The organism is Schaalia naturae, from assembly GCF_042665795.1.
In the GTDB taxonomy this organism is placed as follows: domain Bacteria; phylum Actinomycetota; class Actinomycetes; order Actinomycetales; family Actinomycetaceae; genus Pauljensenia; species Pauljensenia naturae.
In genome coordinates this window covers 288,358-346,028 of record NZ_JBHTEF010000001.1, presented here as the reverse complement: position 1 = coordinate 346,028, position 57,671 = coordinate 288,358, and the positions used below count along the sequence as shown (strand labels likewise).

The 57,671-nt window shown below is 66.7% G+C and carries 49 protein-coding genes, 1 tRNA gene, 3 rRNA genes and 2 pseudogenes (2 of these 55 only partly in view); 17 read left to right on the top strand and 38 right to left on the bottom strand.

Annotated features, from left to right (window positions below):
* The 3 genes in view from ACFQWG_RS01525 to ACFQWG_RS01515 are tightly spaced (at most 51 nt apart) and all read left to right on the top strand, a layout consistent with a single transcriptional unit that may run on beyond the window.
* Positions 1-190 carry the end of a nucleotide sugar dehydrogenase gene (locus tag ACFQWG_RS01525; protein WP_380971468.1) on the top strand. Its footprint begins 1,043 nt before the window's first position, so the window shows 190 of its 1,233 coding nt (coding positions 1,044-1,233); its start codon lies off the left edge, out of view; it ends in the stop codon at positions 188-190.
* Positions 191-241: 51 nt separating this feature from the next.
* Positions 242-658 (top strand): IS5 family transposase, encoded by a 417-nt coding sequence (locus ACFQWG_RS01520; protein ID WP_380971466.1) that lies wholly within the window; start codon positions 242-244, stop codon positions 656-658.
* Positions 567-1,151 carry an IS5 family transposase gene (locus tag ACFQWG_RS01515; RefSeq protein ID WP_291501230.1) on the top strand — a complete coding sequence of 195 codons (585 nt, stop codon included), beginning with the start codon at positions 567-569 and terminating at the stop codon, positions 1,149-1,151. The genes ACFQWG_RS01520 and ACFQWG_RS01515 overlap by 92 nt, the downstream gene beginning before the upstream one ends.
* 10 nt (positions 1,152-1,161) lie before the next feature.
* Here ACFQWG_RS01515 and ACFQWG_RS01510 read toward each other — a convergent pair whose 3' ends face one another.
* From ACFQWG_RS01510 to ilvN (ACFQWG_RS01455), 12 genes and pseudogenes are all read right to left on the bottom strand, one after another.
* On the bottom strand, positions 1,162-2,223 hold the full coding sequence (locus tag ACFQWG_RS01510) for an NAD-dependent epimerase/dehydratase family protein (RefSeq protein ID WP_380971464.1): 1,062 nt from the start codon (positions 2,221-2,223) through the stop codon (positions 1,162-1,164).
* Between the two features lie 34 nt (positions 2,224-2,257).
* Positions 2,258-2,872: a GDSL-type esterase/lipase family protein gene (locus ACFQWG_RS01505; RefSeq protein ID WP_380971462.1), complete on the bottom strand. Its 615-nt coding sequence runs from the start codon at positions 2,870-2,872 to the stop codon at positions 2,258-2,260.
* A gap of 108 nt (positions 2,873-2,980) precedes the next feature.
* Positions 2,981-4,396 (bottom strand): flippase, encoded by a 1,416-nt coding sequence (locus tag ACFQWG_RS01500; protein WP_380971460.1) that lies wholly within the window; start codon positions 4,394-4,396, stop codon positions 2,981-2,983.
* A gap of 1 nt (position 4,397) precedes the next feature.
* The gene (locus tag ACFQWG_RS01495) at positions 4,398-4,835 is read right to left on the bottom strand and encodes a serine O-acetyltransferase (protein ID WP_291501226.1); all 438 of its coding nucleotides are present in this window, start codon (positions 4,833-4,835) and stop codon (positions 4,398-4,400) included.
* A gap of 141 nt (positions 4,836-4,976) precedes the next feature.
* On the bottom strand, positions 4,977-6,743 hold the full coding sequence (locus tag ACFQWG_RS01490) for a serine O-acetyltransferase (RefSeq protein WP_380971458.1): 1,767 nt from the start codon (positions 6,741-6,743) through the stop codon (positions 4,977-4,979).
* A gap of 30 nt (positions 6,744-6,773) precedes the next feature.
* The gene (locus tag ACFQWG_RS01485; RefSeq protein ID WP_380971456.1) at positions 6,774-7,799 is read right to left on the bottom strand and encodes a glycosyltransferase family 2 protein; all 1,026 of its coding nucleotides are present in this window, start codon (positions 7,797-7,799) and stop codon (positions 6,774-6,776) included.
* Positions 7,792-7,917: a glycosyltransferase family 2 protein gene (locus ACFQWG_RS01480; RefSeq protein WP_367272933.1), complete on the bottom strand. Its 126-nt coding sequence runs from the start codon at positions 7,915-7,917 to the stop codon at positions 7,792-7,794. The genes ACFQWG_RS01485 and ACFQWG_RS01480 overlap by 8 nt, the downstream gene beginning before the upstream one ends.
* Positions 7,918-7,923: 6 nt before the next feature.
* A complete protein-coding gene (locus ACFQWG_RS01475; protein ID WP_291501223.1) occupies positions 7,924-9,081 on the bottom strand; it encodes an EpsG family protein in 1,158 nt (385 codons plus the stop codon).
* Complete coding sequence (locus ACFQWG_RS01470) at positions 9,075-10,331, bottom strand: O-antigen ligase family protein (protein WP_380971454.1); 1,257 nt, start codon at positions 10,329-10,331, stop codon at positions 9,075-9,077. The genes ACFQWG_RS01475 and ACFQWG_RS01470 overlap by 7 nt, the downstream gene beginning before the upstream one ends.
* An 11-nt stretch (positions 10,332-10,342) precedes the next feature.
* Positions 10,343-11,341, bottom strand: coding sequence for a glycosyltransferase family 2 protein (locus tag ACFQWG_RS01465; protein ID WP_291501221.1), 999 nt, complete (start codon positions 11,339-11,341; stop codon positions 10,343-10,345).
* A complete protein-coding gene (locus tag ACFQWG_RS01460) occupies positions 11,338-12,429 on the bottom strand; it encodes a glycosyltransferase family 1 protein (protein WP_291501238.1) in 1,092 nt (363 codons plus the stop codon). Before ACFQWG_RS01460 ends, ACFQWG_RS01465 begins: the two co-directional genes overlap by 4 nt.
* 756 nt (positions 12,430-13,185) lie before the next feature.
* Positions 13,186-13,739, bottom strand: a pseudogene (gene ilvN / locus ACFQWG_RS01455) (acetolactate synthase small subunit).
* A 200-nt stretch (positions 13,740-13,939) separates the two neighbouring features.
* Here ilvN (ACFQWG_RS01455) and ACFQWG_RS01450 point away from each other — a divergent pair.
* A complete protein-coding gene (locus tag ACFQWG_RS01450) occupies positions 13,940-14,389 on the top strand; it encodes a hypothetical protein (protein WP_291501220.1) in 450 nt (149 codons plus the stop codon).
* Complete coding sequence (locus tag ACFQWG_RS01445) at positions 14,386-14,835, top strand: hypothetical protein (RefSeq protein ID WP_291501219.1); 450 nt, start codon at positions 14,386-14,388, stop codon at positions 14,833-14,835. Before ACFQWG_RS01450 ends, ACFQWG_RS01445 begins: the two co-directional genes overlap by 4 nt.
* A 119-nt stretch (positions 14,836-14,954) precedes the next feature.
* On the opposite strand, the gene ilvC is transcribed toward ACFQWG_RS01445, so the two are convergent.
* The 6 genes from ilvC to ACFQWG_RS01415 all read right to left on the bottom strand — a co-directional run bounded on the left by ilvC (position 14,955) and on the right by ACFQWG_RS01415 (position 20,822).
* Positions 14,955-15,980, bottom strand: coding sequence for a ketol-acid reductoisomerase (gene ilvC / locus ACFQWG_RS01440; protein WP_380971452.1), 1,026 nt, complete (start codon positions 15,978-15,980; stop codon positions 14,955-14,957).
* 2 nt (positions 15,981-15,982) lie between these two features.
* Positions 15,983-16,495 carry an acetolactate synthase small subunit gene (gene ilvN / locus ACFQWG_RS01435; RefSeq protein ID WP_291501217.1) on the bottom strand — a complete coding sequence of 171 codons (513 nt, stop codon included), beginning with the start codon at positions 16,493-16,495 and terminating at the stop codon, positions 15,983-15,985.
* A gap of 3 nt (positions 16,496-16,498) precedes the next feature.
* Positions 16,499-18,259, bottom strand: coding sequence for an acetolactate synthase large subunit (locus ACFQWG_RS01430; RefSeq protein ID WP_380971449.1), 1,761 nt, complete (start codon positions 18,257-18,259; stop codon positions 16,499-16,501).
* A gap of 400 nt (positions 18,260-18,659) precedes the next feature.
* Positions 18,660-19,229 carry a hypothetical protein gene (locus tag ACFQWG_RS01425; protein WP_380971447.1) on the bottom strand — a complete coding sequence of 190 codons (570 nt, stop codon included), beginning with the start codon at positions 19,227-19,229 and terminating at the stop codon, positions 18,660-18,662.
* On the bottom strand, positions 19,211-20,329 hold the full coding sequence (locus ACFQWG_RS01420; RefSeq protein WP_380971445.1) for a helix-turn-helix domain-containing protein: 1,119 nt from the start codon (positions 20,327-20,329) through the stop codon (positions 19,211-19,213). Before ACFQWG_RS01420 ends, ACFQWG_RS01425 begins: the two co-directional genes overlap by 19 nt.
* An 85-nt stretch (positions 20,330-20,414) precedes the next feature.
* Positions 20,415-20,822 carry a hypothetical protein gene (locus ACFQWG_RS01415; protein WP_380976366.1) on the bottom strand — a complete coding sequence of 136 codons (408 nt, stop codon included), beginning with the start codon at positions 20,820-20,822 and terminating at the stop codon, positions 20,415-20,417.
* Here ACFQWG_RS01415 and ACFQWG_RS01410 point away from each other — a divergent pair.
* Positions 20,721-21,257: a LacI family DNA-binding transcriptional regulator gene (locus ACFQWG_RS01410; RefSeq protein WP_380976161.1), complete on the top strand. Its 537-nt coding sequence runs from the start codon at positions 20,721-20,723 to the stop codon at positions 21,255-21,257. The two genes, ACFQWG_RS01415 and ACFQWG_RS01410, sit on opposite strands and share 102 nt — an antisense overlap.
* 276 nt (positions 21,258-21,533) lie before the next feature.
* Here ACFQWG_RS01410 and ACFQWG_RS01405 read toward each other — a convergent pair.
* A pseudogene (locus ACFQWG_RS01405) lies at positions 21,534-21,617 on the bottom strand (hypothetical protein); the annotation flags it as partial.
* 100 nt (positions 21,618-21,717) lie between these two features.
* Positions 21,718-22,059 (bottom strand): hypothetical protein, encoded by a 342-nt coding sequence (locus ACFQWG_RS01400; RefSeq protein WP_380971444.1) that lies wholly within the window; start codon positions 22,057-22,059, stop codon positions 21,718-21,720.
* 515 nt (positions 22,060-22,574) lie between these two features.
* Between ACFQWG_RS01400 and ACFQWG_RS01395 the strand changes: the two genes are divergently transcribed.
* The gene (locus ACFQWG_RS01395) at positions 22,575-24,167 is read left to right on the top strand and encodes an aspartate:alanine exchanger family transporter (protein WP_380971442.1); all 1,593 of its coding nucleotides are present in this window, start codon (positions 22,575-22,577) and stop codon (positions 24,165-24,167) included.
* A gap of 115 nt (positions 24,168-24,282) precedes the next feature.
* On the opposite strand, the gene ACFQWG_RS01390 is transcribed toward ACFQWG_RS01395, so the two are convergent.
* Together ACFQWG_RS01390 and ACFQWG_RS01385 are read right to left on the bottom strand one after the other, a co-directional pair.
* Positions 24,283-25,827 carry a sugar transferase gene (locus ACFQWG_RS01390; RefSeq protein WP_380971440.1) on the bottom strand — a complete coding sequence of 515 codons (1,545 nt, stop codon included), beginning with the start codon at positions 25,825-25,827 and terminating at the stop codon, positions 24,283-24,285.
* A 130-nt stretch (positions 25,828-25,957) separates the two neighbouring features.
* Positions 25,958-27,253, bottom strand: a complete 1,296-nt coding sequence (locus ACFQWG_RS01385; protein WP_380976159.1) for a threonine/serine exporter family protein — start codon at positions 27,251-27,253, stop codon at positions 25,958-25,960.
* Positions 27,254-27,934: 681 nt separating this feature from the next.
* Between ACFQWG_RS01385 and ACFQWG_RS01380 the strand changes: the two genes are divergently transcribed.
* Positions 27,935-29,593: an IS1634 family transposase gene (locus tag ACFQWG_RS01380; protein WP_380971438.1), complete on the top strand. Its 1,659-nt coding sequence runs from the start codon at positions 27,935-27,937 to the stop codon at positions 29,591-29,593.
* Positions 29,594-29,850: 257 nt separating this feature from the next.
* On the opposite strand, the gene ACFQWG_RS01375 is transcribed toward ACFQWG_RS01380, so the two are convergent.
* From ACFQWG_RS01375 to ACFQWG_RS01355, 5 genes are all read right to left on the bottom strand, one after another.
* Positions 29,851-30,831: an LCP family protein gene (locus tag ACFQWG_RS01375; protein ID WP_380971436.1), complete on the bottom strand. Its 981-nt coding sequence runs from the start codon at positions 30,829-30,831 to the stop codon at positions 29,851-29,853.
* A gap of 193 nt (positions 30,832-31,024) precedes the next feature.
* Positions 31,025-31,142, bottom strand: a 5S ribosomal RNA gene (gene rrf / locus ACFQWG_RS01370).
* Between the two features lie 132 nt (positions 31,143-31,274).
* A 23S ribosomal RNA gene (locus ACFQWG_RS01365) occupies positions 31,275-34,385 on the bottom strand.
* Between the two features lie 224 nt (positions 34,386-34,609).
* Positions 34,610-36,162 (bottom strand): 16S ribosomal RNA (locus ACFQWG_RS01360).
* Together the 16S, 23S and 5S rRNA genes form the textbook arrangement of a ribosomal RNA operon.
* Positions 36,163-36,522: 360 nt before the next feature.
* Positions 36,523-36,867, bottom strand: coding sequence for an MGMT family protein (locus tag ACFQWG_RS01355; RefSeq protein ID WP_380971434.1), 345 nt, complete (start codon positions 36,865-36,867; stop codon positions 36,523-36,525).
* A gap of 105 nt (positions 36,868-36,972) precedes the next feature.
* Between ACFQWG_RS01355 and ACFQWG_RS01350 the strand changes: the two genes are divergently transcribed.
* From ACFQWG_RS01350 to ACFQWG_RS01340, 3 genes are all read left to right on the top strand, one after another.
* On the top strand, positions 36,973-38,388 hold the full coding sequence (locus ACFQWG_RS01350; RefSeq protein ID WP_380971432.1) for an MFS transporter: 1,416 nt from the start codon (positions 36,973-36,975) through the stop codon (positions 38,386-38,388).
* A complete protein-coding gene (locus ACFQWG_RS01345; RefSeq protein WP_380971430.1) occupies positions 38,385-40,286 on the top strand; it encodes a glycoside hydrolase family 2 protein in 1,902 nt (633 codons plus the stop codon). The genes ACFQWG_RS01350 and ACFQWG_RS01345 overlap by 4 nt, the downstream gene beginning before the upstream one ends.
* A 93-nt stretch (positions 40,287-40,379) precedes the next feature.
* Complete coding sequence (locus ACFQWG_RS01340; protein ID WP_380971428.1) at positions 40,380-41,573, top strand: DUF2804 domain-containing protein; 1,194 nt, start codon at positions 40,380-40,382, stop codon at positions 41,571-41,573.
* 35 nt (positions 41,574-41,608) lie between these two features.
* Here the strand turns inward: ACFQWG_RS01340 and ACFQWG_RS01335 are convergent, their stop codons facing one another.
* Positions 41,609-42,763 carry a calcium:proton antiporter gene (locus tag ACFQWG_RS01335; protein ID WP_380971426.1) on the bottom strand — a complete coding sequence of 385 codons (1,155 nt, stop codon included), beginning with the start codon at positions 42,761-42,763 and terminating at the stop codon, positions 41,609-41,611.
* Between the two features lie 137 nt (positions 42,764-42,900).
* Positions 42,901-43,884, bottom strand: coding sequence for a malate dehydrogenase (locus ACFQWG_RS01330; protein WP_380971425.1), 984 nt, complete (start codon positions 43,882-43,884; stop codon positions 42,901-42,903).
* A gap of 306 nt (positions 43,885-44,190) precedes the next feature.
* Here ACFQWG_RS01330 and ACFQWG_RS01325 point away from each other — a divergent pair, with 306 nt between their 5' ends.
* From ACFQWG_RS01325 to ACFQWG_RS01315, 3 genes are all read left to right on the top strand, one after another.
* On the top strand, positions 44,191-44,721 hold the full coding sequence (locus tag ACFQWG_RS01325) for a hypothetical protein (protein WP_380971424.1): 531 nt from the start codon (positions 44,191-44,193) through the stop codon (positions 44,719-44,721).
* Positions 44,722-45,095: 374 nt separating this feature from the next.
* The gene (locus tag ACFQWG_RS01320; protein WP_380971422.1) at positions 45,096-46,307 is read left to right on the top strand and encodes a sensor histidine kinase; all 1,212 of its coding nucleotides are present in this window, start codon (positions 45,096-45,098) and stop codon (positions 46,305-46,307) included.
* Positions 46,304-46,903, top strand: a complete 600-nt coding sequence (locus ACFQWG_RS01315; protein ID WP_380971419.1) for a response regulator transcription factor — start codon at positions 46,304-46,306, stop codon at positions 46,901-46,903. The genes ACFQWG_RS01320 and ACFQWG_RS01315 overlap by 4 nt, the downstream gene beginning before the upstream one ends.
* A 51-nt stretch (positions 46,904-46,954) precedes the next feature.
* Here the strand turns inward: ACFQWG_RS01315 and ACFQWG_RS01310 are convergent, their stop codons facing one another.
* The 7 genes from ACFQWG_RS01310 to ACFQWG_RS01280 form a co-directional block, all read right to left on the bottom strand.
* Positions 46,955-47,365, bottom strand: coding sequence for a TetR/AcrR family transcriptional regulator (locus tag ACFQWG_RS01310; protein ID WP_380971417.1), 411 nt, complete (start codon positions 47,363-47,365; stop codon positions 46,955-46,957).
* 363 nt (positions 47,366-47,728) lie between these two features.
* Positions 47,729-48,490, bottom strand: coding sequence for an aromatic amino acid DMT transporter YddG (yddG, locus tag ACFQWG_RS01305; RefSeq protein WP_380971415.1), 762 nt, complete (start codon positions 48,488-48,490; stop codon positions 47,729-47,731).
* 159 nt (positions 48,491-48,649) lie between these two features.
* Positions 48,650-48,722: transfer RNA gene (locus tag ACFQWG_RS01300), tRNA-Ala, on the bottom strand.
* A 130-nt stretch (positions 48,723-48,852) separates the two neighbouring features.
* Positions 48,853-49,932 (bottom strand): hypothetical protein, encoded by a 1,080-nt coding sequence (locus tag ACFQWG_RS01295; protein WP_380971413.1) that lies wholly within the window; start codon positions 49,930-49,932, stop codon positions 48,853-48,855.
* A 339-nt stretch (positions 49,933-50,271) separates the two neighbouring features.
* Entirely contained in the window at positions 50,272-50,946 is a 675-nt protein-coding gene (locus ACFQWG_RS01290) for a GNAT family N-acetyltransferase (RefSeq protein ID WP_380971411.1), read from the bottom strand.
* Between the two features lie 10 nt (positions 50,947-50,956).
* On the bottom strand, positions 50,957-52,270 hold the full coding sequence (locus ACFQWG_RS01285) for a molybdopterin molybdotransferase MoeA (RefSeq protein ID WP_380971409.1): 1,314 nt from the start codon (positions 52,268-52,270) through the stop codon (positions 50,957-50,959).
* A gap of 13 nt (positions 52,271-52,283) precedes the next feature.
* Entirely contained in the window at positions 52,284-53,219 is a 936-nt protein-coding gene (locus tag ACFQWG_RS01280) for a UTP--glucose-1-phosphate uridylyltransferase (protein WP_380971407.1), read from the bottom strand.
* A 38-nt stretch (positions 53,220-53,257) separates the two neighbouring features.
* Here ACFQWG_RS01280 and ACFQWG_RS01275 point away from each other — a divergent pair, with 38 nt between their 5' ends.
* The 3 genes from ACFQWG_RS01275 (at position 53,258) to mscL (ending at position 55,140) form a co-directional block, all read left to right on the top strand.
* Complete coding sequence (locus tag ACFQWG_RS01275) at positions 53,258-53,881, top strand: 5-formyltetrahydrofolate cyclo-ligase (RefSeq protein ID WP_380971406.1); 624 nt, start codon at positions 53,258-53,260, stop codon at positions 53,879-53,881.
* Between the two features lie 141 nt (positions 53,882-54,022).
* On the top strand, positions 54,023-54,703 hold the full coding sequence (locus ACFQWG_RS01270; RefSeq protein WP_380971404.1) for a hypothetical protein: 681 nt from the start codon (positions 54,023-54,025) through the stop codon (positions 54,701-54,703).
* Complete coding sequence (gene mscL / locus ACFQWG_RS01265; protein ID WP_380971402.1) at positions 54,700-55,140, top strand: large conductance mechanosensitive channel protein MscL; 441 nt, start codon at positions 54,700-54,702, stop codon at positions 55,138-55,140. The genes ACFQWG_RS01270 and mscL overlap by 4 nt, the downstream gene beginning before the upstream one ends.
* Before the next feature lie 33 nt (positions 55,141-55,173).
* Here the strand turns inward: mscL and ACFQWG_RS01260 are convergent, their stop codons facing one another.
* Together ACFQWG_RS01260 and ACFQWG_RS01255 are read right to left on the bottom strand one after the other, a co-directional pair.
* The gene (locus ACFQWG_RS01260; RefSeq protein WP_380971400.1) at positions 55,174-55,392 is read right to left on the bottom strand and encodes a toxin; all 219 of its coding nucleotides are present in this window, start codon (positions 55,390-55,392) and stop codon (positions 55,174-55,176) included.
* Positions 55,389-57,671: the 3' portion of a prevent-host-death family protein gene (locus ACFQWG_RS01255; RefSeq protein WP_380971398.1), read on the bottom strand. Its footprint extends 1,908 nt past the window's final position; 2,283 of the gene's 4,191 nt are visible here — the last part of the coding sequence; its start codon lies beyond the right edge, outside the window — the gene reads right to left on this strand; the stop codon is at positions 55,389-55,391. Before ACFQWG_RS01255 ends, ACFQWG_RS01260 begins: the two co-directional genes overlap by 4 nt.

The following is a 57,671-nucleotide window of genomic DNA, read 5'->3' as shown; positions in this document are numbered from 1 at the left end:
GGCAAAAGGAATCCCCGTCATCGTCTATGAACCGATGCTGGAGGATTTCGAATTCTTCGGTAGCCCCGTCACCCACGATCTCACCGCCTTCAAAGCCGACAGCGACATCATTGTCACCAACCGATGGAACGCCGATCTCACCGACGTCATCAACAAGGTCTATACCCGCGATTTGTTTAGACGGGACTGAGCTAGGGCGTGTCTCTTATATGTGTGGTGAGGCTTGCTGGATACTGGGCGGGTGAGTTCGAGGAGTCGGTTTGAGGCGTTGACGGATGAGCAGTGGGAACGGATTGCACCGCTCCTGCCGTCCAATGAGGGCAGGAAGGGCCGCCCGTTCACCAACAATCGGATGATCGTCAATGGGATCATCTACCGGTACAGGACGGGGATCCCGTGGAGGGACTTGCATCGCGGTGAGTTCGGCCCGTGGCAGACCGTGTGGAAGAGGCATCGTTCCTATGCGCGTCGGGGCGTGTGGGACAAGGTCCTCGCCCAGATCGTGGGCCAGGCCGATGCGGTGGGGAAGGTGGATTGGACGGTGAGCGTGGACGCGACGGCCACTCGTGCTCACCAGCACGCCACGAACACGACGCGCCCCGAGCAGGACACAGGGGGCGAGATCGAACGACAAGAAATCCCCTACCGGCGAGGATGAGCCCGCAGGCCATGGGATCGGGCGGTCTCGTGGTGGCCTGACCACGAAGATCCACCAGGTCGTGGATGGACGCGGCCGTCCCTTGGCGATGGTGGTAACAGGCGGTCAACGCAACGACGGCGTGATGCTCGCTGAGACCTTGGAAGACATCTACGTCCCTCGTCCCCTCGGTCGTCCCCGGACTCGCCCCGACACGGTGATGGCCGACCGGAGTTACACGTCCGGTGCGAACCACTCCTACCTGCACGCTCGTGGCATCAAGACGGTGATTCCTGAGAAGAAGAACGAGATCGCAGCCCGCAAGAAACGCGGAATCAGGGGCGGACGCCCGCCCGCCCTGAATGCTGAGGCCTACGAGGGCCGCAACGTCGTGGAGCGTTCCTTCAACAGCGTCAAACAATGGCGAGGACTCGCCGCCAGATACGACAAACTCGCCACCACCTACCGCTCAGCCACCGTCCTGCACGCCATTCTCCAATGGCTCAACACATAGGAGACATGCTCTAGGCAATGGCGCCGTAGTACCCTCGATACCACTTCGCGAAGGCGCGCAGGCCGTCCTCGAGCGGAGTCTGGGGCTTGTAATCGAAGTCACGCTGGAGAGCGGAAGTGTCGGCATAGGTCACGGGAACGTCGCCGGGCTGCATGGGCACCAGCACACGATGGGCCTCGAAGGCATAGCCCTCGGGAAGAACGCCTTCTTCCACGAAAACGCGCTGCAGCGTGGCCACGAAGTCGAGCAGGTCGTTGGGATCACCGTGGCCAATGTTGTAGACGCGGGCGGCCGGCGTGGGCAGGCCGTCGGCACCGGTCGTGACCTCGGGAGGGTTGTCCATCACGCGGCAGATTCCCTCGACGATGTCGTCGACGTAAGTGAAATCGCGCTTGCAGTTCCCCATGTTATAGATCTTGATCGTGCCGCCGACACGGAGCGTCTTCGCAAACTTGAAGTAGGCCATATCTGGCCTACCCATCGGGCCGTAAACCGTGAAGAAGCGCAGGCCGGTCGCGGGGATGGAATACAGCTTCGAGTACGCGTTCGCCATGAGCTCGTTGCTCTTCTTGGTCGCCGCGTAGAGGGAAACCGGCGAATCCACGTTGTCCGCCTCACTGAACGGCACCTTCTCGTTGCCTCCATACACGGACGAGGACGACGCGTACACGAGGTGCTTCACCGGATGATGCCTGCAGCATTCCAGCACGTTGAAAAAGCCCACAAGGTTACTTTCAATGTAGGCCTTAGGATTTTCGATGGAGTACCGCACCCCCGCCTGGGCGGCGAGGTTTACCACCATCTCGAATTCATGTTCGGCGAACAAGCGCTCCAGCAGTGCGGCGTCGCAGAGATCTCCGCGCACGAACGTGAAGCGCCCGTCGCGGTCCGCTTCCCGCAGCATCGCAAGGCGCGCCTCCTTGATGCCGGGGTCGTAGTAGTTGTTCAGGTTGTCGAGCCCGACGACGATATCGTCTGTAGTCTCGAGCAGCCGCCTGCACAGGAATGCGCCGATGAAACCGGCGGCACCGGTGACCAGGACCGTTCTCTTTTTCCGCTGCTCCAACTTCATTTCCTTCCTCCCCCGCATGCGAGTGGGGCGCCGGTCATTCCTCGACCAAATCCCGTATCTGCGAGGCCCGCAGCTCGTAGCCCTTACCCGACATGTGATAGCCGTCGGTGGCGAAGAGTTCCGCCTTCGGCGTACCGTCCGCCTCGCAGTAGAAGCTGTAGAGGTCCACCCACTCGACGTAGCCCAGCTCCTCGCAGAGGGCCTCGTACTCGGAATTCAGCTCCTCCACCTGGCCCACGTACTTCGAGGTGCGCGGAAGGACGCTCTGCAGGTAGATCTCCGCGTCGGGCAGCTGCGCGTGCAGCTCCTCAAATGTCTGCCGTACGTAGCCCACGGTGTCCCCGGTCGCATGGTCCCGGCTCACGTCGTTCGTTCCGATCATCAGAAAGACTTTCCTAGGTCGTTCTGAGACGATAGTGTCTACCCTGTTGAGGAAGCCTTCCGCGGTGTCGCTGCCGATGCCCCGGTTGGCCACCTCAACGCCGTCGAAGAACTCGTCCCAGAGGCCGTACATCGTAAGACTGTCGCCCGCCATCACCACGTCAGCACCGTCCCCCGACGAAAGGTTGCGTGCTTGGTAGACGTAGGGCTCGTACCACTGATTCTCGGAATACGCCCCCCCTCCCCGAGCCGAGCAGGTTACGGACATCCGTGAACTTCCAGATGCACGCCGCCGCAATAGCCAAGACGAGAATCACATTCAGGACAAGGGAGACCTTCGGCCAGAGCTTGGATTTCATTGGATGCTCTTCTCCCGTCATTGCCCTCCCGTCTTCCGCCTCCTGCGTGTCAGCAGCCAGGCGGCCAGCGCGGCCAACGGTAGGTACACGGCAAAGCCGATGCCGATCCTCGCCACCATGTCGACGACGTCGCTGCCCATGTAAGGCACGAGCTGGAGGACCGCGGCCATCAGCGCGCCTATGCAGAGGAAAACCGCCAAGTACAGCGTGTAGCGGCCGAGCGGGAAGCTCTTCCTGACCCTCACCGCCTGGTAGACCAACACCGCCGCCTCAGCCGCGACGGAAGCGAACGAGGCGCCCAGAGCACCCAAAGTGGGCACCAGCGCGAGGTTAACGACAACGCTAGCTGCGGCTCCGCAGAACGCGGAGACGAGGAACACGTTGTCGAGCTTGCTAGGGATGAGGTACTGGGTTCGCATGACGTTGCCGAAGCCCAGGAGCGGGACGGTGGCGCAGAGCACGACGAGTGCCGCCGCGGTCGTCTCGAAGCCCGGGCCGTAGAACACCTCCACAAAGGGGTAGGCCACGCTGGGGATGCCGAAGGCCGAGACCCCGGCGAACGCCATCACGGCGAGCATCGTCCTGTCGATGTGCGAGCGTGCCTTCTCCATCTCGCCCTTGGCAAGCAGCGCGCTCGTCCTGGGCAGCATCACCGTGCCCACCGCCGCCACGAGCGCCGTCGGCACCGAGACGATCTTCGCGGCGTTGTCGAAGAAACCCACCGCTTCCTCGTCCACCATGGCTCCCAGGATAATGCGGCTCAGCGTGTTGTAGATGCTGATGGCGATCACGGAGACGAAGAGGACGATGTTGGGCCTCACGTGCGCGAACACTTCGGACGCACTGGGTTTGTGAAAACCTATGTACCGCCTGAGGAACGGCCAGAGGATGAGCTGTGAGACGAGAAAGCCGCCGCACATGACCGCGACGTAGACGTCCACGTCGCCGGCGTCCCGCACGAGGATGAACACGAGGGCGGCCGTAGCCACCTTGACGACCGTGTTGCGGATGACCGTGAGCTTGAACTGCTCCATCCCGAAGAAGAACCAGTTCACGTCGAAGAGTGACGAGAGCACGAATAGGCCCTGCAGCAGAGCCACCGTCAGGTCGTTTGCGAAGAGAAACGAGTAGGCGAGATAGGCGGCGCCGGAGAGGACGAAACAGGCGGCCTGCAGGGCGTAGATGGACCAGAAGGCCCTCGTCCTCGCATCCCGATCGTCCTGGCAGGCGGCGATGGTGCGGTTGCCGTAGTTGTCCAGGCCGAGCTTCACGAAGTAGACGAAGTACTGCGCGATGGCGTAGGAGTAGGAGTACGTACCAACGCCCGAAGCCCCGATGACGCGCGAGAGGTACGGTGCCGTGACCAGCGGCAAAGCGAGTATGAGCAGCTGGTAGGCGAAGCTATAGGCTATGTTCTTCTTCAGGGATGCCACGTCAGAAAAGATCCTCGTCATGGGCCTCGCGGTAACGGATGACATCGGCCGGGTTCCCGCCGACGATCGCGTTCGCGGGCACATCCCTGATGACGATGGCCCCAGCGCCGATGACGGCACGATCCCCAACATGCACGCCACCCACGATGACGGAACCGGGATAGACGACGACGTCATCACCCAACGCCGGGTAAAGGCCCCTGTTCTGCCCAAGGGTAACGTTCTGGTAGATCTTAACGTTATTACCGATAGTGGCGCCCTCGCCAATAACGATTCCGATCGGGTGCGGAAGCTGCAGGTTCTTACCCACGCGGACGTTCGAGGAGAAGACAATGCCGTGACGTGAGCAGACTCTGTTTGAAAGATGGCTAGCCAAGGTTCCAGAGGACATGGCAACGTGCCGCACCGTGATCCCCACCCTATACTGGTAGCTCGTCATGTAGCACTTCACCCCCCTGAGAAGTGCGTGGTCGCGGCCCTCGAACGGCTCCCAGATCTAGCTGAGAGGACCGGACCTCTGAGGCTTGCTCCGAAGGGCGTTCATGCCGCCCTCCCGAGGCAGAGGCAATGGCCTGGGAAGCTAATGACATGAGCTACCCCCCTCCCCGGCCTCAGGCCGCCTTGGGGCGTCTACAAGACGGATGACCCTGTTAGCGCCCACGACGACCGCGTGGGCGGGGACATCCCTTGTAACGACGGCGTTCGCCCCGATGACGGCACCGTCGCCGATCGTGACGTTGCCAATGATCTTCGCCCCGGCATAGACGATCACGCCATCGCCCAGCGTCGGGAAGCCAGCGTTGTCACCCTTGCCGATGGTCACTTGCTGGTAAAGGATGCAGTCGTCTCCGATGACGGTGCCGCTGCCGAGACAGATACCGAGCACATGCATCATGCGGAATCTCTTTCCGATCGTTGCCTGGGGAGAGACCCAGGCGCCGTAGCGTTCTAGGAGGACGTTGTGGTTGCGTATCACGCCGAGCTTGCCGCCCCTGCCGTGAGTCAGGCGGTAGAGGCGCAGATGAGCCTTGAGGGCGGAGTTGGTAAGGCGGCTAAAGGCGAGTTTCGGCCAGAGTATCTCGCGCGTGTTACAGAGACTCTTGTAGATGCGCACGAGATCGGATTTGTCCTCGGAAGAGGCCTCGAGCGAGGCCACGGTGGCCGGACCGAACTCGACGCGCATCACGTGTTGCGTCCTGCGAGAGCCCTCTACGGAATCGAAGCTCAGGTGTCCAGACGAGTAGCGAGGGTGGCAGTCGCAACGGTGCTCCCCGACCATGGAGGGATTATGGTAGACAGTGGCCAGTTCCGCGAGGACGCCGTGCTCGCTGCAGAGCAGGACGTGCTGCATCCCGAGGTGGTCGGGGTAGGTGTCGGTCACGAAGAGACCATCACCGACGTAGCTCGGGTGTCCGTCGGCAGAGAGTTGCGGCAACTCATCGAAATCACCGGTCTCAACGTCGTAAAGACGATAGGTGCAGGCAGAGCCGCTCAACACGGTGAGGAGGAGGTGGCGCTCGTCCTTCCAAACGTAGTGCGAGGCCCGAGTGAAGTCCGAGAGGACGTTGATGGGAATCCCGTCGTGGTCGATGATGACGACGTGGTTCCGCAGACGGCCGGACGGCTCCTTCCAAAGGTGGAAGAACATCAACCTTTCAGCGTAAGGGCAAGCTGAGATGTGGTTGACGTAGCTTGAGCCGTCGAGAAGGTCTCCAGGGGGGTCGATCTCCTCGATTTGGGTCATGGTGAGGATACAGGCGATCGAAGAGTCCTCGAAGTCGCCTCGCCAAATCCCGTTCAAGGAATCGTGCACATAACGATTGAAGTCAACATCGACGTTGGTATAGCCATAGCCCGGCCTCAGGCGCCCAAGTATCGTGAAGTCGGGATAGAAGGCGTAGCGGCAGTCCCGTGAAAGCGCGTAAACAGGAAACGGATAGGACGCGAGCTCCCTGCCGTCCACTCCAACGACGCGGCTGATGAACTTCGAACCGTCGAAGTCATTGAATAGGACTGTGTCTTCCCTGAACCACTGAGCACGGCAACCCATCTGCCAGCACCATGCGGAAGTCTTGGCAATCTCGCGCATTCCGGTGCCATCGACGGCGGAGAGCATGAGAGAGGCCGGTTCGCCCTCGGACCTAACGGCGAGACATAGCTGCATAGTTCCGCTGGGGTTGGTCGCGGGGACGTCATAGTACCCGAACCAGCAGTCTGCGGAATCGTCCGCCAAGGTCGCGTGAACAGAGACGGCCGGGTTGATGACCTCGCGCTTGCGGTAGAAGGAGGCTGCGCGCAACCCGCCGACAAGCAGGCGGCGGTAACCGGCGTCGCCCAGCGCGTTCACGATTCTTTGCTTGAGACTCACTTGTGCCCCCTATCGAATCGCATTGATGTAGTAAGGCCAGAAAGACACTTTGAAAAGCGCCGCCCAGAAACGCGGCCAGGCGAGGTAACGAATGCCGCCCGAGCAGCGAAGATTATAGAGCACTGAGCGAAGCACGCGGCTCGCAACGATCCGCTCCACCCAGCTCGCGTCAAGCGACACGTCGTCGCGACGCGCCGCATCTATCAGAAAGTGGCAAACCTCGTCAAGCTCCGCGGGCGCAGCCGACAATGCCTCGTTGGTGATCCTCCCGAGGAGCTCGGACTGCCTCAAGGTGGCGTCCACGCCAGTCGAGCGCAGGTACTTGAGCCGCGCCTGGTCCGCGCAGGCTCTCTGCGCGTCGCCCTTCTTGCTCGTGATCTGTCCTCCGTGGATTCGGTACTCCAGAAGTATCTCCGGCTGGAGAGCGATCTTGCCGGCGGTGCAGAGGTCGACCCAGAGCATGTAGTCCTGCGCATAGCGCTGCTCAACGTCATAACGAATGCCACGCTCAAAAAGTGCGTCAAGCCGCAGAATCATAGTCGGATGAACCAGCGCGTTCCTGAGCGCAAGTGTGGCCCGCAGCTCCTCATCGCACGAGTAGGGACGAGGCCGCACCTTGTCGGTACCCAGGAACCGTACCTGCGCTCCAGCGGCGATGAGGTCCGGGTCGGCCTCCATAAAAGCGACCTGTCTCTCAATCCTGGTAGGAACCGCCACGTCGTCCGCATCCATGCGAACGACATAGCGCCCCCGCGCCTCACCCAAAGCCCTGTTGACGGACCTCGACTGGCCCAGATTCTCGTCGTTGACAATCACACGCAGCCGCTCGTCCCCAACGGAGCCGAGCCATGCCCTGTTCTCCTCACTGAGCCCGTCGTCAACAATGAGGAACTCAAAGTTCCCGTATGTCTGCCCAAGGATACTGCCGACAGCCTCCTCGAAGAACTCCTGATTCGTGTCGTAGGCAGCCATGATGACGCTGACGAATGGAAGGTCCTTCATGCTCGCGCATTGGTCAAGCTTGGTCTCATTCATGCATGTTCACCTTCACGAGCTCAAAGTCATGAAAAGTCTGGCCCCGCACAGAGTTCAGGCATTCGTCAAGGTAGCGCTCTGCGTTATACGCGGGGATGATCACAGAGAAGAGCGGCATGGGCGATCACAGACCTAGAATGGTCGAGGTGTAAGGGACGATGGCATTGCCTCCGTTGAGCACGTAGGCGACGAAGAAGTAGGCGAAGAAAAGGACTATCGTGAGCCACCCCGCGATCCTGAGGCTCCGGCCGCGGCCGTCCGCCATCAGCCCGCCGAGGAGGGGCGACGCAAAGATGAGGCCATAGTACGAGAACCTCATGAGGCTCGTCGCCACGGTGTTGAGCTGGATGGCGATACACCCCACCACGAACATGAGCGCGTAGAACTCAAGGCCGTCGTCCACAAGAGAGGGTCCTTCCCCGTCGGGCGGGGAATCGGCACTGCGCCCCCTTCCGGAGGCTTTGACAACGGCCAGGAGGACCAGGCCCGAGGCAAGCAGGATGAGGCCCGAGTAGTTAAGGCGGTCGCTCGACGCGTTCAGGACGTACTGGTAGGAGTCCTTGAACGCGGAGAAGAACTGTACGAGCCGGTCCCCCAGCACAAAGACGAGGAAAAGCCCGGCCGCGAGCAGGACGTGGAACATGAACCCCTGTGCGCGCCCGAAGAAGGCGCGGCGCGTGCCGATGCTCTCGAAGGCGCGCCAGCACGGGTAGACCGCGACGAAGACGACCGCGGTCTGGTGGAAGAGCGTGGCGAACACGACCGCCGCAAGGAACGGCAGGAGCCGCCGCTCCAGGCAGAACGTGAAGGCCCACAGCACGACCGCCACGGCCATCATCTGCTTCATGGTGTTGAGAGAGATAGGGAAGAGCAAGACGTAATAGGCGAGCATGCCGGCCCAGAGACCCACGCCCCTGAGCTTCCTGAGCGCCAGGTAAACGAAGGAGCTCGTGAAGAGCTGAATGGAGGTGAGATAGAACCAGAGGGTTCCGCCGAGCCTCGACATAGCCCACGAGAACACGTTGAAGCCGAGAGGGTGGTAGCTCGCGTTGCCCTCGAGGTAGCCTGGCAGGTCGCTGTCGAGAGCGCCCGTATAGCTGTTATATCCGTAAACCATGACGTCAGTCCCCACCTGCTTGTCCCTGAACCCCGCGAGCAGGGCCGGAAGGACGAGGGCCGCCAACACGAGGATCACCCGCAGCGGACCCCTCGTCCTCTCGGAGAGCCAGAAAAGGAACGCCGCGACCGCGAACGTCAGGAGATAAGGGAGCGCGCCTACCATGCCGCGCACCCGAAGCAGGCGGCGCGACCAAGCCGTCGCGACTGGCTGCGACAGCCGTCGAACCGACCAAAAGCCGGCAGCCAAGAACGAAGGCCAGCACCACATCCGGGCCTCTGAACTGCAGGAAAGATCCGGCAACCTAGCAAAGGAGACAGGCTCAAAAGCTGTCCTGGCCCCCCGCGCACAAACTCGAGCACCAGACGGCCCAGCATGAGGATGTTGGCGACGAACCCGACGATGCCGAAGTCAAGAAGCACCTGCAGGAAGAAGTTGTGGATGTTGCCCTCCCAGAAATAGGTGCCGCTGACCATCGACACGTGCTTGACGGCGTTGCCCGCGCCCGCGCCCAGAATCGGGGCGTCAAGGAAGGTCACCAGCGGGTATTGCCGCATATTTAACCGACCCTCACTTCCGACCCCATTCCCGATCGAGAGGAAACGGTCGACGATGATTTCGCCGAAGGCGCTCACAGCGATCAAGGCTGCAGCCGCGACGAGAAGAATTATGAGCGCCTTCTTCAAGAAGGCCCGGTCTCGAGGCTTGACCAAATAGACGTAGAATAGAACAAGGGCGGTAAGAACCATTCCGCCCCTCGAGGCATAGAGCGCAGAGACCCCGAGACTCCCTACAAGAAACAAGTTCTCCTTGAGGTCCCGATTGAAAAAGACGCCAAAGAGAGCAAGCCAAGAGGCGTCAAGGTTGACGCCTCCCCCGAATATCGAGGGGATCGATGGATGACTTCCCCATGAGTCGGCAAAGAAGCTCAAGATAGCCTGCCGATAATAAACGATGCGAAGGAGAATGATAACGAGAAAAGCGAAGTCGACGTTCTGGCTTATACACCTGAGGTTCTCCGCAGTGAGCCCTTGCCCAAGACCGAAAACCGCGGCCACAACTATATAGAAGAAGACATATTTGAAGAAGGAGGCGCTCAGCCCGTAGACCAAAAAGTCCACAAAGGAGAGAACCGTCATTAGGACAAAGAACAGCGTGAGCCAAATATTCAGCAACAACCAAGCCCCACGCCTCTTAGCCACAGAAACAAGGAAGAGCGCGATGGCGATAAGTTGGCAAGGCTTTATGGAAGCCTTTCCCACCTTGAAGAAGGTAATGTTCTGAAAACAAATAATGAGCATTAGGATAGTGAGGGAGGTGATAGCAAAACGCCTATCTCGCTCCTGAACGGAAGTCTTCACAGGATAGGAAGCGGAAACATGTCCGTCTGCATGTTTGTTTGAACGGATAGCCATCGACGCCAAGCTCATCGCAGCAACCCCGCCCTCCTGCACGCCGCGCAGAAGGCACGGAACGGGCCCTCGCCTAGGCACGCGATGGTAGCGGCGAGGCGCTCGCGCTTGCGGGCGCAGGGGTCGGCTGCCACGACCCGGCGGTACTTCACGAGCTCGGCCCACAGGCGCGCACGCTCAGCATGCTGGTCGGCGGGGACCTGAGCGTAGACCATGCGGTTCACGCTGAAACAGCGGCTTGCGGCCGCATCTGCGAGGTCTGGGTACCACGCGCAGATGTCGGCGTAGAGCTGGCGCGAGACGACGATGGAGCTGTCAGCCTTGATAGGGCGATAGTTCTGCCGGATGATGCTTGCTTTACGCCACCTATAGGCGTAAAGCGACGGACAGTCCACGAGCGCGACGTGCTCCGCGCGGGCGACCATTTTATAGACGGTCGCGAGATCTTCATAGTAGAGGCCCTCGGGGAATGGGCTGTCCTCGGGCAGCACGCCGTGGCGGCTGTAAAGCCGCCACGGCGCACCCGTATCGAGCGCTTGGTAGAGCATCAAGCGCTGCACATCACGGGTTTGCAATGGCGTCGCCACCGGCACTTCGACAAGAGAGCGCACGAGATCGCACGGCCCTTTCTCGGAAAACACTCTACCCATAGGGATGGCAGCAATCTCGCAGTTCATCGAAAGCGCAGCAGAGAGTAGAGCCTCGACGAAAACCGGGGACACGTAGTCGTCGGAGTCCACGAAAGCAATCCACTCGCCGCGCGACTCAGCGAGGCCGGCGTTGCGAGCGGAGGAGAGGCCGCCGTTGGTCTTGTGGACGACCTTGAAGCGATGGTCCTTGTTGGCGAACTGGTCACAAATTGCAGGAGAGCCGTCGGTGGAGCCATCGTCCACAACGACGACCTCGATGTTCCTGTAGGTTTGTGCGAGGACGCTATCTAGGCACTCAGCCACGTAAGGCTCCACGTTGTAGACGGGAACCACCACGGAGACGAGGGGGTTCTTCTCTCTCACGCGGAAGCCGCCCTCTTGGCCTCGGAGGCCAGGTGCTCGTAGCATGCAACGAGCTTAGGCGCGGCCTTCTCGATGTCGTAGTCGTCGAAGCGCAGGCGTTCGTGCTTGGAGAGGCTGCGGTCGCGGGCGGGGGCTTCTGCGATCTGCGAAAGAGCCGCGGCCCAGGCCTTCGGGTCCCCTACAGGTAGGAACTCGCAGGTGCCGGTCACGTCTACCTCGCGGGTGATCGCGTCCGACAGCAAGCACGGCAGACCGGCCCTCTGTGCCTCGACGCCGACGAGGCACAGTCCCTCGTAGAGGCTGGGCAGCGCGAACGCGTCGAATGCCTGGTAAAGCCGGTTGGCGTCCTCTCGCTGTCCCAAGAACATTACCTTGTCCGCGACCCCGCGCTCGGCCGCCCGGAGCTCGACGAGGGGCCTGCTGTCACCGTCACCGGCGAAAACGAGGACGGAGTCGGGGCGAGTCCGGGCGAGTTCGGCGAAGACGTCGACCAGAAACGCTTGGTTTTTCTGCGCCATGAACCGCCCGAGGTGCCCGATGGCAAACGTGTCGCCGACGAGGCCCAGCTCGCTTCGCGCCTCCGCGCGAACCGAGGCACTGAAGGAAAAGGCTTGCAGATCTATCGCGTTGTAGACGACGTCGAAGCTCGCACCCTTGCCGAACAGCCATTCACCAGCGTACTCGCTGCACGCGAAGCGCTTCGTGGGATAGAGGTTGGAGAGACGCTTCAGCACGGCCTTCATGGCGTTCTTGGCGTGTTCTCCCCTGCCCGACGTCGAATGCGAGTGCGCGATGCGGATCGGCACTCTCGCCCTTTTGGCCGCACGGAGCGGAAACACGGAGAGCGCATTGACGTGGCTGTGGACGATTGGCCAGCGCTCGGCACGGAAGAGAATCTCCAGCTCACGCGTGTAGCGCGGAAGCCGCTGGTAGGGCGGCACCTCGAAGACGCGCCCGCCGAGCGACTCGATCTCGTCGCGCGGCACGATCGTCGAATCCTCGTCGACGAGGAAGTCGAACTGCACACACGAGCGGTCGACGTGGCGATAGTAGTTCATGACAACGGCTTCCACACCGCCGCCCCTCATTTTGCCGATGACCTGCGCGACACGGATTGGAGAAGACATGTCTACCTACCCGCCCTACCGGTGAACATGGCACCAGACGCCATGCCGAAGAGACACTTTGGGAATCGATAGCGGGCATCCTGCGCGTGTGCGGCTGAACTTCCACCGTGCCCCGAATAGGGCTCTGGTTTATTACTCCACATGCACCGAATGCGTGTATCTGGGAACGCCACAGCCATAGCGTCAGGCACTTTTTCGGCGCCGCCTAGTCGCTCGGTCCATTTATCGACCAGTACCCCGCTCATGTGAGAGATTCCCCCATCCCGCGCCCAGAGCGATCCCAAGCGCCACGAGACTGGAGAACCACTACCGTCCTCCTGCCTCATTCGAACCAGTCTTCCCCTGCACCGACTCCACCAGCCGGAAGTGCCGTCTGCGCGGTCGTCGTATCGGGTCGCCCAGCGGGACAGACCCAGACAGAGGCCATTGAGGCCGCTCATTGACTCTCCGTTCGAAGACACCATTCGCGGGCGTTGATGAGGTTGACGGGATCTGAATCGGCCGCCGTCCTCGTCCCGCTCCGGTTCGATGGAACTCTTTGAGCATATCCCGGCCCGCCCTCATCTCCGGGTAGTCGTCCCACATTGATAGACAACGGTGCCGGCCCCACCTGAGTGGAACCGGCCCCCGTTTTCAACGATTCAGGCCGCACGGGAACCATCGCTCCCGGTCGCAGCTGTCATAAAAGTGAGACAGCCCTGCTGATGAAGCCTCCGCTCATCTGGGCGCAGACCCATCCGTGTAGTTATCGTCACCCTGGGTCCAGCTGAAATGACGGCGCAGCGCCTGGCCGGTCTTCGCGATGGGGTGCTGCTCCTCGTCGGCGATGAAGCGGCGGGCGAAAGTCCCATCCTGGATGTCGGCGAGGACACCCTTCATCTCGTCCTTGACCTGGGGGCCGATGACGTGTGGACCGGAAACGACGTCCACGACATGAGCGTGGAACAAGTCGACCACCTGCACGACGCCGGTCCGGCGGGCTTCGTCGGCGCGGACCTTCACCAGCATGAGGCTCCTCTCCACCGACGCCTCCGGGTCGAGCTCCAAGATCTTGAGGAGTCCACCAGCTTGCTCAGCTGTTTGGTCACCTGCTCGAAGGGGGCGACCTCGGCGTCGACGATGATCGTCATCCGCGAGACGGCGGGGTGCTCGGTCTCCCCCACGGTCAAGGACGTGATGTTGAAGCCGCGGCGGGCGAACAGCCCCGCGACGCGGGTGAGCACGCCCGGCTTGTTCTCCACCAGGACGGGCAGCGTGTGCATGGTCGCCATGGTTCAGCCCTCCACTTCCCAATCGGGGGCCAGGCCCTGGACCATACCGGATCTCGTCTACGTGGTCCGCAAGCGGTCCGAGTAGCCGCTGACCCGGTCATCGAAGCGAGCCCCCAGGGCAACAGGAACATGTGAGGGCGTCGGCCTGCGCGTATGTCACCGCGCCAGTGAGCGGCCGTCCCACGATAAGCTTGTGCAAAATGGTCGTAACTGCCGATGCCGGGAGGCCGAGAATGCAAAGGGGTCTGCCCGACGGGGGTTACCGGCCTCCCGCCAAGCACACGTGCGATCCGGAGTTCAAGATCCCAATTCGGATGGATGATGAGGGCCTTCCCGGGCAGACACGGATCCTCGTAGTACAACGGACCTACCACAGCCAGATTGTGCACTATTCGATTGCTCATCAGTGGCGGGCTTCTCCCGACGATGACTGGCGCAACGTCTTCCGCATCGACACCAGCGATGGCAGCGTCCATTCCCATCAGTTCCGCCAGGATGAGGGACCGGAGGAGTCAACAGGTCGGAAGCGTCTCGTCCAGACGCTTGGCGAGTCCGACGGACGTAGGGTAGTGGACGTCAGCTACGAGGACAGCTACGACCGTGTCACGCAGTTCATGGACGAGCACTGGAGGGAGTGGACACAAGGATGAGCACAACGACAACCAGACGCGACGCTGCGCGAGCGGTTGGCAAGTTCATCGGTATCGCTGTCGGACGCAAGCTCTTGAGCGCCAACGGATACCCCAGCGAGACGACGATATTCGCGGTGCCTGAGACGGAGCCATTTGATGTCGTCATTGACGATGTCGCCAAGGAACGTACACGGGTCCTCATCGCGATCTACTTCCCGGAGCGCATCGGCCAGCGACGCTTCGGATTCCTCATGGTCAACCCGGAGGAATCGCTCCCTCCAGACCGTGACAGCGAGCGCATCACGCTTGGAACCGGGATCGATGGGCACACTTCATCCATCGGCACCGTGTTTGACATGATGTCAGGCCGGGTGCGCCGTTTGACAGAGCAGGACGAGCCGCTGCCGATCGGTGAGCAAAGAATCCTTGAGAAGCTCGGCGCCCGCGCCTTCCAGCCCGTCTGACGTCGGCAAACACGCATTCGCCCGCAAACGCCACGACGCCCCCGGAAGGAATCACCCTCCCGGGGGCGTCGCCCTCGTCAATGGATCAGACGACCCGGCTCACCGGCGCCGGACAACGATCACCTCGCCGCAGACCCATCGGTGTAGTCGTCGTCCCCTTGGGTCCAGCCGAAGTGCTTGCGCAGGGCCTGCCCGGTCTTCTCGATGGGGTGCTGCTCCTCCTCGGAGCGCAACGCCTTGAACTCCAGCGCGCCGTTGTCCTGGTCGGCGATGAAGCGGCGGGCGAAGCTACCGTCCTGGATGTCCGCCAGCACGCCCTTCATCTCCTCCTTGACCTGCGGGCCGATGACACGTGGACCTGAAACGTAGTCACCATACTCTGCGGTGTCGGAGCACGACCAGCGTTGCTTGGTAATTCCGCCCTCGTTGATGAGGTCCACGATCTGCTTGAGTTCGTGGCAGACCTCGAAGTAGGCGATCTCCGGCTGGTAGCCGGCCTCGGTCAGCGTCTCGAAGCCCGCCTGGATGAGGTGGCTGACGCCGCCGCACAGCACGGCCTGCTCGCCGAAGAGGTCCGTCTCCGTCTCCTCCGTGAAGGTCGTTGTGATGACGCCGGCGCGGGTCCCGCCGATGCCCTTCGCGTAGGACAGCGTCAGCGGCCACGCCTGCCCCGAGGCGTCCTGCTCCACCGCGACGACGTCGGGCGTGCCGATGCCCTGGACGAAGGACTCGCGGACCTTGTGGCCCGGGCCCTTGGGCGCCACCATGCACACGTCATGGCCCTCGCCCGGCGTGATGTACCCGTAGCGGATGTTGAAGCCGTGCGCGAAGAACAGCGCCGCGTCCGGCTTGAGGTTCGGCTCGATCTGGTCCTTGTACACGAAGCGCTGGACCTGGTCGGGCACCAGGATCATCACGACGTCGCCCTCGGCGACGGCCTCGGGCACGTCCTTGACCTCCAGGCCCGCCTTTTCGGCCTTCTCCCACGACCCGGAGCCCGGACGCAGCCCCACCACCACGTCAACGCCGGAGTCCTTGAGGTTGAGCGCATGGGCGTGGCCCTGCGAGCCGTAGCCGATGATGGCGACCTTCTTGCCCTGGATGATCGACAGGTCCGCGTCGTCGTCGTAAGTGATCTCGGCCATTGTCATTTCTCCTTCAGTTGATCCGTGATCGAGCGGGATCCGCGGCCGATCGCCACGGCGCCGGATTGCACGATTTCTGTGACGCCGTAGGGCTCCAGGGACCGGAGCAGGGCGTCGAGCTTGGGCATCGAGCCGATCGACTCGATGACGACGGTGCCCGTCTGCACGTCGACGACGTGCGCGCGGAAGAGGTCCACGATCTGCAGGACCCCGGTGCGCCGCGACTCATCGGCGCGCACCTTGATGAGCATGAGCTGACGCTCGACGGAGTCGTCGCGCTCCAGCTCCACCACCTTGATGACGTTGATCAGCTTGTTGAGCTGCTTCGTCACCTGCTCGAAGGGAGCCACCTCGGCGTCGACGATGATCGTCATCCGCGAGACGGCCGGACGCTCGGTCTCCCCCACCGTCAGGGACGTGATGTTGAAGCCGCGGCGGGCGAACAGCCCCGCGACTCTGGTCAGGACGCCCGGCTTGTTCTCCACCAGGACCGACAGCGTGTGCATGGTCGCCATGATTCAGTCCTCCACTCCCCAGTCGGGGGCCAGACCCTTGGCATATCGGATCTCGTCGTTGGACACGCCGGCCGCCACCATCGGCCACACCATCGCGTCCTTGGACACCCGGAAGTCGATGAGCACGGGCCGGTCGTTGACGCTCATCGCCCACTCGATGGCAGGGTCGACCTCGTCCTGGGTACGCACGACCCGCGCCTCGATGCCGTAGGCGGCAGCGAGCGTGACGAAGTCCGGGATCTGATCCCCGTCCTGCGGATTGAGGTCCGTGTTCGAGTACCGCTGGGAGTAAAACAGCGACTGCCACTGGCGCACCATGCCCAGCACCGAGTTGTTGATGAGCGCCACCTTGATCGGGATGTCGTTGACCGTGCAGGTCGCGAGCTCCTGGTTGGTCATCTGGAAGGACCCGTCGCCGTCGATGGCCCACACGGCCCGGTCCGGCTCCCCGACCTTCGCGCCCATGGCAGCGGGGATGCAGTACCCCATGGTCCCCAGCCCCGATGAGGAGAGGAACGATCGCGGGCGCTCGAAGTCGATGAACTGCGCCGCCCACATCTGGTGCTGGCCGACCCCGGTCACGTAGACGGAGTCGGGCCCGGAGATCGCCGAGAGCCGCTGGAGCACGTACTGGGGGGCCAGGCGCCCGTCGGCGGTCTCCGCCCACCCCAGGGGGTAGGTGGCTCGCAGGTGGTCGAGGTAGCGCCACCACCCGGACAGGTCCGGGGTCCCCTCCTTCTCGTAGGCGCGGGGAACCTCCTCGACGAGGGCGGCCGCCGTCTGCTTGAGGTCGCCGACGATCGGGATGTCGGCGACGCGGTTCTTCCCGATCTCGGCGGCGTCGATGTCGACGTGGACGATCGTGGCGCGCGTCGCGAAGGAGTCCAGGTTCCCGGTGACCCGGTCGTCGAAGCGGGCGCCGAGGGCGACCACCAGGTCGGCGCGCTGCAGGGCCCCCACCGCGGCCACCGTCCCGTGCATCCCCGGCATCCCGAGGTTGTGGCGGTCCGTGTCCGGGATCGCGCCCCGCGCGGTCAGCGTCGTCACGACCGGCGCGTTGGCGAGGTCCGCGAGCGCCTGGATCTCCTCGGAGGCGTTCGAGCGGATGGCGCCGCCTCCGACATACAGCACGGGCGCCTGAGCCGTGGCGATGGCCCGGGCGGCGGCGCGGACCTGCTTGGCGTGCGGTTTCCCGGCGGGCCGGTATCCGGGCAGTTCCATGCGAGGAGGCCAGGAGAATTCCATCTGCGTGTTCTGCGCCGACTTCGTGATGTCGACCAGCACCGGACCGGGCCGGCCCGTCGAAGCGATGTGGAAGGCCTCCGCCAGCCGCGCGGGGATCGTCTGCGCGTCGGTGACCAGGAACGAGTGCTTGGTCAGCGGCATCGAGGCGCCGACGATGTCCGCCTCCTGGAAAGCGTCGGTGCCGATCAGGGCGGCGCCCACCTGGCCGGAGATCACGACGATCGGCACGGAGTCCATGTTCGCGTCCGCGAGGGCGGTCAGCGTGTTCGTGGCTCCGGGCCCCGAGGTCACGATCGCGCATCCGACCTTGCCGGTAGCCAGCGCGTATCCCTCCGCCGCGTGCCCCGCGCCCTGCTCGTGGCGCACCAGGATGTGGCGGATGGTGGAGTCCATCAGGGGGTCGTAGGTGGGCAGGATGGCGCCGCCGGGCAGGCCGAACACGTCGGTCACCCCCAGCGCCTCCAGGCTCGCGACGATGGCGGCCGCGCCCGTCATCGTCGTCTCAGTGCGGTCCTTCACGAGGTGTCCTCTCCGTGCATCCGGTCGGTGGTCCCAAACAAAAAGCCCCGACGCTCCAGCGTTGGGGTCGAGGCGTGCGGTCCACCCGGATTTCAGACGGCAGGAACCGCACGCCCGCCTACAAGCAGGAGCGCGATACCGACCATGGAAATCTCGAACACGTCTTCACCGTAGAGCCGCTTGTGATCCGCCACGCTGGCGTCTCACAGTTCGGATGGTCAGCGGCCGGGCATCCTCCACGAGTCCAGGTCTCTCTCCCGCCCGTTCTTCCCTCTCGCCACCGCGCGGCTCCGTTCGGGCATAGTGCCCTCAGGACTCGAGATGACTCGAACGCTCATTGCGCAGCCTCGAGCGGCACTCTGGATCGGCATCGCGACAAGTCGCCAGAATGCTGCCGGAATCATCGATCCTCCCAGCCGATCATCGCCTGCTCCAAGGCCCAATATCGGAACCCTCCACGGCCGAACGGGAGGTAGTAGTCACCGGCGATCAAATCGTCCGCCACCTGTTCCACCATGCCCACAGTCAGCTTTCCTTGACGGATGCCATCGCATAGGAGCGTGAGAGTGGAGATCACGTGGATACCCTCTTCCTCAGCGATCTGGCGGGCGATCCTGTCATCGAGAACGACCTCGGCACCAAGCGTGTCACCGAGGGCGAGCACGCCACACTCTCCGAGGTTCGTGCGTCCGCTGGCAAGCCTGTCCTTGTAGCGCGCAAAGGCCATGGCGTATTCGAGATCTCCGCCGTGATCCACTCGAATCCACTGAGCATCGAGCACCTGGACCAGGCTCGGCGTTTCTGAACTCTGGAATGTGATCTCCTCGTGCACGGTGTCCGGAATCCAGACCTGGCGATCGCGCGTGAGGTACTTCAGGACACCGAGCCAGCCCTCAACCGCGAAGTGACGAAGCGGCCCGGTGTCGAAGCACAGGATGCTTCCATCCGAGGTCAAGATGCGAACTTCCATATCTCATTGGCGTCGCGGGTCCTGGGCTTGGGCAGATCCTCTTCCGAGAGCTGGTTCCACAGGAGATCCAGCGCTCTGGCGTTGCTGATCCTCTCTGCGCGAACCAGGTTCAGGACCGCCTTCTGGAATGCCAAAGGTTGCGAGTCTCCCGCCAGTTCGTCCGTGGGATGCAGGTCATGTTCCACCATGTCTCCACGGGTCGTGCGCACCTCACGGATCTGGTGTGCGTGGGACGGGCTTGCCGCATCGAGCTCGGTGAGCCTGCGCGCCAGGGTGGCCATATCGACCTGGTAGCGACTTGCCAGCAGCACAGCTGCCGTTCGCACATCGAACCTGACGAGGTCCACGTTCCATTGCTCAACCACGGCCCGGCTGGGCAAGAGGAGCGCTCGAGCGAACCTGTCGAAACGGGACTCGATGCTGGGTCCGCCCGACCTGGCGTCGATCCGCCAGTCGACCGTGTAGTCATCCGCGGTCAAGAAGTGCGCCAGCTCATGGGCTGCCGCGAGACGCCTCCGACCAACCTTGCCGGAGCTGTTGATCAAGGACACGCCGCCAGCTTGAAGAAGCACAGTGCCAGCATCGGCCGTGTCAGAGCCAAGATCCTTGGTGAAGACGAAAAGACCCAGGTTGGCGAACCGCCGCGTGATGGACGTCAGTGGAGCCGACGCGTCAAGCCCGAGAACTCGACGGATGTCGGTGGCCATGTCCTCAGCCTGGTCAACGTTGTCGGGCACATCGAGGCTGGATTGAGGTTGTGGCCCTAGCAGCTCACCGAGACTCTGGACGAACTCGACATCTGCCACGAGCGACTCCAGGACCGAATCGACTTGACTGTCCACGGTGTCGATCCCCTGGGAGGACCGGTGGGCGACGATTGCCGGCGACGGGTCATTGAAGAAGGAAGACATGCTGACGCCGAGGGCATCGGCAATGTCCGAGAGTTCGAGTGCCTGGATCTTCCTGGTACCCGCTTCAATCTTGTTGATGACGGTGCGCTCGAGACTCACACGCTCAGCGAGATCCTCTTGTGTGACGCCCTTGCGAAGTCGAGACTCTCGAACTCGAGCGCCCAGTTGCTCGACAGTGACATCCACCATGAGTGCGATTTTAGCACAGGTGGCCCCGAAGGCCTCGTCACTGAGAATGACCTAGAGAAGAACAGAAGACGGCGACGTCGAGCGGTCAGTCCTCCCGCTCGTAGGCGGCGGGCTCGGCCTGGACCTGGCGGATCCGCTCGATGTCGAACTTCGGGACGCGGTGGAAGTCGTAGATCCCGTTCTGCTCCTGGAACGTGTCCGTGAGCTGGGTGAAGCAGTACCCGAACATCAGGGGATCGCGCAGCAGGACCCGGGTGAGGCCGGCGTAGCGCCGGTGCCATTCCTCAGGCGTGCGCACGCGCTCGCCGTAGCCCCAGGACGCCTCGTCCTGAGCGGTGCCCGCCAACGTCTCGTTCCACCAGATGCCGCCGTACTCCGAGACGAAGTAGGGCTGGCCGGCATACGGCACGGAAATCGGCGCGCCGTCCAGCGTGTTGGTGAACGGCCGGCCGTCCGCGAGTCCCGACTGCTCGGCGCGGAGCCGACGTCCCATGGGACGTCCACGGAGCGTCTGGAGGGCTACCTGTCGGGATTGGCCGAGGCCGGCCTGGACCGCGACGACGCCCTGTGCGGATACGTCACGGCGTTCACCCGCGCCGAGGGCCACCGCGCGATGACGGACCTGCTCGACCGCGGGGTCCGGGTCGACGCCGCGTTCTGCTTCTCCGACGCCCTGGCATTGGGAGCGTTGCGCGCCCCGCATGAGCACGGCGTGCGCGTGCCCGACGACGTGGCTCTGGTCGGTTTCGACGATATCGAAGACGGCCGCTATTCCATCCCCAGCCTGTCCACGATCCGCCCTGACAGGCGCTGGCTGGCCCGAACCGCCTTGGACCGCCTAGTCCGCCGGCTGAGCGGGGAGTCCCCCGCGCCCGAGGTCGTCCTGGCCCCCTACGACCTGGTCGTGCGCGAGTCCTCCCCCGCCTGACCTGCCTCGCCCCTCTCCCGCGACTTCGGTGGTGTTCGGCGTCGAGTTCGGTTCGGGTGGCGCGCGACAGGGTCCGATTGTGGGTGCTGGTGTCACAGGTACTCGCCGCTGGCGGCATCCGCCCGCCACGACCGACGGACTCGGCACCGGTTCCCGCCCATCCGGCCCAGAGCGCCCCGCGCCGACATCGTCCCGACTCCCAGGCGCGCGCCACCCAACGACCTCGAGCAGACGAACCGGCAACAGACCACGTCCCGTGGGGCGCTCCGGTGACCCTCAATAGCCATCCCGGGCGGACAGAATCGAGACAGCGTCATCAACGACGGTGTCGATCAAGCGGTCAGTCGCATCGATCCGCCTGGACCACGCTCCCTACAGACTCCATATCAGGGGCTTTGGTTGGTCGATGTCGCGTGCGGGTCTTCCCCCACCCGACCTGCCTCGCTTTCCTCTGCTTGCCTCACACGCCGGCCAAGTAGCAGTCAAGCGCCGCTCGCCCCACCTCCGACACCGTCTTCCCTTCGCGTTTCGCCCGAGCCCGCAGAGCATCGCGCATCTCCGGCTCGACGCGGATATGGACCTCGGGCGAAGCGCCTCCCTTGGAGTGCCCGCCCCTGGGACGGCCCACGGCCATGCGCTGCGCGCCCTCCACAGTCGATGCGTCGGTCGCAGCCATGAGCATCTGACGCCCTGCGGCTGCCGCGTCTTCTCCGCGCAGAACGCTTCCCGGCTCCGCAGCGAGGTCTCCTCGCTCAACGGCGTCAGCCAGCGCCTCATAGTAGGCATCGTCCTCGCTCATCATGATCCCCTTCATTGTGCGAGATGACGGAAATTGTCTGAAAGATCCATAGCATGGAAGACCGCCACGTTGCGCGGCTCCCACTCCATCACCACAATTTCGATGTATCGGTCGGTCTGCGCGTGAGGGTGTCCCACATACGCGACCTTAAGCCGTCGCCCCTCCCGACCACTCACTTCACGACCGACAGCGTGGATGATTGCGTACACGGCGGCCGCGCGAGAGATGCCGTGGCGATCAGCGGAAGGGGCGAATTTCAGCGCCGTCTCGAAACTGTAGCACAATTGCGGCAGCGACGGACAGGACGGCGCCAGCTCCGCCGCCCCCTTCTCGCGCGCTGCTCGCGGGCCTCGCGGTCTGGTCCCACCTCCCGCGGGCTCCACCGCAGTCCCTCCCGCATGCTCCGGCTGCGCCCCCGACCCGGGACGATGGGCCGATGGTGCGCGCGCGACCGCCTGAGATACTGGCCACGTCAGGCGCCATCTGTGCGCCTCCCTATTCACGATGGAGTCCATCCCGTGTCAACGGTGTTCACGTTCCTGGCGGACCAGCCTGTGCTGTTCCTCTTCCTCCTCATCGGCATCGGCATGGCGTTCGGCCACGTCAAGATCAAGGGCATCGGACTCGGCGCGGCCGCCGTCCTGTTCTTCGCCATCATCATGGCCGCCTTGGCCCAGGCCTACGGCATCGAGCTGCGCGTCACGCCCCAGCTCGGCACGCTGGGACTGGCGCTGTTCGCCTTCGCGATCGGCATCAACTCAGGCTCGTCCTTCTTCCACAACATCAGGACCGCCGTCGGGCCGATCATCGCCATGGTCGTGCTGTACATCGTGGTCGCCGGCGTCGGCATGGGGGTGGGCAAGGGATTCGGGATGTCCCCCGCCCTGATCACCGGCACCTTCGCAGGAGCGCTGACCAACACGCCGGCCCTGGCCGCGGCCGGCGACGCCAGCGGCGACCCCGGGACGGCCACCGTCGGCTACTCCATCGCATACCTCTTCGGCGTCGTCGGCATGCTCGTCGCCAGCATCGCCGCACTCTCCTATGGGAAGAACGACAAGGACACGCCCAGCCCGCTGGCCAACCGCACGATCCGCGTCGAGCGTTCCGATCATCCCCTCATCGGCGACATCTTCGAGAAACTCGGACACAAAGTCACCTTCTCCCGCCTCCGCCGCGGCGAGACCGGGCCGATCCGGCGTCCGACGATGGCCGACACGCTGGACCCTGGCGACCTCCTCACCGTCGTCGGACCCCGCGAGCTGGTGGCACGCGCAGCCGCGGAGCTCGGCCACTCCTCATCCCACTCGCTCATCGAGGACCGCTCCTACCTGGACTTCAGGCGCATCACCGTCTCCGACCCCAAGGTCGCAGGCCACACCATCGACGACCTGGATCTGGGAACCCGGTTCTCGGCCACGATCTCGCGCGTGCGCCGCGGCGACGTCGACATGGTCGGCGAGCCCGGCCTGGTCCTCCAGCAGGGCGACCGTGTACGCGTCGTCGCACCGACCTCCAAGATCATCCCGATCACGAAGTTCTTCGGCGACTCCGCCATGGGGCTCACCACCATCAACCCGGTCGCGCTGGGCCTGGGCATGGCGCTCGGCATCCTCATCGGCGAGTGGCACATCCTGACCCCCGGCGGCGACTACTTCTCCATCGGCTCCGCTGCGGGCACACTGCTGGTCGGCCTCGTCTTCGGGCGGATCGGCCGCGTCGGCCCCATCATCACCGCGATCCCCTACACCGCCTGCCAAGTCCTCTCCGAGTTCGGTATGCTCCTGTTCCTCGCCCAGGCCGGCGCCAACGCCGGCGGCCAGATCGCCGAGGCTTTCACCTCCGGCACCTGGTTGAAGATCCTGGTGCTCGGCGCCATCATGACCTCGATCATGGCCGTCGGCCTGTATTGCGTGATGCGGTGGCTGTTCAAGATGGGCGGGACGCAGCTGTCCGGCCTCATGGCCGGCGCCCAGACCCAGCCCGCCGTGCTGGCCTTCGCGAACAGCCGCACCAGCAACGATCCCCGAGTGGCCTTGGGATACGCGCTGGTCTACCCCGTCGCCATGATCGGGAAGATCCTGATCGCGCAGGTCATCGGCGGGATGTGACCCCGCAGCCTCTCGACGTGCTGGGGGCCTGCCTCCTTCGATGGGAGGCCGGCCCCCAGCACGTTCATCGTGGCCGCCGGATCGCAGGCTCTGGCCTTACCGGGGCGTCAAGCGATCAATAGGCCCCATCGCGTCTGAGGACCACCTTGGCGGTGCGGAACAGGATCTGGATGTCAAGCATCATCGACCAGTTCTCGGCATAGCTGAGATCCAGGCGAACGGACTCCTCCCAGGACAACGCCGACCGCCCATTCACCTGCCACAGGCCGGTGATGCCGGGCTTGACCAAGAACTTCCGCGTGACCCTCGCCTCATAGGTCTCCACCTCGCGCGGGAGCGGAGGCCGGGGGCCGACCAGGCTCATCGAACCACCCAGGACGTTGAACAGCTGCGGAAGCTCGTCGATCGAGGAGGCACGCAGAAAACGACCAACTCGTGTGACACGAGGGTCGTCCCTCATCTTGAACATGACGACGTTGCCGGCATCCCGCTCTTCCAGCTCATTCTTGAGGCGGGCCAGGACCTGTTCGGCGTCGGGACGCATCGAGCGGAATTTCCACATCCGGAATTCCCTGCCGTCGAGTCCGACGCGCGTCTGACGGAAGAAGACCGGACCGCGGTCGTCCGCCTTGATGACGAGGGGCACGATCAGCCACACCGGCGTGAGCGCGATGATCGCCACGACCGAGACGGCGATGTCGAAGACCCGCTTGAGAAAACGCCGACCGCCCTGGAACTGCGGGAAGTCCACCTCGATGAGAGACAGCCCGTCCACCGGCCGCGCGTGCAGGCGAGGCCCCGCCACGTCGACCACGCTCGGAGCGACGATCATCGAGGTCTTCTCCGGGTCCAGGCTCCAGCTCAGTTCGCGGATCTTGCGCGAGGAGAGTCTCGGGGACGCCGTGATGATGACGGTCTCCGCCTCCGCCTCCTCGATGGCCGTCCGCAGGACCGCGACATCGTCGGCCTGCAAGCACCGGAGCACCGGCACATCGGTGCCCGACAGCGTGGACGCGCTGGTCGCGTCCGTCACGCACGCGCCGACGAGGTCCATCCCCAGGTTCGGCCTGCGCAGGATCTCCCGCGCCATGTCGCCAGCCGTCAGGGACGACCCGATCACCAGGGTGCGTCTGGTCAGATAGCCGTGGCGGCGGGCCGCGACGAGCATCTTCCGGGCCGTCCACCGCCACACCAGCAGCCCCGCCAGCCCCACGGGCAGGACCAGCGCGAAGTAGCCGCGCGAGACGTCCACCTTGAGCAGATACGCCCCGATCGCCACACAGCCGAACACGACGAACGTCGCCTCCGCCAGGCGCTGGTACTCGTCGGTCCCCGTGCCCAGGATCCCCTCCCGGTAGGCGTCCATCGCGTTGAGCAGCAGCCACCACACGAGGCCGAGAACGACGCTGAAGGGGATGTAGGTCAGCGGAACGGACTGCGTCGACCCCGCCACCACAGGATCCGTGAAACCGAAACGGGCGACGTTTCCCGCCAACAACGCCATGGCGATGACGACCAGGTCCCCCGCGACCAGCAGGCGCTGGACGCGCCGGATGGTGAGGGCGCTGCGATGCGGAACCTCAGGAGTGTCAACCGAAGCAAGAGACACCGACGACTCGTCAACGACTGAGACAGAAACGGGCGAATTGATGGGACTCACATGACGATCATAGGGAAGGCCATCCGCATTTGGAATGGGCAGACCGCATCTCGTCATCCGCCGTCGCCCTCGTCCCTCCGGAGCCCTCCGGCGCCCAGACCCACCGTCCCCTGCAGCCCGGCGTCCCCGCTCACCAGCGGCGCACCGACTCCTCATCCAGCTTCGGTACCGCCCGAGGCTGTTCCACGAGCCAATGCTGGTCGGTGAGCATACGGGACAAGGCCAGTCCCACGCCGATCGCCACGATCGTGAACAGGACCGTGAACAAGGATGCGACGGCCGAGTTCACGAGTCCCTGGTTGAGATAGGCCAACGACCGGTACAGGGGCACCCCCGGGATCATGATGACGACCGCAGGCACGGACAGAGTCACCCGGGAGTAGCGGGTCCTCCGTGCCACCACCGTCGCCAGCAGCCCGGCTGCCAGAGCCGCGAGCCCCACCGCTCCCGGCGACGCCATCCCGAGCTCCTCGACCAGCACCAAGCGCAGCGGATTGATGATCATCGCGATCAGAGCGGCCGCCGCGCACACCTTCGGCGGCGAGTTGAACAGCATCGCGAATCCGAAGGAGGCGACGAAACTGGCCAGGATCCTCAGCGAGTACAGCGCCACCACGTGCAAGTGGTAGTCGTACGAGGGTGTCACGGACCAGTCGAACACCAGGGAGACCATCCACACCGCGGCGCCCGCGGAGATCATGAGCATGGCGACGTAGGTGAGCCGGGAGATACCCGCCTGGAAGTCCTGGCGAATCAGGTCGATGATGCCGGTGACCAACGGGAAACCGGGGATGAGGAACAGGATCGCAGAGATGAAGCCCGCCTGGTGGGTCGGCGGGATGCCCCACAGGCCGCCCGCCGCCTTCACCAGGAACACGTACATCGCGGCCGCGACGGCCCCGCAGGCCATCCACACGCCGAAGTGGTTCATCTTGTGCCGCATCATCCACCGGCGCAGGAGCTGTCCCACGAAGGCCGCCACCGCCACCGCTGAGCACTCGACGACCCCTCCGTGGTTGAGGAAGGAGAACGCCGCGCACGCCAGGCCCGACGCAAGAGCGTTGCGCAGCCAGCCGTAGAGCACGGGCACGCGGTCGATGCCGTCCAGCGCCGCGTCCACGTCCTCGACCGCCAGCGACTTCCCCTCCAGGGAGTCGACGTAGTTGGACAGCCGGTCGATCTTGTCGGCGTTGACGCCCATCTGGCGTTGCTCGGCCAGCTCCGTGCGGAACGTGCCGTTCGCGTACGCCGTCGCCACGATCTCCGTGTACGTAACCTGCGCGTGGTGCTGTTCGATGCCGACAGCCCGTGCGAGCTGCGCCATCGAGTCCTTGACCCGGTAGCTCGAGGCGCCGCAGGCCAGCAGCATCTGGCCGAGTCTCAGCACGATCCGGGATTGGTGGGCCAACCGGTCGTGGGCGACCATCCGGTGCACGGTGAGCGCGTTGCTTCCGTGGCGCGCCTCCGCACGGACGAGGACCTCGTCCTGTTCCTCGGCGTCGGCCAACGCGTCGGCGACCGCCTGGTCGGCGTCGCGCTCGGCGTCCTCGTCCAGGCCGTCGGCCGCGGCGAGCGGATCGTCCGGCTCGGGAGGCAGGCCGCCATCGTGGGCCAGAGTGGGAGCATCCTCCCAACCGTCGGCTTGAGAGTGGTCCCAACCGCCATCGGGGCGGTCATCCTGGCTTCTGCCTGGTGCCGTGTCACTTGGGGTCACGTGCACAGGATGGCACGCACGCCCGGCCGACGGCTGGGACCACCGGGCGTTTCCGGTGTTGATCCCGCCACGTCGATGGGGCGCCGAGGGATCTCTTCGTCCCATCTTCCCGACCCGGATCCCGAGGCCGCCGCGCGGGCATTCGGACAGACCGGCCGACGCGTCGGTCTCACCGATCCGTCTGGGGCCCAGGTGGCCTCCCCCATCCTCAGTACACGGGGCCGGATTCCAGGGTCTGGACCAATCCGCCGTGGGAGGCCAGGTAATCGCCGACGTCGTCCTCCTGAGTTTGGTCACTTCGTCGCGCTTCGGGATCGCGTAGGTCGCTGACCTGTGCCGATGGGTTCGCTGGATGCCGATTTGAGGCACTAATTGGTGCTCTACGGTGGGGGTGTGGCGTGGATTCGGCGGGTGCGGACGGCTTCGGGGGCGACGGCCGTGCAGATTGCCGAGTCCGTCAATGGTCGTCGGCGGATCGTGGCGCATGTCGGGTCGGCGCATACCGAGGCCGAGCTCGGGTTGCTCGTCTGGCGGGCGCGGCAGCTGCTGGAGGACCCCGGTCAGGGCGAGTTCGACCTGGGCCTGGAGCCTGTGGAGCCCAGGACGAGGCTGCTCGGCGCGCCGCGGGTGGCGGCGCTGTTCGATGAGCCGGGCTCTCCGGCACGTGAACGTGGGCCGGCCGCCCCGCCGCGGGTGGTGGGGACCTCCTCGCGGGTCCTGTATGACGCGCTGAGCGCGGTGTTCACGGACCTGGGGTTCGACGCCCTGGGTGATGCGGTGTTCCGGGATCTGGTGATCGCGCGGATCGTGGAGGCGACCTCGATCCTGGACACCGGCCGTGTGCTGAGCGATCTGGGCGCCCGGCCGGCGAGTGAGAAGACGATGCGCCGTACCCTGGCCCGGGCGGCAGCCGGTGAAGGTCCCGGCGCCTACCGGGACAAGGTCGCCGAGCTGTCCTTCGCCCACGCCGCGACCAGTGGTGAGGTCTCGCTGTGCCTCTACGACGTGACGACCTTGTACTTTGAGGCCGAGAAGGAGGACGACCTGCGCAAGGTCGGCTACTCCAAGGAACGCCGCGTGGACCCCCAGATCGTCGTCGGTCTGCTCGTCGACCGCCACGGGTTCCCCCTCGAGATCGGCTGCTACGAGGGCAACCAGGCCGAGACGGCCACGATCATCCCGATGATCAGACAGTTCCAGAGCCGCCACGACATTGAGGACATGGTCGTCGTGGCTGACGCCGGCATGCTCTCGGCGTCCAACCTGGCCGCGTTGGATGAGGCCAACCTGCACTTCATCGTCGGCTCCAGAGTGACCAAGGCGCCGCTGGACCTGGCCTCGCACTTTCGCTGGCACGGGGACGCATTCACCGACGGGCAGGTCATCGACACCATCACACCCCGCACCGGCCGGCGCAGCGAGAACGACGAAGCACTCCGTGCCGAGCCAGTCTGGGACCCCGGGCAGCATCCCGGGTCGTGGCGCGCGGTCTGGGCCTACTCCACCAAACGCGCGGCGCGCGACGGCAAGACGCTGACGTTGCAGGAAAACCGCGCCCGAGCGGTCATCGCCGGTCAGAAAGCCGCACGGACCCCGAGATTCGTCAAGACCACCGGTGAGGCGCGCAGCCTGGACGAGGCCGCCCTGGCCCGCGCCAGGCGCCTGGTCGGGCTCAAGGGCTACGTCACCAACATCCCCGCCCAACTGATGGCGGCCAGTGAGGTCATCGGGTCCTACCACGAGCTGTGGCACGTCGAGCAATCCTTCCGGATGTCCAAGACCGACCTAGCCGCCAGGCCCATGTTCGTGCGCACCCGCGACGCGATCGAGGCCCACCTAACCATCGTGTTCACAGCCCTGGCCGTCTCGCGCGAGGTCCAGCGACGCTGCGGCCTCGCAATCCGCAACGTCATCCGCCAGCTGCGGCCCCTGCGCTCAGCGACTATCACCGCCAACGGCGCCACCCAGATCATCCCACCCCACATCGACCCCGACCGACAAGCGATCATCGATGCCCTCACAACGGGGAAACCTCAGGCACTAAGCGAATGACCGAACTCAGGTCCTGGCTTCTGCCTGGTGCCGTGTCACTTGGGGTCACGTGCACAGGATGGCACGCACGCCCGGCCGACGGCTGGGACCACCGGGCGTTTTCGGTGTTGATCCCGCCACGTCGATGGGGCGCCGAGGGATCTCTTCGTCCCATCTTCCCGACCCGGATCCCGAGGCCGCCGCGCGGGCATTCGGACAGACCGGCCGACGCGTCGGTCTCACCGATCCGTCTGGGGCCCAGGTGGCCTCCCCCATCCTCAGTACACGGGGCCGGATTCCAGGGTCTGGACCAATCCGCCGTGGGAGGCCAGGTAATCGCCGACGTCGTCCTGACGCCAGGCCCCCATGAGCTCCGCGAGGCGCGCATCGTCCAGCAGGACGATCGACTGCCCGTCGTCGCTGGTACTTGTCCCCGTGTAGGGCGCCGTCATGAAGCGCACGCCCTGCGAGTCCAGATCACGCAGGCTCAGGCCCAGCGAGACCAGAGAGTCGAAGTCGAGGTCCTCGTCCACGGCCGAGTGCTCGAGCAGGATCGACACCAGCGAGCTCAGCTGGGTCGGCGACGTCAGCACGTCCTTGTCGAACATCCGGCTCATGATCGCCTGGATCCAGGCCTGCTGCCGCCGGACCCGGTCGAAGTCCCCGGAGGGCAGCGAGTAACGCTCCCGGACGAACTTCAGCGCCTGGTCGCCGTCCATCTGCTGCGGGCCGTCCGCCGTGTTGATCGTGACGCCTCCCAGCTCGTCGGTGATCTCCTGGAAGCTGGTGAAGTCCACCACCGCGAAATGGTCGATCGTGACGCCCGTCAGCTGCTGCACCGTCTGGATCGTCAGCGGCGCTCCTCCGTAGCTGAAAGCCGCGTTGATCTTCGCCGTGCCATGGTCGGGGATCGGCACCCATGAGTCGCGTGGGATCGACATGACGTTGACCCCCGTGCGGTCCCCTGTGATCTGGATGAGCATCATGACGTCCGAGCGCTGTGCCCCGTACTCCCAGTCGGTGGGGTCGCCGCCGCTCAGCCGCGAGTCGGAGCCCAGGACCAGGAAGTTCATCTGTTCAGTGTCCCCACCGGACTGCTCCGACTGGGGCCCCGTCGACGTAGACGGCACCGCGCTGGGAACGTGGCGGATCTGGGAGTTGATCGAGTGACGGATCCCCAGCCCGATCGCTGCCACGGCCACCACGAGCACCAGAAGCAAGGCGCCGACTGCGATGAGTGCCTTCTTCGTGCCGCTCATCCTGCGTGTTCGAGTCCGCCGTTCCATCCGGCTCTCCGGTACTGACATGGCCCCAGTATTCCCCATGAACTGCGGCCGTCGGATGCCTGGTCTCCCGGCGTTGTTTGTTTTTGGTGTGGTTTTGGGGGGTCCTGCCAGTTGGCGGGGCCCCCCAAAACTGTTGCCGGCCCCCAAGGGGGGGCAGGCCAGTGATGCGCGGGGGCGTCCTACTCTCCCACACCCCACCGGGTGCAGTACCATCGGCGCTGCGGGGCTTAGCTTCCGGGTTCGGAAAGGAGACCGGGCGTCTCCCCCGCGCCATGACCCCCGCACGACTATCTCGACCCCCACACCCCCAACCCTCCAAGAGGAAGGTCGGGCGAGCGTGGGCGGGTTGGTCGTGAACCGCACAGTGATTGTGAGCACCAAAACCGCCGCCACCCCCACGAAAGGGGGCGGGCGTGAATGTTGAGTATCAGCCCATTAGTACCAGTCAGCTCACAACCCCTTACAGGGCTTCCACTCCTGGCCTATCAACCCGGTCATCCACCGGGGGCCTCACACCCCCCACAAGGAGGGGCCCGGAAACCTCATCTCGGAGCAGGCTTCCCGCTTAGATGCCTTCAGCGGTTATCCCTCCCGAACATAGCCACCCAGCCATGCACCTGGCGGTACAACTGGCACACCAGAGGTTCGTCCATCCCGGTCCTCTCGTACTAGGGACGGCCCTCCACAAGTTTCCTACGCGCGCAGCGGATAGGGACCGAACTGTCTCACGACGTTCTAAACCCAGCTCGCGTACCGCTTTAATGGGCGAACAGCCCAACCCTTGGGACCGACTCCAGCCCCAGGATGCGACGAGCCGACATCGAGGTGCCAAACCATGCCGTCGATATGGACTCTTGGGCAAGATCAGCCTGTTATCCCCGGGGTACCTTTTATCCGTTGAGCGACCACGCACCCACATGCCATGGCCGGATCACTAGTTCCTGCTTTCGCACCTGCTCGACCCGTCGGTCTCACAGTCAAGCCCCCTTGTGCACTTGCACTCGCCACCTGATGACCAACCAGGCTGAGGGAACCATTGAGCGCCTCCGTTACTCTTTAGGAGGCAACCGCCCCAGTTAAACTACCCACCAGGCACTGTCCCAACCCGGATCACGGGCCGAGGTTAGATGACCGCTTGAACCAGAATGGTATTTCAACGACGACTCCACCACGACTAGCGCCGCGGCCTCACAGTCTCCCACCTATCCTACACAAGCACAAGCGAACACCAATACCAAGCTGCAGTAAAGGTCCCGGGGTCTTTCCGTCCTGCTGCGCGAAACGAGCATCTTTACTCGTACTGCAATTTCACCGAGCTCACGGTCGAGACAGCGGAGAAGTCGTTACGCCATTCGTGCAGGTCGGAACTTACCCGACAAGGAATTTCGCTACCTTAGGATGGTTATAGTTACCACCGCCGTTTACTGGGGCTTCAATTCAAGCCTGCACCCCACACGTGGGGATGAGCCCTCCTCTTAACCTTCCAGCACCGGGCAGGCGTCAGTGCGTATACATCGTCTTACGACTTCGCACGCACCTGTGTTTTTAGTAAACAGTCGCTTCTCCCTATTCTCTGCGACCCCCCACCGCAGCCACACCGCACGGGCGCGCCACCGCAAGAGGTCCCCCTTATCCCGAAGTTACGGGGGAATTTTGCCGAGTTCCTTAACCATGATTCACTCGAACGCCTCGGTATCCTCTACCAGACCACCTGAGTCGGTTTAGGGTACGGGCGCCCACCACCCTCGCGTCGAGGCTTTTCTCGACAGTACAGGCACACCACCAGCCACCCAAACGGGCAGCCCCATCAGTCCTCACCCACAACACCCACCGGATTTACCTGGCGGACGGGCCACAACCTTAGACGCACACAACCACCGGTGCGCGGCAGCCACCTCCCTGCGTCACCCCTGTCAACACGCTCACCACCACCCAGGACACACCCAGCGACCCCAACACCCCCACCCCCCGAAGGAGACAAGAGCACCAGGACAGCCCAGCTACCCCAAAGCAGCAGCCCTTGCCGGTTGGTAGGCGGTACCAGAATATCAACTGGTCATCCATCGACTACGCCTGTCGGCCTCGCCTTAGGACCCGACTAACCCAGGGCGGATCAACCTGCCCCTGGAACCCTTGGTCTATCGGCGCTGGGGATTCCCACCCCAGATCTCGCTACTCATGCCTGCATTCTCACTCCCACCCGCTCCACCCCGGGTCACCCCCAGGCTTCACCGCAAGCAGGACGCTCCCCTACCCACCCCAACACACCACCCAAAAAGGACAGCACATCAAGGCATCACGGCTTCGGCGGTGCACTTCAGCCCCGCTACATTGTCGGCGCACGGCCACTTGACCAGTGAGCTATTACGCACTCTTTCAAGGATGGCTGCTTCTAAGCCAACCTCCTGGTTGTCAACGCGACCCCACATCCTTTCCCACTCAGCACACGCTTAGGGGCCTTAGCCGATGATCTGGGCTGTTTCCCTCTCGACCACGAAGCTTATCCCCCGCAGTCTCACTGCCACGCTAACCTGACGGCATTCGGAGTTTGGCTGGCGCCAGTAACCCAACGGGCCCATCAACCATCCAGTCGCTCTACCTCCACCAGGCACCACGCAACGCTGCACCTAAATGCATTTCGGGGAGAACCAGCTATCACGGAGTTTGATTGGCCTTTCACCCCTACCCACAGCTCATCCCCCGAGTTTTCAACCCCGGTGGGTCCGGTCCTCCACGGCGTCTTACCACCGCTTCAACCTGGCCATGGGTAGATCACCCCGCTTCGGGTCCAGGACACGCGACACACGCCCTCTTCAGACTCGCTTTCGCTACGCCTCCCCCACACGGGTTAAGCACGCCACATGCCACTGACTCGCAGGCTCATTCTTCAAAAGGCACGCCGTCACCCCACAAGGCTCCGACGGCTTACAGGCACCCGGTTTCAGGCACTATTTCACTCCCCTCCCGGGGTACTTTTCACCATTCCCTCACGGTACTATGCACTATCGGTCACTGGGTAGTATTCAGGCTTACCAGGTGGTCCTGGCAGATTCACACGAGATTCCACGAGCCCCGCACTACTCGGGCACCCACCCCACACACCCACACGCACGTCCACCTACCCGGCTCTCACGGTCTACGGCCCGCCATCCCAGACGATTCAACTCCACACGCGCAAGCATGCCCACCCCCGGCAGAGGACAGACAAATGAGCCCCACAACCCCCCACACGCAACGCCCGCCGACTTATCCACGCACAAGGTTTAGCCATCATCCGCTATCGCTCGCCACTACACACGGAATATCTTCTCCTACGGGTACTAAGATGTTTCACTTCCCCGCGTTCCCCCCACCACCCTATCAATTCAAGTGATGGTGACCAGGCACAACCCCAGCCAGGTTCCCCCATTCGGACACCCCCGGATCAACGCTCGCTCGCCAACTCCCCGAGGCCTATCGCAGGCCGCCACGTCCTTCATCAGCTCCCAATGCCAAGGCATCCACCGAATGCCCAACAAAACTCAACAAAACACACAATCACAGCAAATAAGATGCTCACAACCACTATGCAGTACACAAACAACCCACCACACCCACAACCCCACACCACGCAGGACCACAAGCAGGCCACCACCCCCAACAGGCGTTGGAAGTGAACCCGACAGCGTGCAAGCCCCCGACACCCAGCCCCACCACAACCAAGACCCCGGACCACCCGGAACCCCAAACAAACCGTGGCAGCACTCCCTAGAAAGGAGGTGATCCAGCCGCACCTTCCGGTACGGCTACCTTGTTACGACTTCGTCCCAATCGCCAATCCCGCCTTCGACCACTCCCCCCACACAGTGGTTGGGCCATGGGCTTCGGGCGTTACCAACTTTCATGACGTGACGGGCGGTGTGTACAAGGCCCGAGAACGTATTCACCGCAGCGTTGCTGATCTGCGATTACTAGCGACTCCACCTTCATGGGGTCGAGTTGCAGACCCCAATCCGAACTGAGACCAGCTTTAAGGGATTCGCCCCGCCTCACGGCATCGCAACCCTCTGTACCAGCCATTGTAGCATGCGTGAAGCCCAAGACATAAGGGGCATGATGATTTGACGTCATCCCCACCTTCCTCCGAGTTCACCCCGGCAGTCCCCCACGAGTCCCCACCACAACGTGCTGGCAACATAGGGCAAGGGTTGCGCTCGTTGCGGGACTTAACCCAACATCTCACGACACGAGCTGACGACAACCATGCACCACCTGCACACCCCCAACCAAATGCGCGACCCTCTCAGGCCACCCAGGGTGCATGTCAAGCCTTGGTAAGGTTCTTCGCGTTGCATCGAATTAATCCGCATGCTCCGCCGCTTGTGCGGGCCCCCGTCAATTCCTTTGAGTTTTAGCCTTGCGGCCGTACTCCCCAGGCGGGGCACTTAAAGCGTTAGCTACGGCGCGGAAACCAAGGGCGGCCCCCACACCTAGTGCCCAACGTTTACAGCATGGACTACCAGGGTATCTAATCCTGTTCGCTCCCCACGCTTTCGCTCCTCAGCGTCAGTAACGGCCCAGAGACCCGCCTTCGCCACCGGTGTTCCTCCTGATATCTGCGCATTCCACCGCTACACCAGGAATTCCAGTCTCCCCTACCGCACTCAAGCCTGCCCGTACCCACCGCACTCCCCCAGTTAAGCCAAGGAATTTCACGGCAGACGCGACAAACCGCCTACAAGCCCTTTACGCCCAATAATTCCGGACAACGCTCGCTCCCTACGTATTACCGCGGCTGCTGGCACGTAGTTAGCCGGAGCTTCTTTACCCACTACCCTCACCACGAGCAAACCCGCGGCTTGACCATGAGCGAAAGAGGTTCACAACCCGAAGGCCTCCATCCCTCACGCGGCGTCGCTGCATCAGGCTTTCGCCCATTGTGCAAAATTCCCCACTGCTGCCTCCCGTAGGAGTCTGGGCCGTATCTCAGTCCCAATGTGACCGGTCACCCTCTCAGGCCGGCTACCCGTCAAAGCCTTGGTAAGCCATCACCCCACCAACAAGCTGATAAGCCGCGAGCCCATCCCCCACCAAACCACCAAACGATGGCCCTATCACCCCACACCCATGCAGGCACGAGGCCACACCCGGTATTAGCAGCCATTTCCAGCCGTTATCCCAAAGAAGAGGGCAGGTTACTCACGTGTTACTCACCCGTTCGCCACTCACCACCCAGAAGAAAAACCCCCAAGCAGCCCGTACGACTTGCATGTGTTAAGCACGCCGCCAGCGTTCGTCCTGAGCCAGGATCAAACTCTCCGAACAAAACCAAACATCCAGAGAAACCCCCAACCAACCCACCACCACAACAACAGCAGCAAGCCAGCCAAAGACAACCCCAACCAAAAAACAAAAAACAGGCATCAAAAACAAACACGCTATCGAGTTCACAAACAACACCCACACACCAACAACCACAAAAAGCAGTCATCAGGGAGGAGGACGTCGCCTCATCGGCGGCCCGTCAAGTTTACCGTCCGGCTCTCCGATGTCAAATCGGGGATCCATTCGATTCGCTTTCCCGGCCACGTCTCCGGATCATTCCTTGTGGACTGTCCGGCGGCGACGAATGAAAAGATTACGCATCCCGGAAGTGCGGGTCAACCTGGCGACGGGTGCGGCTGCTCACAACTCCGGCGGAAGGTCTGCGCAGGCCACGCTCCATGCCCGGACCAGCGCGCCGGCCTCCACCCGTGCCTCTCCGATCCGAACGGCAGGGACGCCCTCGTCGATGGGCGTGCCCTCCCGGCGCCACTCGGACAGCGCCCGGAGCGCCAGAGCGGATGGGAAACGTCCGCGCGCATTGACGACGCGCCACCACGGCACGGGCGCCCCCTCTGTCGCCAGGATCCGCCCGACCTGCCGTGCCCCGATCCCGACCACGGCGCCGATCTGGCCATACGTCGCCACCTGCCCGGGCGGCACGCACTCGACGGCGCGCAGGACGCGCTCCACGACCAGGTCATCCACAAGGCCCAGTGTGGCATGCCCCCTGCTGCCTATGATGGCGGTCACCATTGCCCGCGTCCCTGCCGTCCCTCCGTCCTCCAGCCCCGCCTCGTCCCAGGAGCATCCATGACATCGCCGTCGCACTCACCCGACCCCGGGGTCCCCGCCCCCGCGAGCGTGCCCGTCCCCCGGCCACGCACCCGGCTGAGCGCGCGCGTCTGGGCGACACTGCTGGTGGTCGGGCTCACCGGCCAGGTGGCCTGGGCCGTGGAGAACATGTACCTCAATGTCTACCTCTATCAGACGGTCACCTCCGATCCCACCGCCACGGCGACGATGGTCGCCGCCTCGGCCGTCACGGCGACCGTCGCAGCGGCCCTGCTGGGCACGGCCAGCGACCGGTGGGGGCGCCGGCGCGAGCTCATCGCGATCGGATACCTCCTGTGGGGGCTGTCCACGGCAGCTTTCGGCGTCGTCGGGGTCGACGCGCTCGCCCGACTGGTCGGGCCGGTCAGCGCGGTGGGAGCCACCGTCGCCGCCATCGTCGTCTTGGACTGCGTGATGTCCTTCCTGGGAGCGGGCGCCAACGATGCGGCCTTCTCCGCGTGGGTCACCGACGTCACCGATCCGACGAACCGGGGCCGTGTCGACGCGACGCTCGCCGTGCTGCCGCTGGTCGCCATGCTCGTCGTCTTCGGCGCCCTGGACGGGTTGACACGCTCCGGACGCTGGTCGCTGTTCTTCGGCATCGTCGGCGCCACCACCTCCATCGTCGGGACCGCCTCGTGGTTCCTCGTGCGGGAAGCGCCGTCCCATGCGCCTCGAGGCGCAGACACCGAGAAGAGGCGCCGGGAGGGCCCGGACGGGACGGCCGGCTACCTCCGCAGCCTGGTCGCGCTGCTGCGCCCCGCCGAGGTGCGCGCGAACCCGGGACTGTACTGGGCGTTGCTCGTGTGGTGCGTGCTCGGCACGGCCGCCCAGGTCTTCCTGCCATACCTCATCATCTACATCCAGTACTACCTGCGCATCGACGGCTACGCGGTGGTGCTGGGGATCGTGCTCACCGTCGCCTCGGCGCTGAGCGTGGCGGGCGGGAGGGTCATCGACCGCGTCGGTAAGCTGCGGGCGCAGGTTCCGGCCGTCGTCCTCTTCGCCGCCGGACTGGGCTTGACCTTCCTCGCCCGCTCGACGGTGACGGTGGTCCTGGCAGGGATCCTCATGATCGCCGCGATGATGCTGTCGACGGCCACGACCTCGGCGATCGTGCGCGACCACACGCCCGCAGACCGCGCAGGGACCCTTCAGGGCCTGCGCATGGTCGCCGCGACCCTGGTGCCGATGGTCGTCGGCCCCTACATCGGAGCGGCGGTGATCGTCGGCTCGCAGGCCACCTATGTCGAACTCGGACGGGTCCGCCAGGTGCCCACGCCCTCGATCTTCCTGGTCGCCGCCCTCATCGCGGCGCTCGCGCTGATCCCCATCGCGCTGCTCAGACGCAGCGACGCGAGGATGATGGAGACGAGGGAGGCCGATATCCCATGACCACGACAACCTCTGCGGCCCGCCGCGACGCGGCCGGCACCGCGGCAAGGGGCGCTCCGCAGCTCACCGTGTGGGGCGAGTCCCTGGACCCGGACCACGTCCTGGAGGATTATCCGCGACCCCAGATGGTCCGCGAGCGCTGGGCGTGCCTGAACGGCTGGTGGGACTGGGCCATCACGCAGGCGCCCGGCACCGAGGCAGCCGGCGTCTCCTGGGCCGGCTCTCCGCCTCGGGGGGACCAATGGCAGGGACGCATCCTTGTGCCTTTCTCCCCCGAGACCCCATTGTCGCGGGTGGGGCGCACCCTGCTTCCCGACCAGGTCCTCTGGTACCGCCGCACCGTCCAGGTCCCCGACGGCTTCCGGCGCAGCGGGGAGCGCTTGGTCCTCCGTTTCGGCGCCGTCGACCAGGAGTGCGTCGTCCACGTCGACGGAGAGCCGGTCGCCTCCCACGTCGGCGGATTCACGCCGTTCTCGGTGGACCTGGGAGAGCCCCCTGCGGAGGCCGGCTCGTTCGAGTTGGTCGTGGCCGTCCGCGACCAGACGGATCGGTCCTTCCACGCCCGGGGCAAGCAACGGCTGTCCCCCGGCGGTATCTGGTACCGGCCCCAGTCCGGCATCTGGCAGACCGTGTGGATGGAGCCGGTCCCCACCGGCGGCGTGAAGGCCCTCGCCCTGACGCCGCGCTTGGCCTTCGACCGGGAGGGCCGGCTGACGCGGGCGCGCCTGGACGTCACCGTGGAGGCTCCCGGGGCGGCGCCCGACGCCACTGCGCTCGTGGTGGTGAGCGGCCGCGGCAGGGAGATCGCCCGCACCCGCGTCCCCGTCGGCGCCGTCCGCTCTCTGGAGCTTCCCGTGACCGGCCTGCGCCTGTGGTCGCCCGAGGACCCCTTCCTCCACGACATCGAGGTCCGTCTCGGCCGCGACCACGTGGCCTCCTACACGGGGCTGCGGGCGGTGGGCATCGGCCGTGACAGCGCCGGCATCCCCCGCATCCTCCTCAACGGGCGGCCCTACTTCCCCGCGGGCGTGCTCGACCAGGGGTACTGGTCCGACGGCTGGTTGACCGCGCCCTCCGAGCAGGCGCTGGTTTACGATGTCGAGCTCGCGAAGTCGCTGGGCTTCACGATGATCCGCAAGCACATCAAGATCGAGCCGCTGCGCTGGTACCACGCCTGCGACCGGCTGGGGATGCTGGTGTGGCAGGACATGGTCAACGGCGGCGGCCCGTACCGCCCCGAGGTCATCACCGCGCCGGCCTTCCTGGACCTGCGCGTGGACGACCACCGTTACGAGCTCTTCGGACGCGAGGACGCGGCCGGACGCGGGGAGTTCCTCGACGAGATGGCCCAGACCGTGCGGCACCTGCGCAACGCGCCGTCGGTGGTGGCCTGGGTGGTCTTCAACGAGGGCTGGGGCCAGTTCGATGCGGCGCGCGTGGCCGAGCAGCTCCGGGACCTCGACGACACGCGCGTCATCGACCACGCCTCCGGCTGGTACGACCAGAGGGGCGGGGACGTGCGCAGCCTGCACGTCTACTTCCGCCCCTTCCGGATGCGCCGGGCCTGGCGCGCCGGGCCGCGCGCCGTCGTCCTGTCCGAGTACGGCGGGTACAGCCTGCGCGTCGACGGCCACGCTCTGGCCGGCGTCCGCCCTTTCGGGTACCGCCGCTACCGCTCCCGCGAGACGCTGACCGCGGCGCTGGCGCGGCTCCACCGCCGCCAGATCCTCCCCGCCCTGCACCGCGGCCTCTCCGCGACCGTGTACACCCAGCTCAGCGACGTCGAGGGGGAGGACAACGGCCTGACGACCTCCGACCGGCGCGTCGTCAAGGTCGACGTCGCGGCGATGCGGGCGGTGCTCTCCCGCCTGCGGCTCCCCGGACAGGTGAGCCCGTGACCCACTGCCCGCCTCCGCGCACCTGTGCCGCTCCTTCGTCCCCTCCCTTCCCTCCGCTTCTCCTCCCCTCGAATCGACGAGGTCGCCGCTGCCATGAATGAGACCGAGATCTCCGTCCCCGTCCGCCTGACGCTCCCTGACGGATCGCTCAACCCCGAGGCCGTCGGATGGACCCGCCAACCCATGCACGACACCTCCGGCATCGGAGGACCACTGCGAGGCCGGCGCGCCCGGCCTGACGACGCCGCTGCCGGGCCCCACCACGACGGCCGTGGGCTGCGCGGCGTGTGGGGGCGCGACAAGCGCTGGGAGTACTGGGCCGTCATGACGCCCCGATGGATCCTCGCGCTCACGGTGTCCGACATCGACTATCTGCGGTTGAGCTCGGTGTGGCTGCTCGACCGGTCCACCGGCGAGGAGATCGAACGGGGAGCCCTCCTCCCCGCCGTCACCGGCGGGCGGAGCACGCCGGGCGCCCTCGGAGCCACGGCGGGAACCCTCCTGCCGCCGTCGGCCGAGCAGGGACCGGCCAGGGCGCGCAGCCGAGGGCTCCGGCTCGCTCTGGACCAGCTGGACGGCGCAGGCGGCGGGGCCGGGGACCGCGGAACACGGCTGCGCGGATGGACGCCGCGCGTCTCCTTCGACCTCGTCGCCGACCTGCCTGCGGGGCACGAGCGGATGGGGGTCGTCATCCCCTGGAGGGACTCCGCCGACGCGCGGGGCCGCGTCCGGCGCTTCCAGTACACGCTCAAGGACGTCGCCCGGCCGACGCGCGGGTGGATCGCGGTCGACGGCGTACGCCACCGGGTGGGAGGCGAGGCGGGACGGGCCTGGGCGGTGCTGGACCACGGGCGCGGGCGCTGGCCGTACCGGGTGCAGTGGAACTGGGCCGCCGGATCGGGAGCGCGGGACGGGCGCATCGTCGGGCTGCAGCTCGGCGCGAAGTGGACCGACGGCTCCGGCGCCACGGAGAACGCCCTGGTGGTGGACGGCCACGTCTCGAAGATCTCCGAGGAGCTGCGCTGGGACTACGGCGATGGCGCCGGAGCCCACCCGGATTCCTCCCGCGAGGGCTGGATGCGGCCGTGGCGGATCACCGGCGAGTCGGCGGATCTCACGCTCACCCCGTTCCACCACCGTCATTCCGCCGTCAACGCACTGGCGCTCTCCCAGCGTGCCGACCAGGTCTTCGGGACGTGGGCCGGGTGGGTGCGCGACGACCTGGGGGAACGGGTGCGCGTCGACGGCATCGAGGGGTGGGCCGAGGACGTCCTCAACCGCTGGTAGCGGGGGCGGCGGCGCCCTCGTCGTCGTCCGGCGCCTCAGCCAAGGAGGGTGACGGCGTAGGCGGCGAACAGGACGAGGTGGGCCGCCCCGTGGATCGCCGTGACGCGGCGGGCGGCGAAGGTGGCGACGGAGAGCAGCATCGTGGTCCCCAGCATGGCCAGGTTCGCAGGCGACTCCCCCAGGACCACCGTCTGCCCGGTCGCCGCCCCGATGAGGAGCACCGCGGGAACAGTGAGCCCGACGGTGGACACGAGCGCCCCGTGGCACAGGTTGCTCACACGCTGGATCTCCCCGGCGAGAGCCGCGCGCACGGCGGTGAGGGACTCGGGGAGGAACACGATCATCGCGATCAGCAGGCCGGCCAGGGCCGGGGGCGCTCCCACCCGCGAGAGCCCGTCGTCGAGGAGAACGGCCATGTCGTGGGCAAGCAGGACGATGGGGATGGCCATCGCGATGAGCGCCAGGATCCTGGCGGCGATCTCGCGCCGGTTCCCGGCGAGGACCCGGCCGATCGGCAGCGGCTGGGCGCCCTCGTCGCCACGCGCGCGCGACGGGTCGGGGCTCCGTTCGCCGACCTCCTGGAAGTCCGCGGCCTGGGCCCCCGTCTGGCGCCGGAGGAAGAACGCGTAGGCCCCGAGCGTCAGGACGACGACGGGCACCTCCTGTGCCACCGCGTAGGACCCCTCCGTCCCGACGAACGCGGGAAGGACGAGGGCGAGCGGGACGAGCACGGCCAGCATCGACAGGTAGGCCGAGGTGCCGGCGCAGTTGTGCGCCAGGCCTCCATGGCGCAGACCTCCGAGCAGCAGAGACAGGCCGATGACGAGGTTCATGATGATCATCGCGACCGCCATGACTGAGTCCCGGGCGATCGTGGCGTGCTCGCCCGGCCCCAGCATGACGGCGGAGATCAGGACGACCTCGATGAGCACGATCGACAGCGTGAGGACGAGGGACCCATACGGGTCGCCCAGACGGTGGGCGAGCGCCTCGGCCTGCCCGACAACGCCGAACGCGCAGACGGTGATCACGACGACGATCGCGACGAGGACGCCCGCCAGGAGCGCCGTCGGAACAGACGGCTCCAGGAGCGGGCCGGCGACCAGGAGTCCGACGCACGCGCCCCATCCGACCGCGATGCGCGCGACGTCTCGAGCCCGGATCCGGAGGACCTGTGCGGAGCGTGCCATGTGCCGTCATCTCCTTCGTCCCGGGCCGTCCCGGGGTGGAAGAAGATCAGCCGGGTCGTCCCGGCCGGCAGACGGCATCCGCCCGCCGCGCCAGAGTAGCAAAAGACCTCGGGACAGCGACGGCGGAGCTCTCCGCGTCAGGGACCAGGCGCGATGTGGGCCACGGTCGCGCGCACCGCTTCGACAGAGGAACGGAAGCACTCCCGTTCCCAGTCGTCGAGATGGACCGGGATGCGCCGGATCACACCGGCGGCCCCCACGACGCAGGGGACCGACACGGCCACCCCAGCCTCGTCTCCGACCCCGTCCCATCCCTCTCCCGGCGGGATGAAGGAGGAGACCGGGACCACGCTCATCTCGTCGCGCACCACCGCCCGCGCGATCCTGGCGATGCACTGACCGATGCCGGCGCTGGTCGCGCCCTTGAGGCGCCGGATGTCCCAGCCGATCGCATTGGCCTTCTCCCGGAGCGACTCGGGATCGGCCAAGGCGCCGGGCGCTCCAGGCAGGGCGCGCGCGACGTCGGCGAGCCGCGCGCCTCCCACGCTGGCGCCGGAGAGCAGGGGGAACCCCGCGGGCCCGTGCTCGCCGAGCATCACCGCCTCCACCGAGGACACGGAGACCCCGAAGCGGTCCGCGATGACGCGGCGCAGACGCACCGAGTCCAGCGACGTGCCCGTACCCAGGACCCGGCCCGGGGCGAAGGGAAACTCGGTGGCGGCGACCTGGACCATCGCGTCCACCGGGTTCGTCGAGATCAGCACCGGAGCGTCCGCCGACCGCGACGCGATCTCACACAGGAGGGGACGCAGTATCGAGGCATTGGCGGCGGCGACCTCGCGGCGGCCGTCGGGGGCCTGGCTGCGGGGAAGAGAGCCGACCGTCACTACCACGAGCGAAGCGCCGGCCAGGTCCTCGAGGCCCCCCGCCCTGACACGCACCGGGGAGGAGACGGACCACGCCGCGGCGTCGGCCTGGTCGGCGGCCTGCCCGCACGCGGCGCCGTGATGGCGGTTGAGGACCACGACCTCCTCCACGCAGCCGGTGGCGACGATCGCGCCCACGGCGGCCCCGCCCACACGCCCCGAACCGATGACGACGACTCGCCGTTGGACTGGCACCGCCTGGACCTCCGCCCGAACCTGGAACACATGCGTGCCCGAGCCTAGACGAGGCCGCCACGGAGGACGCCGTCCGGCCGGCCGTCGAACCGGGAGCGCGACTTGATGTCCGGAGGACGCGCGCCGCGCCTGTCCGCTGCCCGGCCGGCAGACGGCGCGGGCCGTCCGTACTGCCGTCGCAGTAGCGCAAATGCGTTCGCACGGACGACGCCACAGGCGTATCGGATCGGGAGCATTGAGGTGCTCCCCGGGATGGGGAGTCCCCGGCACGACAGCGCCGGGGCACGTTCGAGAAAGCGAGACACCATGGCTGAGGAACTGGGCCAGGCTGCCGCACCGGCGACATACGAATACGCCGCCATTCGTGCGGATCGGGACCTGGAGTCGCTGTACCGGGACACCTACGTGAACTTCGGATGGACCGTGGAGGGCTACGGCCAGGCCCTGCCGAGCACGGGCATGGTCAACCTCAAACTCAAGCGGCCGCGACACCTGAAGAACCGTCCGGAGGTCGTCCAGCTCCAGCGAAAGGCCGAACAGGCCCTTGCCGAGATCGCCGCCCTGGAGAAGTCCAAGACCACGTCGGCGTTCACGACGTCGGTGGGGATCGGCATCGTCGGCTGCGCCTTCCTGGCGGGGTCGGTGTTCGCGATCGAGGCGGGACGCTGGGGTCTGTCGATCCCCCTGGGAGGGATCGGCCTGATCGGCTGGCTGGCTGGGTACCTGGTCTTCGGGCGCATCAGGGCCAGCCGGACGGCCACCGTCACGCCGCAGATCGACCACCAGTACGACATCGTCTACGAGGCCTCCGAAGAAGCCGCGCACCTGCTGGCCTGAGCGCCTCCGCACACGCCGTCATCGCACGAGAAGGGAGGGGAACCATGAGCGGACTGGCCTGGGGCGTCGTGATCGTCATCGCCGTCGCCGCCATCGCGATCATCGCCACTGCCGTGGCACGCAAGTCGCGCCGCAAGTGAACTGCGCCTTCCCCACCGGGAGGGGTCGGCACGACCGCAATCGACGGACGGTCCCGCTCCCATCATGGAGCGGGACCGTCTCCATCGTGGACCACCGTCCCCCGACTCCGGACGACTCCCGGCGCAGAGAGCATTCGCGCTGTCCGAGCCGGGCGCACGATCGTCCGGTGGCAGGATGCCGGTCTACTGCGAATGCAGTACGCGGCGAGGCTGACGCGGTGCGAGAATCCCCACGTGACCTCTGCTTCCCCGGCCCCGATGCCCCGCACGCCGGCGGTCCCGCGCCGACCTCGGCCGCTGGACGCTCTGGTCCTTGGCGTCATCGGGATCATCGCGGTGGTCGGCGCCCTCACGATCGGGACCGCTGGGGTGCCGGGCCAGCTGGAGACATGGCGGCCGGGCGGATACCTCGCTCTGGCGGTCTCGACGGCGGGAATCGCCGTGGCCTGGCGATGGCCCTGGCCCGGCCTCTCCCTGGTCGCGGCGGCACCGGTGGCGTCGACGTTGCTCGGATGGGATCCGATCGTCACATGGAACCTGGCCGTCTTCGCGGCGCTGTGGTTGACGCTGCGGGCGCTGCCCGGACTGTGGGTGGGGCTGGTCGTGGGAGCGGCGAACTTCGCCGCCGTGGCGATGGCGCAGGGCGGCTTCAGCCTCCAGGAGCCGATTCCGTCGGTGGCGGGCATCTCCGCATTGGCGGCGGCCGCCACGGGGAGCGCGATTCGGAGCCACCGCCGCTATCGGGCGGAACTGGAGGCCCGCACCCGGGAGGCCTTGGCCACACGGGAGGCGGAGGCCCAGCGGCGTGTGGCCGAGGAGAGGGTGCGTATCGCCCGCGACCTGCACGACATCGTCGGCCACCAGGTGGCGCTCGTGTCCATGCGGCTCGGCGCCGCGCAGGTGCATCTGCCGGCGGACGCTCACGAGGCCAGAGCCGACCTGGATGCGGTGCGCGGAGGCATCCAGGAGATCCTCGCCGGCACCCAGCAGACACTGAGGATGCTCCGAGCGGCCTCAGAGGGGGAGGACGCGACGACGCCCGCAGCGGGATTCGAGCGCATCGACGACCTCGTCCGGGCGTCCCGCGCCGCCGGTCTCGACGTGGAGGCGACCGTGGCGCGACCGCCCAGACCGTTGGGCGCACCGGTGTCCGCGGCGGCTTTCCGGATCATGCAGGAGGCCCTGACGAACGCACAGAAGCACGGCACCGGCGCGGTGTCATTGAAGGTCGGCGTCGACGACGAGGCGATCACGGTCGAGGCGGTCAACGTGCGCGCTGATCGGGACGGGGGCGATGCCCCGACCCGCGCCGAGAGGAACGGGTACGGGCTGGTCGGAATGCGCGAGCGGGCTGCCTCGGTGGGCGGGTGGATCGACACGAAGACCGATGACGGCCTGTTCTGGCTCTGGGCATATCTGCCCGTCGAGGGAGGGGACCAACAATGATCCGAGTCGCGATGGTCGACGACCAGGAGATGATCCGGCTCGGGCTGCGCACGATGATCGCCGCCCAGCCCGACCTCGACCTGGTCGGGGAGGCGGCCGACGGACTGGCGGCGATCACCCTGCTCGACACCACGGAAGCTGACGTGGTTCTCATGGACCTGCGCATGCCCGGCATCGACGGGGTCGAGGCCATCCGGCGGCTGCGGCGCGCCCATTCGGCCGACACGCTGAAGATCATCGTGCTGACCACCTTCGATCAGGACCGCAATGTGCTCGCCGCGGGCATCCGCGAGGTTGCCGACGGTGGCGGCGCCCTGTCCGCGACCGCGGGCGCCGCCCTCATCGACCACGTCGCCGACGAGCGGGCGACCCTCGTGGACCCGGACATGGTCGCCCGCTTTGCCTCGCTCACCCCACGCGAACATGAGATCGTCGCAGCGATCGTATCCGGACTGGACAACACCCGGATCGCCGCCGAGCTGTTCCTATCCCCGTTCACGGTCAAGACGCATGCGAACCGCGCCATGATGAAAGTCGGCGCCAGGGACCGCGCTCAGCTCGTCTCCTACGCCGTTCAGGCCGGTATCCGGCCCTGAGGGAGCGCGCCGGCGGCCTGCCTGCGCTTCATGCCGCATCCGCGGCGTCCGCTACGGCTGTGTCTCGGCTCTTCCGCGAAGCGCCTCAACGAGGGTGGCCGTGTCCGGCGTCGGACGGTGGACGAGCGCGGCAAGCTGGAGGCCTTCCGCGGTGGTGGCCAGGTGGTCGGCGGTGTCAGAGGGCAGGTGATGGGCCAGGGCGTCGCGAAGAGCCCGGTTGACGGTCTCGGCGACCGAGCGAAACTCCTCATCGCGAAGACCGAGGATGTAGAGCTCGTAGGCGACGACGGTCAGGCCTCGTCCGGTGGTGATCTGTGCGTGGATCAACTCGGCGAGCGCGCCGATCAGGGTGTCTGCCGTGACCGTGTCACTCCACTGGGTCAGGCTGTCGGCGCGCAGATCGGCGACGCGGCGGCTCGCCTCCAACAGGAGCGCCCTGACGGAAGGGAAGTAGTAGGACACCGACCCGACCGGGACGTGCGCGGAGGCCGCAACGACACGCGCCTGACCGCGTCAACGCCCCCGTCTTCGAGCAACCGCATCGCCGCCGCTGCGATCCGTTCGCGGCGGCGGGGATCGTTTGGCGTGTTCCTCGTTCGAGCCATGAGTTCCTCCTCTTCTGCCAGGAGCGCGCCTGCCGCCAACCGTCGACACCGCAGTCCCGTCTCGGTCTTCCTCCGACGCAGTGTCCGCCGCTGGCGCGCGCATCGACCGCCAACCGCAGATCGAACCGATGGCGACCAGAAGCACGCCGAACCAGAACGACATGTCGAGGGTCGTGCCCAGCAGCACGGAACCGACGATGGAGGACAACACGGGCGTGGCCTAGGACGCGACCGACAGCGCCCGCACGTCTCCACGGGCGATCCCGACGTTCCAGCACGCGTATGCCACGGCAATCACGGCGGCCGCGGCCGTCAATGCCATCACAGACCCCGGGGAGAATGACACGCCCACGTGCTCCCCTGCCACTGCGTACACGATCCACAGAGCGGCGGCGACACCGGTGAAGAAGACCGTGATCCCATCGTGTCCCCGGGAGATCGAGGGCGAGAAAACGGTATAGCACGCCCATGCCACCGCACCGATGAGGGCGAGCGCGTCGGCGAGGGGGTTCGAGGCGACGTTGCCGATGATGTGGGCGAGATCCGGCCCCCCATCGCCGCCGACCACCCACGCGATTCCCGCCGCAGCCGTCACCGCCCCGGGAAGGACCAGCCACGACATCTTCCAGCCGCGACTCGTCACCGCGCTCAACTGCACGGCGAAGGTCGGCCACAGATAGTTCACGATGCTGACCTCGAGCGTCTGCTCGCTGCCTTCCGCCAGACCGACGGCCAGTCCCACCGACACCTCATAGACCACGAAGAGCCCTCCCCCGACCAACAGGTACGGGAGCGGGAAGGACCTGAGGTGCTGTGGACTCCGTGTCACCCACAGCAAGGCGGTTGCGAGGGAGTAGATGAGGGCGACCCCGAGCATCGGACCGAACCTGACCGAAACCAAGCGGATGAGCCCGACCATCGCGCTCCACAACACGATGGCCGCCAACCCGATCAGGGTCCCGCGCATCCTAGGTCCGCTCACGAGGCGATCCATCCCTGAACACCGCATCCGCCGTCTTGATGAAAATCATGTACTAGCGTGCATAAATGCGCGGGCTCGATGCCATCTCGACTCGCCTCGGTGCGCTCCAACGACCGAAAACCCCAGATCCGCAGCCTTCCGCGGGATCTGGGGGATTTGTGGAGCTAGGGGGATTCGAACCCCCGACCTCTTCATTGCGAACGAAGCGCGCTACCAACTGCGCCATAGCCCCAACTGCCAGTTCAGGCTACCACGTGCACGAAGAGCTCTGCATCTCAGCAGGCCATGAGGTGTTGAGCATCACCACGCGATCGCCGTTCCCGAGCCCGCGGCGACCTACGCGCCAACCGTCCGCGCCCGGCTCACTCCGCCCGGCGCGCGTCCAGCACGGCCTCGAGGTCGAAAGCGACGGGCTGGGAGGCGACGACCTCCTCGGTCGAGCGCACTCCTCGCGGCGACTGCCCGCCAGCGACGGGTCGCGCGGGCACGGCGGCCTCGACCTGCGGGATGCCGCGGATGTCGGTGTCGGGATGGACGCTGCGCCCTTCGACGCGCCCACGGACGGCGTAGGAGGGCGCTGGCAGGTCGGGCACGCTCCATTCGCGCCGCGGGGAGCCGGTCCGGCGAGGGGCGTCGGCGGGTTCTGCGCGTTCGGTCCGGGGAACCGCGTCCGCTTCGGTGACGGCCTCGGCCACAGAGGCGCCGGTGGCGGCGGGCTCGGCCTCGCGGCGTGCCTCCGGCCCGGGGGACGACACGCCGCCGACCTCCGCGCCATGACGCACCCCCGAAAGCGCGGGCGCCGCCGCGGCATGCGCGCGCAGCTTCTCGCGCAGTACGCGCATCTCGACGTCCTCGGCCCGCTGGGCGCGCTCGGAGCGCACGGCCGCACCGCGCGACAGGCCCAGGGCCGCTGCCAGCGTGGCTGCAGGGAGAGTCACCCATGCCCACGCGACCAGCGTCGCAGCGGCGAGAGCGACCACCGCCAGGGTCGCGGCGGCGAGCGACGCCGAGGCCAGCATCCGGCGCCGACCTGCCGCCCGCTCGCGCGACAGTCGGGCGGCTCGGCGCGCTCTCAGGCGCGTGACCTCGTGCAGGGTCTGCGACTGGGCGCCATCCTCATCCTCCGCATGGACGCGCGTGCGGGGGCGGCGCGCGGAATCCTCCTGCGACGTCATGATCTCTCCTGGGTCCTCTTGGCCCTGGCGGGCGACCTGGGGCGCGACAGACAGGAGCGGCTGCGACCTCCGGCCCCCGCCATGGGCTTCGATCGCTCCGCGGGCCGAGGCGGGCGGGCCCTCGGCGCGCAGCAGCCGCATACGCGGCGAGAAACGATCGGACTCACGCGATTGGGTGAGAGCCGTCTGCCTGTCCACCGCATACGGGAAGACGAGCAGGATGAGCACGGCGAACATCGCCGCCACGACCAAGCCCCCGTATCCCATGGAGCCAACGCTAGGGTCACACGCGGACTCGTCTGCGCGGCGGTGCCGGTGTGTTGACGATTCACGCCGACGCGGCGAGAGGGTTGGCGGCTCACTAACAACAGGCGTCACTTCGTTCACAGTTGCCACACCCGTCTCACGTCAATAGACACCGGCCCGGCACGCGCACCAGCCGTCCCATCACGCCCACACGCTCCCAGGTCATGGCGCAACGGGCGTCCCGCCGGGAGACCGGGTCCGCGCACGGGACGGCCATGACGGCGGAGCCGTCGGGGTCGACGCGCCATGGTTCGGGAGCAGCGCGCCCGACGGCCCCGGCGTCTGGAGATCGCGGCGGCCTCAGGCGACCGTCTGCCCCCAGATCGAGCGGACCAGCCCGCCCGCGGGCAGCGACTCCGCGTCAATGGCGAAAGCCACGTGATCGGCCCACTCCCCGGCGATGTTCATGTACCGAGTCCTCAGCCCCTCCCGTCGCAGGCCTAGTTTGCGGCACAGTCCCAGCGACCGGCTGTTCTCTGGCCGGACGTTCACCTCGATGCGGTGCAGGCCCAGCTCGCCGATGACGAGGTCGATGACCATCGCCACCGCGAGCGCCCCGACGCCGCGCCCGGCCGCCTCCTGCGTCATCCAGTACCCCAGCATCCCCTGGGACATCGCGCCGCGCTGGACGCCGGACAGCGAGATCAACCCGGCGACCGACCCGTCCAGCTCGACCACCATCATGAGCCCCGTGCCCTCGCGCTGTTGGCGGTCGCTGGTCCGCCGATAGGTGGACAGATCCGGCAGCAGCTCCTCGGCGCCCCGCGGCAGCGTCGCCTCCCACGGGCTCAGCCAGAGCCGGTTCGAGCGACGGGCCTCGTCCACGCGACGGTGATCGCGGCCCAGGCAGGGGCGGACCGCCATCTCCGCGGGATCCGGCGTCCACGCGACGGAGCGGATGAGGCCCCGGTCGACGGGGTCCGCGACCCGCAGGGTCAGCTCCGAGGGGGGCCTCCCCCACACGCTCCGCAGCACGGCCCGGGCCTCAGTCCAGCACCAGGCACCGCAGGGCGTCGCCCGAGCGCACGTTCGTCACGTCCTCGGGGACGACGGCCAGCGCGTTGGACTCGGCCAGCGCGGACAGCAACAGCGAGGACGGAGCCCCCATCACCTTCGCCTGGTAGCCGGAACGCGGATCCCCGCTGAGCCGCACCCGCACGAACTCCCGGCGTCCGCGCGGGGAGTACCACGACCGGTCCACGCGGGCCTGGACGCTCGGCCGGTTGAGGACCGACCACCCCTGCATGTGGCGCAGAGCCGGACGGACGTAGACCTCGAAGCACACCTGGGCGGACACCGGGTCGCCGGGCAGGCAGAAGATCGGCGTCCCCTCGCCGTCGGACCCGTCGGAGGCCCCGCCCGGAATGCCGCCGCCCGTCAGCGTGCCGCCGGCTTCCCCGCCCGGACCGGAGGCCTGGTCCCCGGAGGCTGAGGTCCCGACGGTCCCGACCCCGAGGATATGCCCGGGCCAGGCCGCCACATTGTCGAAGCGGACGGTTCCCAGCGCTCCCAGGACCTCGCGCACGGTGTCGCCCGACCCGTAGGAGATCCCTCCGGTGGTGACGATGAGGTCGGCGCGCACCAGCTGGTCCTCGATGGTCTGGCGCAGGATCTGGCGTTCGTCGGGGACCGCCGCCACGCGGAACGTCTGGGCGCCCGCATCCGCGACCGCGGTCGACAGGGCATGGCCGTTCGCGTCGAAGACGGTCCCGGGACGAGCCCGCCGCCCGGGTTCCACGATCTCGTCGCCGATCGAGATGATGACGACACGCGGCCGGGGGTGGACCAGCACCCGGGAGCGCCCGACCCCGGCCAGCAACGCCACCTGGCGCGCCCCGACGCGCGTCCCGCGGCGCAGGACGATTCGGCCCTCCTCCACGTCCTCGGCCTTGCGGCGGATGTTCTCGCCGACGGCCGGCTGGGTGCGCACGGCCACGCGCGCCAGGCCGTGGTCGGTGAAATCCAACGCGATGACCGCGTCCGCCCCCGAGGGGATCGGCGCGCCGGAGGCGATGCGGATCGCCGCCCCGGGGACCAACGCGGCCGGGTCGACCTCGCCGGCGCGGACCTCCTCGGTGACGGGCAGGACCACCGGCGCCTCGGGCCGGGCGCCCTCCAGGTCTGCGGAGCGCACCGCGTAGCCGTCGCACCCCGCGAGGTCCGCGACGGGCAGGTCGAACGGCGCCTCGACGTCCTCGGCGAGGACGCAGCCGACGGCGTCGGCGAGCTGGACGTCGAGCTCGGGCTGCTGCCCGACGATCGCCAGGCAGTCCCGGTAGAAGTCGGCGACGGAGCGCATCGGCGTCAGCCCCTCACCGCTGCGCGGGGCGGGCGAGCTCGCGGAGGATGAACTCGCGCAGCTGCGGGCCGAGGTCCGGGTCCTCCAGCGCCAGCGACACATTGGCCTCGAGGTATCCCAGCTTGTCCCCGGTGTCGAAGCGCCGGTCTGAGACGACGACGCCGTGGACGCCTCCGCCGCGGGCGGGGTCCTCGTCGATGAGCTCCGCGAAGGCGTCCGTAAGCTGGTACTCCCCGCCGCGCCCGGGTTTCAGGCCGGCGAGCTTGTCGAAGATCAGGGGATCGAACACGTAGCGCCCGACGACGGCGTACTCGGAGAGCACCTCGTCCAGCGGCGGTTTCTCCACCACGCGGTCCACCCGCAGCAGCTCCCCCGGGGCCAGGTCCACGCCCTGGGGCACGCCCACCAGCGTCACCGCGGCTGAGGCGTAGGCCGTCGCTTGCTCGCGCGACACCCTCATCAGCGCGACCACCGAGCCGCCCATCGTCTGGCGCACCTCGATCATGTGCCGCAGCAGCTGGGACCGGGGGTGCATGAGGTCGTCGGGCAGCATGACCGCGAAGGGCGAGTCCCCCACGTGCAGGCGCGCCTGGAGCACGGCGTGACCCAGGCCGAGCGGGTGTCCCTGTCGCACCGAGTGCATACGCGCGAGGTGCAGGTACTCCTGGGAGATCTCCAGCAACTCCGTCTTGCCGGCCTTACGCAGCGCGTGCTCGAGGGCCGGATCCGCGTCGAAGTACTCCTCGATGGGGTCCTTGCCGGTGCGGGTGACGATGAGCATGTCCTCGATGCCGGCCTGGGTCGCCTCCTTGGCGATGAATTCGATGGAGGGGCGGTCGACGATCGGCAGCATCTCCTTGGGCACGGACTTCGTGACCGGAAGGAACCGCGTCCCCCGTCCGGCGGCGGGGATCACGGCGTGACGGACCGGTGCGTTGCGTTCTGCCATGATGGCCACATTAGTCGAGTCAGGGGAGGTGACCGGTCATGTCGGTCCCCAAGGCGGCGGTCCGCGCCCGGGTTCGGGCGGCCCGCGCCCTGAGGCGGGTGGCGCCGGGCGAGGCCGCGGGCCTGCTGGAGTCGTGGCGGGAGGTCCTCGCCCTCCTCAACGCCCCTGCCGGTCCGGGGGATCCAGGTCGGCTCGTCGGCGCGCTTCCCGCCTTGTTCCACCCCATGGAGGGCGAGCCCGATGTCCGGGCGATCCTCGATGGCTGCCCTCGGGCCCTCCTCCCGGTCGTCGTCTCGGAGCGGGGCGTCCCGCTGCCCGGGCCCGCCTGGGCGTTGCGAGACCTCGGCGATCCCGGCTGCGGTTGGGTCCGCCCCCACCCGCGACTGCCTGCCCATCCGTCGGGCGCGGTCCTCGGACCGGAGGCCCTGGCCGACGCCACGGTGGTCCTGGTCGCGGCCCTGGCCGTGGACCGCTCCGGCACGCGAGTCGGGCAGGGAGCCGGCTGGTACGACCGCGCCCTGCGGTGGATCGCGCCCGGCGCGCCCGTGGTCGCGGCCGTCCTCGACGAGGAGGTCCTGCCGTCCGGTTCCCTCCCCCGGGAGCCTCACGACCATCCCGTCGACGCCGTCATCACACCGGCGCGGGCCCTCGTGCTGCGATGAGTCCCGGCCGGCGGCGCCCGCCCCGGACCACGGCGCCGGCCCTGCCGGTCGTCCACACGTCCGGAGGTCCCGCTGTTCCCGTCCACAGGTCCATGGGGGCCGGGTGGATCGACGAGGGCGTCCCTGCTGAGCTTGGGGCCCATGAGCTCCCACCGATCCGGTCGGCGCCCCCCGCGCGCGCCCGTCTGGCCCGTGATGCGTCCCGTCGTCGCGGCGCTCGCCCTGGCCGGCCTGGTCGCCGGCGCGCTGCTCGCCCTGCGGCCCGCCCCTCAGGGCGTGCCCGTCCTGGTGGTCCGCCACGACGTGGCCACGGGCCAGTCCCTCTCCGACGGCGACGTCTGGACGGTCCTCGTCCCGCCACGCGCCCGCCCGGCCGACGCGCTGGAGGCCGGCTCGTCGCTGCCGACGGCCTGGGAGGCCGCTCCGATTCGTGCGGGGACGGTGCTCACCGAGTCAAACGTCGCGGGCTCGCCGGCCTCCCGGGCGCTGAGCCCCGGCGAGGCGCAGGTGCTGCTCGCCGTCGGCGCCGACCAGGCCCAGGGGATCGCCGCCGGCGACCTGGTCGATCTCTGGGCGCCCCCGCCGTCGTGCGAGGAGAACCCTTGCTCAGCCTCTTTACTCGCCTCTGAGGTCCGCATAACCTCAGTGGTGGCGCCGGAGGCGTCCGGCTGGGCGTCCTCCGAGACCGTCCGGGTGGGCGTCATCCTCCGGGCCGCCGACACCGACGTGGTCCTGGGCCACGCGGGAAGCGGATCGCTGAGCCTGGTGCTGCGCGCACCCGGTGCAACAGCGGACCATCCATCGACAGGAGCACCCCCATGATCCAAGGATTCAAGGACTTCATCTCACGCGGCAACGCCATCGATCTGGCGGTCGGCGTCATCATCGGCGGAGCCTTCTCCACCATCATCACCGCTCTGGTGGAGAAGGTCATCAACCCGCTTATCGGCGCTCTCGTGGGCAAGCCCAACTTCGACAACTGGGGCGAGTTCACGCTCGGGACCGGAGCGAACCAGGCCGTCGTCCAGCCCGGCGTGGTCCTCACGGCGCTGGTGAACTTCCTATTGGTCGCGCTCGCCCTGTACTTCTTCCTGGTCGTGCCCATGAACAAGCTGGCCGCCCGCCGAGCCGGGAGCGGCGAGGACGAGGAGGAGGCTCCCGAGACCTCCGACGAGACCCGTCTCCTCACGGAGATCCGCGACCTCCTGGCCGGCAGCGGCACGAACGCCCCCACGGCCTCCGAGGCGCCGCGCCACTGATCCGGGTGCCCGTTCCGGGCGGCCGGTGCCGCCTCAGGCGCGGGGCTGGGAGTGCGGCGGCACATTCGCCAACAGCCGCGCGTCATTGGCCCCGTCGCCGCGAGCGGCGTGGCCCGTCCCGTCGGCGTCCCCGCCGGTGAGGTCCTCCTCGCTCACCCTGTCCTCCCACGAGGGCGGAAGGCCCTGCCTGATGAGGCGGCGGTCGACGTCGGAGACGAGGACCGCGCGTCGCCGCCGGGCCCGCCCGCTCATGCCCGCGGTGCCGTGCGGCGCACGACGTTCGCCAGGACGGCGTCGGTCTGGGCGCCGCGGCGGGTGAGACCCAGCGCCTCACGGAGCTCCTCGACCAGCCGGTCGGCGGAGTGCTCCCCGCCGTCCGAACGCAGCCACTGGGCGAGCTCATCGAGTTGGTCGTCCCCGTATGCGGCCAGCGGGAGCCCCCTGGCGATCGCCGGCCGCGGCCCACGCCGCGCCGAAGGCGTCTGCTCTCTCCCCGCGAGGGAGGCGCCGCCCTCCTGCGCTCCGCCCGGGGCCGGGACAGAGGCCGGGGCGTCCTCCCGGCCCGCCAGACCCGGATCCGCGGAGCGCTCGTCGTGGAGGACCCGGGCCTGGTCCGACTGGGCGACCGCGGCGTCCAGCGCGGGATCCGCGACGGGCGCCTCCAGAGGCTCGGGTTCCGGCTCGATCTCGGCCGCCGCGTCCTCGGGGACCTCGACGACACCGGCCGGCCCGTTGAATGCGTCGACCGCATCGAGGACCAGCTGGACGATGTCCTGGGCCTCCTTCTCCGGATCCGTGAAGACCGCCATCGACAACTCCGTGCGGACCCTCCAGCCCTGCGCCTCCAGCATCGCGGGCCACACCCGGTCACGCACGCGCAACGACGGTTCGGCGGTGTAGGTCTGGTCGTCGGTGAGCAGCGCCACCAGCAGACGGCCCGGGACCTCCGGATGACCGATGGCCAGGGGAACCCTCATCCCGCCGGGCACGCCCACATTCGGCACGACCTCCAGGCCCATCCCGTACAGGCGGTCCGCAAGGTCCACGAGCAGACGGTCGGGGGCGACGTCCAGGGTCGGCCAGGAGGGCGCCGAGGTCTCCGGCTGTCCGGCGGCCCCCGGGGCGGCAGCGGCCTCGCCCTCCCCCGAACGCGAGGAGGCGCCCGCCATCTCGAGCAGGTCCACCAGCATGTGGGCGCCCTCGGCGGACAGCCGGGAACGGTCGATCTCCTCACCGCGGATGGACGAGACGACGGTGAGGTCTCCGCGCACCGCCCGCAGCGCGTCCGTGAGGACCGAGACGCCCGAAGGGGTGGAGAGGACGCCGAAATCGTGGAGGACCCGCCCGTGAGGGGTCTTGGCGAATCCGACGGTCAGGAGGATGCGGTCACGGCTGAGACCCCTCGCGCGCTCGGCGTCGACGACCTGGAAGGGCTCCGAGACGTCGGGGGCGAAGAACGAGGCGAGGCCCGGGGCGCCCTCCACCGCCCGCGCCACGGCCTGGCGCACGCGGTCGGCATGGCGCGCGTTGAGCGCGATGACGGCCAGGGATTGGTCGGGGTGCTCCACCGCATGGTCCACGACGGCGTCGACGACATCGCCGACCTCCGCCGCGGAGGACTCCACCGACACGGCCCCCGGGGCGGGCATCCCCGACCCCGTCGACCAGATCGCGTCCACCGGCGCCGAGTTCGTCGTCCAGGGCACCAGGACGCCGGTCTGCTCGGTGCGGTAGCGCTGGAGGAGCTGGGCGACCTGCGCGTTGAGCCGTCCAGGCTGAACCTCGAGGCGGGCGACGGGAAGCGCCCGGGCCAGCTGGGCGACCGCCCCGCCGTGGGAGACCGTGGTGAGGTCGGAGAGGACCACCACCTGGCGGGCCCGCGCGACGATCGGGACCAGTTCGGCCAGCGGCAGGGAGTCGACGTCGTCGAGGATCACCAGGTCCACGCGGCGGCCCTCCGGGACCAGCCACGGCACCAGCGTGGGGACGGCGAGGACGACGGGGACCAGGTGCGGCACCAGAGGGTGGCGAGCGTACAGCTCCGAGGCCGGGGCGCGGGTCTGCATCGCGGCGAGGAGATCCGCCTGCTGCTCGGGCCGGGTCGCCAGGGCCTGCTGGCGCATGCGCCTGAGGTTCTGCAGGGCCTGGGGCGCCAGCGAGGCGACCTGAGCCTCGTCGAGGAGCCGGCCCTCCTCGAGCACCCCTTCCAGGCGCGTCGGATCGAATCCGCCCAGACGCGGCTCCTGGGCCAGCATGAGCCCCAGGATCGACGCCCACCAGGCCAGGTCCAGCTCGGCGTCGAGCAGGTCGTCGCCGACGTGACGTTCGCGCAGGTCCGTGACGAGGCCCTCCAGACCGGCGGCGGCGAGATCCTTGAGCACGGCCACGCGCTGAGGAAGCTCGCGCGCGCCCTCGGTGTCCGCGCACAGCCGGTCGAGCAGGCGCCCGAGCTCCGTGATGTCCATGCGAGCCAGATCCGGGTAGGCCGTGGAGAACATGGGCGCCAGGTGGGAGAGGTCGTCGCGCACGGA

Excerpts from the sequence above, each read along its gene's own strand:
- ACFQWG_RS01510 (WP_380971464.1), bottom strand. The coding sequence starts at position 2,223 with ATGAAGTTGGAGCAGCGGAAAAAGAGAACGGTCCTGGTCACCGGTGCC.
- ACFQWG_RS01505 (WP_380971462.1), bottom strand. The coding sequence starts at position 2,872 with ATGTCCGTAACCTGCTCGGCTCGGGGAGGGGGGGCGTATTCCGAGAAT.
- ACFQWG_RS01495 (WP_291501226.1), bottom strand. The coding sequence starts at position 4,835 with ATGACGAGCTACCAGTATAGGGTGGGGATCACGGTGCGGCACGTTGCC.
- ACFQWG_RS01485 (WP_380971456.1), bottom strand. The coding sequence starts at position 7,799 with ATGAATGAGACCAAGCTTGACCAATGCGCGAGCATGAAGGACCTTCCA.
- ACFQWG_RS01480 (WP_367272933.1), bottom strand. The coding sequence starts at position 7,917 with ATGCCGCTCTTCTCTGTGATCATCCCCGCGTATAACGCAGAGCGCTAC.
- ACFQWG_RS01475 (WP_291501223.1), bottom strand. The coding sequence starts at position 9,081 with ATGGTAGGCGCGCTCCCTTATCTCCTGACGTTCGCGGTCGCGGCGTTC.
- ACFQWG_RS01470 (WP_380971454.1), bottom strand. The coding sequence starts at position 10,331 with ATGGCTATCCGTTCAAACAAACATGCAGACGGACATGTTTCCGCTTCC.
- ACFQWG_RS01460 (WP_291501238.1), bottom strand. The coding sequence starts at position 12,429 with ATGAGGGGCGGCGGTGTGGAAGCCGTTGTCATGAACTACTATCGCCAC.
- ACFQWG_RS01450 (WP_291501220.1), top strand. The coding sequence starts at position 13,940 with ATGGTCGTAACTGCCGATGCCGGGAGGCCGAGAATGCAAAGGGGTCTG.
- ACFQWG_RS01445 (WP_291501219.1), top strand. The coding sequence starts at position 14,386 with ATGAGCACAACGACAACCAGACGCGACGCTGCGCGAGCGGTTGGCAAG.
- ilvC (WP_380971452.1), bottom strand. The coding sequence starts at position 15,980 with ATGGCCGAGATCACTTACGACGACGACGCGGACCTGTCGATCATCCAG.
- ilvN (WP_291501217.1), bottom strand. The coding sequence starts at position 16,495 with ATGGCGACCATGCACACGCTGTCGGTCCTGGTGGAGAACAAGCCGGGC.
- ACFQWG_RS01425 (WP_380971447.1), bottom strand. The coding sequence starts at position 19,229 with ATGGAAGTTCGCATCTTGACCTCGGATGGAAGCATCCTGTGCTTCGAC.
- ACFQWG_RS01420 (WP_380971445.1), bottom strand. The coding sequence starts at position 20,329 with ATGGTGGATGTCACTGTCGAGCAACTGGGCGCTCGAGTTCGAGAGTCT.
- ACFQWG_RS01415 (WP_380976366.1), bottom strand. The coding sequence starts at position 20,822 with ATGGGACGTCGGCTCCGCGCCGAGCAGTCGGGACTCGCGGACGGCCGG.
- ACFQWG_RS01400 (WP_380971444.1), bottom strand. The coding sequence starts at position 22,059 with ATGATGAGCGAGGACGATGCCTACTATGAGGCGCTGGCTGACGCCGTT.
- ACFQWG_RS01385 (WP_380976159.1), bottom strand. The coding sequence starts at position 27,253 with ATGGTCGCCCACGACCGGTTGGCCCACCAATCCCGGATCGTGCTGAGA.
- ACFQWG_RS01375 (WP_380971436.1), bottom strand. The coding sequence starts at position 30,831 with ATGAGCGGCACGAAGAAGGCACTCATCGCAGTCGGCGCCTTGCTTCTG.
- ACFQWG_RS01350 (WP_380971432.1), top strand. The coding sequence starts at position 36,973 with ATGACATCGCCGTCGCACTCACCCGACCCCGGGGTCCCCGCCCCCGCG.
- ACFQWG_RS01345 (WP_380971430.1), top strand. The coding sequence starts at position 38,385 with ATGACCACGACAACCTCTGCGGCCCGCCGCGACGCGGCCGGCACCGCG.
- ACFQWG_RS01340 (WP_380971428.1), top strand. The coding sequence starts at position 40,380 with ATGAATGAGACCGAGATCTCCGTCCCCGTCCGCCTGACGCTCCCTGAC.
- ACFQWG_RS01335 (WP_380971426.1), bottom strand. The coding sequence starts at position 42,763 with ATGGCACGCTCCGCACAGGTCCTCCGGATCCGGGCTCGAGACGTCGCG.
- ACFQWG_RS01325 (WP_380971424.1), top strand. The coding sequence starts at position 44,191 with ATGGCTGAGGAACTGGGCCAGGCTGCCGCACCGGCGACATACGAATAC.
- ACFQWG_RS01315 (WP_380971419.1), top strand. The coding sequence starts at position 46,304 with ATGATCCGAGTCGCGATGGTCGACGACCAGGAGATGATCCGGCTCGGG.
- ACFQWG_RS01295 (WP_380971413.1), bottom strand. The coding sequence starts at position 49,932 with ATGGGATACGGGGGCTTGGTCGTGGCGGCGATGTTCGCCGTGCTCATC.
- ACFQWG_RS01285 (WP_380971409.1), bottom strand. The coding sequence starts at position 52,270 with ATGCGCTCCGTCGCCGACTTCTACCGGGACTGCCTGGCGATCGTCGGG.
- ACFQWG_RS01280 (WP_380971407.1), bottom strand. The coding sequence starts at position 53,219 with ATGGCAGAACGCAACGCACCGGTCCGTCACGCCGTGATCCCCGCCGCC.
- ACFQWG_RS01275 (WP_380971406.1), top strand. The coding sequence starts at position 53,258 with ATGTCGGTCCCCAAGGCGGCGGTCCGCGCCCGGGTTCGGGCGGCCCGC.
- ACFQWG_RS01270 (WP_380971404.1), top strand. The coding sequence starts at position 54,023 with ATGAGCTCCCACCGATCCGGTCGGCGCCCCCCGCGCGCGCCCGTCTGG.
- mscL (WP_380971402.1), top strand. The coding sequence starts at position 54,700 with ATGATCCAAGGATTCAAGGACTTCATCTCACGCGGCAACGCCATCGAT.
- ACFQWG_RS01260 (WP_380971400.1), bottom strand. The coding sequence starts at position 55,392 with ATGAGCGGGCGGGCCCGGCGGCGACGCGCGGTCCTCGTCTCCGACGTC.